Annotated in this window: 58 protein-coding genes, 1 tRNA gene and 1 other RNA gene (1 of these 60 only partly in view); 52 read left to right on the plus strand and 8 right to left on the minus strand. The window is 39.8% G+C overall.

Annotated features, from left to right (window positions below; translation table 11 throughout):
• Positions 1-69 precede the first annotated feature (69 nt).
• The 15 genes from ftsE to ACN6MT_RS09420 all read left to right on the plus strand — a co-directional run bounded on the left by ftsE (position 70) and on the right by ACN6MT_RS09420 (position 17,460).
• Positions 70-756, plus strand: a complete 687-nt coding sequence (gene ftsE, locus ACN6MT_RS09350) for a cell division ATP-binding protein FtsE (protein ID WP_063252026.1) — start codon at positions 70-72, stop codon at positions 754-756.
• Positions 746-1,639, plus strand: a complete 894-nt coding sequence (gene ftsX, locus ACN6MT_RS09355; RefSeq protein WP_063252027.1) for a permease-like cell division protein FtsX — start codon at positions 746-748, stop codon at positions 1,637-1,639. The genes ftsE and ftsX overlap by 11 nt, the downstream gene beginning before the upstream one ends.
• 98 nt (positions 1,640-1,737) lie before the next feature.
• Positions 1,738-3,054 carry a murein hydrolase activator EnvC family protein gene (locus ACN6MT_RS09360; protein WP_419955676.1) on the plus strand — a complete coding sequence of 439 codons (1,317 nt, stop codon included), beginning with the start codon at positions 1,738-1,740 and terminating at the stop codon, positions 3,052-3,054.
• A gap of 157 nt (positions 3,055-3,211) precedes the next feature.
• Positions 3,212-4,666, plus strand: coding sequence for a S41 family peptidase (locus ACN6MT_RS09365; RefSeq protein ID WP_419955677.1), 1,455 nt, complete (start codon positions 3,212-3,214; stop codon positions 4,664-4,666).
• 275 nt (positions 4,667-4,941) lie between these two features.
• Positions 4,942-6,135, plus strand: a complete 1,194-nt coding sequence (locus ACN6MT_RS09370; RefSeq protein ID WP_063252030.1) for a PDZ domain-containing protein — start codon at positions 4,942-4,944, stop codon at positions 6,133-6,135.
• A 303-nt stretch (positions 6,136-6,438) separates the two neighbouring features.
• Positions 6,439-7,608: an IS256 family transposase gene (locus ACN6MT_RS09375; RefSeq protein ID WP_419888493.1), complete on the plus strand. Its 1,170-nt coding sequence runs from the start codon at positions 6,439-6,441 to the stop codon at positions 7,606-7,608.
• Positions 7,609-7,969: 361 nt separating this feature from the next.
• Positions 7,970-8,551, plus strand: a complete 582-nt coding sequence (locus ACN6MT_RS09380) for a putative ABC transporter permease (RefSeq protein WP_419955678.1) — start codon at positions 7,970-7,972, stop codon at positions 8,549-8,551.
• A 126-nt stretch (positions 8,552-8,677) separates the two neighbouring features.
• Positions 8,678-9,046, plus strand: a complete 369-nt coding sequence (locus ACN6MT_RS09385) for an ArsR/SmtB family transcription factor (protein WP_063252039.1) — start codon at positions 8,678-8,680, stop codon at positions 9,044-9,046.
• Positions 9,047-9,119: 73 nt separating this feature from the next.
• Positions 9,120-10,061, plus strand: coding sequence for a cation diffusion facilitator family transporter (locus tag ACN6MT_RS09390; protein ID WP_419955679.1), 942 nt, complete (start codon positions 9,120-9,122; stop codon positions 10,059-10,061).
• An 83-nt stretch (positions 10,062-10,144) separates the two neighbouring features.
• Positions 10,145-10,378, plus strand: a complete 234-nt coding sequence (locus ACN6MT_RS09395; protein ID WP_419955680.1) for a DUF2198 family protein — start codon at positions 10,145-10,147, stop codon at positions 10,376-10,378.
• Positions 10,379-10,613: 235 nt separating this feature from the next.
• The gene (uvrB, locus tag ACN6MT_RS09400; protein WP_419955681.1) at positions 10,614-12,593 is read left to right on the plus strand and encodes an excinuclease ABC subunit UvrB; all 1,980 of its coding nucleotides are present in this window, start codon (positions 10,614-10,616) and stop codon (positions 12,591-12,593) included.
• Between the two features lie 7 nt (positions 12,594-12,600).
• Positions 12,601-15,477: an excinuclease ABC subunit UvrA gene (gene uvrA / locus ACN6MT_RS09405; protein WP_063252043.1), complete on the plus strand. Its 2,877-nt coding sequence runs from the start codon at positions 12,601-12,603 to the stop codon at positions 15,475-15,477.
• A 139-nt stretch (positions 15,478-15,616) separates the two neighbouring features.
• Positions 15,617-15,934 carry a DUF4870 domain-containing protein gene (locus tag ACN6MT_RS09410; protein WP_063252044.1) on the plus strand — a complete coding sequence of 106 codons (318 nt, stop codon included), beginning with the start codon at positions 15,617-15,619 and terminating at the stop codon, positions 15,932-15,934.
• A 32-nt stretch (positions 15,935-15,966) separates the two neighbouring features.
• Positions 15,967-17,085, plus strand: a complete 1,119-nt coding sequence (locus ACN6MT_RS09415) for a DUF4097 family beta strand repeat-containing protein (protein WP_419955682.1) — start codon at positions 15,967-15,969, stop codon at positions 17,083-17,085.
• A gap of 15 nt (positions 17,086-17,100) precedes the next feature.
• Positions 17,101-17,460, plus strand: a complete 360-nt coding sequence (locus tag ACN6MT_RS09420) for a phage holin family protein (protein ID WP_063252046.1) — start codon at positions 17,101-17,103, stop codon at positions 17,458-17,460.
• 31 nt (positions 17,461-17,491) lie between these two features.
• Here the strand turns inward: ACN6MT_RS09420 and ACN6MT_RS09425 are convergent, their stop codons facing one another.
• Genes ACN6MT_RS09425 through nagA form a run of 3 tightly spaced genes read right to left on the minus strand, consistent with a single transcriptional unit; the run spans position 17,492 to position 20,149 of the window.
• Positions 17,492-18,214, minus strand: a complete 723-nt coding sequence (locus tag ACN6MT_RS09425) for a GntR family transcriptional regulator (RefSeq protein WP_419955683.1) — start codon at positions 18,212-18,214, stop codon at positions 17,492-17,494.
• Positions 18,215-18,237: 23 nt separating this feature from the next.
• Complete coding sequence (gene nagB, locus ACN6MT_RS09430) at positions 18,238-18,963, minus strand: glucosamine-6-phosphate deaminase (protein ID WP_419955684.1); 726 nt, start codon at positions 18,961-18,963, stop codon at positions 18,238-18,240.
• 4 nt (positions 18,964-18,967) lie between these two features.
• Positions 18,968-20,149: an N-acetylglucosamine-6-phosphate deacetylase gene (gene nagA, locus ACN6MT_RS09435; protein WP_419955685.1), complete on the minus strand. Its 1,182-nt coding sequence runs from the start codon at positions 20,147-20,149 to the stop codon at positions 18,968-18,970.
• A 263-nt stretch (positions 20,150-20,412) separates the two neighbouring features.
• Between nagA and hprK the strand changes: the two genes are divergently transcribed.
• The 20 genes from hprK (at position 20,413) to ACN6MT_RS09535 (ending at position 37,739) form a co-directional block, all read left to right on the plus strand.
• Entirely contained in the window at positions 20,413-21,345 is a 933-nt protein-coding gene (gene hprK / locus ACN6MT_RS09440; RefSeq protein ID WP_419955686.1) for an HPr(Ser) kinase/phosphatase, read from the plus strand.
• Positions 21,346-21,366: 21 nt separating this feature from the next.
• On the plus strand, positions 21,367-22,197 hold the full coding sequence (gene lgt / locus ACN6MT_RS09445; RefSeq protein WP_419955687.1) for a prolipoprotein diacylglyceryl transferase: 831 nt from the start codon (positions 21,367-21,369) through the stop codon (positions 22,195-22,197).
• Positions 22,198-22,216: 19 nt separating this feature from the next.
• The gene (locus tag ACN6MT_RS09450) at positions 22,217-23,170 is read left to right on the plus strand and encodes a nucleoside recognition domain-containing protein (protein ID WP_419955688.1); all 954 of its coding nucleotides are present in this window, start codon (positions 22,217-22,219) and stop codon (positions 23,168-23,170) included.
• A complete protein-coding gene (ppaX, locus tag ACN6MT_RS09455; protein ID WP_419955689.1) occupies positions 23,160-23,807 on the plus strand; it encodes a pyrophosphatase PpaX in 648 nt (215 codons plus the stop codon). Before ACN6MT_RS09450 ends, ppaX begins: the two co-directional genes overlap by 11 nt.
• A 2-nt stretch (positions 23,808-23,809) precedes the next feature.
• Positions 23,810-24,343, plus strand: coding sequence for an acyltransferase (locus ACN6MT_RS09460; protein ID WP_063252053.1), 534 nt, complete (start codon positions 23,810-23,812; stop codon positions 24,341-24,343).
• A gap of 176 nt (positions 24,344-24,519) precedes the next feature.
• On the plus strand, positions 24,520-25,683 hold the full coding sequence (locus tag ACN6MT_RS09465) for an ATP phosphoribosyltransferase regulatory subunit (RefSeq protein ID WP_419955690.1): 1,164 nt from the start codon (positions 24,520-24,522) through the stop codon (positions 25,681-25,683).
• A gap of 1 nt (position 25,684) precedes the next feature.
• Positions 25,685-26,323, plus strand: a complete 639-nt coding sequence (gene hisG, locus ACN6MT_RS09470) for an ATP phosphoribosyltransferase (RefSeq protein WP_063252055.1) — start codon at positions 25,685-25,687, stop codon at positions 26,321-26,323.
• Positions 26,324-27,592 (plus strand): histidinol dehydrogenase, encoded by a 1,269-nt coding sequence (gene hisD, locus ACN6MT_RS09475; protein ID WP_419955691.1) that lies wholly within the window; start codon positions 26,324-26,326, stop codon positions 27,590-27,592.
• Positions 27,593-27,617: 25 nt separating this feature from the next.
• The gene (hisB, locus tag ACN6MT_RS09480; RefSeq protein WP_063252057.1) at positions 27,618-28,205 is read left to right on the plus strand and encodes an imidazoleglycerol-phosphate dehydratase HisB; all 588 of its coding nucleotides are present in this window, start codon (positions 27,618-27,620) and stop codon (positions 28,203-28,205) included.
• Entirely contained in the window at positions 28,206-28,832 is a 627-nt protein-coding gene (gene hisH / locus ACN6MT_RS09485) for an imidazole glycerol phosphate synthase subunit HisH (RefSeq protein ID WP_419955692.1), read from the plus strand.
• Positions 28,829-29,551 (plus strand): 1-(5-phosphoribosyl)-5-[(5-phosphoribosylamino)methylideneamino]imidazole-4-carboxamide isomerase, encoded by a 723-nt coding sequence (hisA, locus tag ACN6MT_RS09490; RefSeq protein ID WP_419955693.1) that lies wholly within the window; start codon positions 28,829-28,831, stop codon positions 29,549-29,551. The genes hisH and hisA overlap by 4 nt, the downstream gene beginning before the upstream one ends.
• On the plus strand, positions 29,548-30,309 hold the full coding sequence (gene hisF / locus ACN6MT_RS09495) for an imidazole glycerol phosphate synthase subunit HisF (RefSeq protein WP_419955694.1): 762 nt from the start codon (positions 29,548-29,550) through the stop codon (positions 30,307-30,309). The genes hisA and hisF overlap by 4 nt, the downstream gene beginning before the upstream one ends.
• Positions 30,306-30,923, plus strand: coding sequence for a bifunctional phosphoribosyl-AMP cyclohydrolase/phosphoribosyl-ATP diphosphatase HisIE (hisIE, locus tag ACN6MT_RS09500; protein ID WP_419955695.1), 618 nt, complete (start codon positions 30,306-30,308; stop codon positions 30,921-30,923). Before hisF ends, hisIE begins: the two co-directional genes overlap by 4 nt.
• 162 nt (positions 30,924-31,085) lie before the next feature.
• Positions 31,086-32,579, plus strand: coding sequence for a tetratricopeptide repeat protein (locus ACN6MT_RS09505; protein WP_419955696.1), 1,494 nt, complete (start codon positions 31,086-31,088; stop codon positions 32,577-32,579).
• Positions 32,580-32,825: 246 nt separating this feature from the next.
• Positions 32,826-33,776, plus strand: a complete 951-nt coding sequence (gene trxB / locus ACN6MT_RS09510) for a thioredoxin-disulfide reductase (protein ID WP_063252065.1) — start codon at positions 32,826-32,828, stop codon at positions 33,774-33,776.
• 344 nt (positions 33,777-34,120) lie between these two features.
• Positions 34,121-34,579, plus strand: coding sequence for an NUDIX hydrolase (locus ACN6MT_RS09515; protein ID WP_034674255.1), 459 nt, complete (start codon positions 34,121-34,123; stop codon positions 34,577-34,579).
• 18 nt (positions 34,580-34,597) lie between these two features.
• Positions 34,598-35,491, plus strand: coding sequence for an RNase adapter RapZ (gene rapZ, locus ACN6MT_RS09520; protein ID WP_419955697.1), 894 nt, complete (start codon positions 34,598-34,600; stop codon positions 35,489-35,491).
• Positions 35,488-36,459: a gluconeogenesis factor YvcK family protein gene (locus tag ACN6MT_RS09525; RefSeq protein ID WP_419955698.1), complete on the plus strand. Its 972-nt coding sequence runs from the start codon at positions 35,488-35,490 to the stop codon at positions 36,457-36,459. The genes rapZ and ACN6MT_RS09525 overlap by 4 nt, the downstream gene beginning before the upstream one ends.
• A 45-nt stretch (positions 36,460-36,504) precedes the next feature.
• Positions 36,505-37,455: a DNA-binding protein WhiA gene (whiA, locus tag ACN6MT_RS09530; RefSeq protein WP_034674251.1), complete on the plus strand. Its 951-nt coding sequence runs from the start codon at positions 36,505-36,507 to the stop codon at positions 37,453-37,455.
• A gap of 26 nt (positions 37,456-37,481) precedes the next feature.
• Positions 37,482-37,739: an HPr family phosphocarrier protein gene (locus ACN6MT_RS09535; RefSeq protein ID WP_034674249.1), complete on the plus strand. Its 258-nt coding sequence runs from the start codon at positions 37,482-37,484 to the stop codon at positions 37,737-37,739.
• A gap of 55 nt (positions 37,740-37,794) precedes the next feature.
• On the opposite strand, the gene clpP is transcribed toward ACN6MT_RS09535, so the two are convergent.
• Positions 37,795-38,400 (minus strand): ATP-dependent Clp endopeptidase proteolytic subunit ClpP, encoded by a 606-nt coding sequence (clpP, locus tag ACN6MT_RS09540; RefSeq protein WP_034674247.1) that lies wholly within the window; start codon positions 38,398-38,400, stop codon positions 37,795-37,797.
• A 198-nt stretch (positions 38,401-38,598) separates the two neighbouring features.
• Between clpP and ACN6MT_RS09545 the strand changes: the two genes are divergently transcribed.
• From ACN6MT_RS09545 to ACN6MT_RS09625, 17 genes are all read left to right on the plus strand, one after another.
• A tRNA-Arg gene (locus ACN6MT_RS09545) sits at positions 38,599-38,670 on the plus strand.
• 111 nt (positions 38,671-38,781) lie between these two features.
• A complete protein-coding gene (gene rpoN / locus ACN6MT_RS09550) occupies positions 38,782-40,107 on the plus strand; it encodes an RNA polymerase factor sigma-54 (protein WP_419955699.1) in 1,326 nt (441 codons plus the stop codon).
• Between the two features lie 13 nt (positions 40,108-40,120).
• Positions 40,121-40,378: a glutaredoxin family protein gene (locus ACN6MT_RS09555; RefSeq protein ID WP_419955700.1), complete on the plus strand. Its 258-nt coding sequence runs from the start codon at positions 40,121-40,123 to the stop codon at positions 40,376-40,378.
• Positions 40,379-40,511: 133 nt separating this feature from the next.
• Entirely contained in the window at positions 40,512-41,534 is a 1,023-nt protein-coding gene (locus tag ACN6MT_RS09560) for a sugar-binding transcriptional regulator (RefSeq protein WP_419955701.1), read from the plus strand.
• 153 nt (positions 41,535-41,687) lie between these two features.
• Entirely contained in the window at positions 41,688-42,695 is a 1,008-nt protein-coding gene (gene gap, locus ACN6MT_RS09565) for a type I glyceraldehyde-3-phosphate dehydrogenase (RefSeq protein WP_034674243.1), read from the plus strand.
• Positions 42,696-42,831: 136 nt separating this feature from the next.
• Complete coding sequence (locus ACN6MT_RS09570) at positions 42,832-44,016, plus strand: phosphoglycerate kinase (protein WP_034674241.1); 1,185 nt, start codon at positions 42,832-42,834, stop codon at positions 44,014-44,016.
• A 36-nt stretch (positions 44,017-44,052) separates the two neighbouring features.
• Positions 44,053-44,814, plus strand: a complete 762-nt coding sequence (tpiA, locus tag ACN6MT_RS09575) for a triose-phosphate isomerase (protein WP_419955702.1) — start codon at positions 44,053-44,055, stop codon at positions 44,812-44,814.
• Positions 44,807-46,339, plus strand: a complete 1,533-nt coding sequence (gene gpmI / locus ACN6MT_RS09580) for a 2,3-bisphosphoglycerate-independent phosphoglycerate mutase (protein WP_419955703.1) — start codon at positions 44,807-44,809, stop codon at positions 46,337-46,339. The genes tpiA and gpmI overlap by 8 nt, the downstream gene beginning before the upstream one ends.
• Before the next feature lie 27 nt (positions 46,340-46,366).
• Complete coding sequence (gene eno, locus ACN6MT_RS09585) at positions 46,367-47,665, plus strand: phosphopyruvate hydratase (protein WP_063252068.1); 1,299 nt, start codon at positions 46,367-46,369, stop codon at positions 47,663-47,665.
• Positions 47,666-47,817: 152 nt separating this feature from the next.
• Complete coding sequence (secG, locus tag ACN6MT_RS09590; protein ID WP_063252070.1) at positions 47,818-48,051, plus strand: preprotein translocase subunit SecG; 234 nt, start codon at positions 47,818-47,820, stop codon at positions 48,049-48,051.
• Between the two features lie 137 nt (positions 48,052-48,188).
• On the plus strand, positions 48,189-48,935 hold the full coding sequence (locus ACN6MT_RS09595; protein WP_419955704.1) for an alpha/beta hydrolase: 747 nt from the start codon (positions 48,189-48,191) through the stop codon (positions 48,933-48,935).
• 21 nt (positions 48,936-48,956) lie between these two features.
• Entirely contained in the window at positions 48,957-51,314 is a 2,358-nt protein-coding gene (gene rnr, locus ACN6MT_RS09600) for a ribonuclease R (RefSeq protein WP_419955705.1), read from the plus strand.
• 87 nt (positions 51,315-51,401) lie between these two features.
• Positions 51,402-51,869 carry an SsrA-binding protein SmpB gene (gene smpB, locus ACN6MT_RS09605; RefSeq protein WP_063252074.1) on the plus strand — a complete coding sequence of 156 codons (468 nt, stop codon included), beginning with the start codon at positions 51,402-51,404 and terminating at the stop codon, positions 51,867-51,869.
• 147 nt (positions 51,870-52,016) lie between these two features.
• Positions 52,017-52,376: a transfer-messenger RNA gene (ssrA, locus tag ACN6MT_RS09610) on the plus strand.
• A gap of 892 nt (positions 52,377-53,268) precedes the next feature.
• Positions 53,269-53,523, plus strand: a complete 255-nt coding sequence (locus ACN6MT_RS09615; RefSeq protein ID WP_063252077.1) for a spore germination protein — start codon at positions 53,269-53,271, stop codon at positions 53,521-53,523.
• 21 nt (positions 53,524-53,544) lie between these two features.
• The gene (locus ACN6MT_RS09620; RefSeq protein ID WP_063252079.1) at positions 53,545-53,787 is read left to right on the plus strand and encodes a spore germination protein; all 243 of its coding nucleotides are present in this window, start codon (positions 53,545-53,547) and stop codon (positions 53,785-53,787) included.
• A 20-nt stretch (positions 53,788-53,807) separates the two neighbouring features.
• Complete coding sequence (locus ACN6MT_RS09625; RefSeq protein WP_419955706.1) at positions 53,808-54,236, plus strand: Hsp20/alpha crystallin family protein; 429 nt, start codon at positions 53,808-53,810, stop codon at positions 54,234-54,236.
• Between the two features lie 45 nt (positions 54,237-54,281).
• Here the strand turns inward: ACN6MT_RS09625 and ACN6MT_RS09630 are convergent, their stop codons facing one another.
• The 4 genes from ACN6MT_RS09630 to ACN6MT_RS09645 all read right to left on the minus strand — a co-directional run.
• Complete coding sequence (locus ACN6MT_RS09630; RefSeq protein WP_419955707.1) at positions 54,282-54,962, minus strand: spore coat protein; 681 nt, start codon at positions 54,960-54,962, stop codon at positions 54,282-54,284.
• 333 nt (positions 54,963-55,295) lie between these two features.
• Entirely contained in the window at positions 55,296-57,152 is a 1,857-nt protein-coding gene (locus ACN6MT_RS09635; protein ID WP_419955708.1) for a vWA domain-containing protein, read from the minus strand.
• Positions 57,153-57,294: 142 nt separating this feature from the next.
• Entirely contained in the window at positions 57,295-57,510 is a 216-nt protein-coding gene (locus ACN6MT_RS09640; protein ID WP_419955709.1) for a hypothetical protein, read from the minus strand.
• Between the two features lie 12 nt (positions 57,511-57,522).
• Positions 57,523-57,671, minus strand: partial view of a hypothetical protein gene (locus ACN6MT_RS09645; RefSeq protein WP_419955710.1) — the 3' end only. The gene runs 562 nt beyond the window's last position; 149 of the gene's 711 nt are visible here — the last part of the coding sequence; its start codon lies beyond the right edge, outside the window; its stop codon occupies positions 57,523-57,525.

The raw sequence follows: 57,671 nt of genomic DNA on the forward strand, positions 1-57,671 counted from the left end.
GTGCAAGAAAATAAGAGGTTATTGTCGAAAAGCAAATAGTTTCGAAACTAACTGATAAAGGTGATCTAAATGATAGAAATGCAAGATGTGTTTAAAAAGTACCCAAATGGGGTTACTGCGATAAATGGTATAGATGTTCGGATTAACCAAGGTGAATTTGTTTATGTGGTTGGCCCGAGTGGTGCAGGGAAATCTACCTTCATTAAAATGATGTATCGTGAGGAAGTGCCGACCTCTGGTACTATTACAATGAACGGTGTTAATGTTGCGAAAATAAAGAACAACAAAGTTCCGATTTTCCGACGCAACCTTGGTGTTGTCTTTCAAGATTTTAAACTATTACCAACAAAAACGGTTTATGAGAATGTGGCCTTTGCTCTGGAGGTAATTGAAGCTCAGCCCAAGTTTATTAAGAAGCGTGTAATGGAAGTCCTTGATCTCGTTAACCTTAAGCATAAAGCAAGAATGCTCCCGACAGAGTTATCAGGAGGGGAGCAGCAACGTGTTTCGATTGCGCGCTCCATCGTTAACTCTCCTAAGATTGTCATAGCAGACGAACCTACAGGTAACCTTGACCCGGAAACATCGTGGGAAATCATGAATATCTTCGAAGAAATTAATAACAGGGGTACGACAATCGTCATGGCAACGCATAACAGGGAAATCGTCAACACAATTAAACATCGTGTAATTGCCATTGAGGCAGGAAAAATCGCACGTGATGAACAAAGAGGTGATTACGGTTATGAAAATTAGAACTCTTGGCCGTCATGCGCGTGAAAGTTTTAAAAGTATTGGCAGAAATGGCTGGATGACGTTCGCTTCTGTAAGTGCTGTAACCGTAACGCTCATTTTAGTCGGTGTCTTTTTCGTTATTATGATGAATCTTAATAAAGTGGCGCAAACCATAGAAGAGGACGTGCAAATTCGCGTTCACATCGACGTTGCGGCAAATGCAGAGGATCAGCAAAAGTTACAGAGTCAGATTGAAAATATATCAGAAGTACAAAGTGTAAAGTTTTCATCCAAGGAACAGGAACTTGAAGAATTAATTAGGAGCATGGGTGAGGATGGACAAGCATTTAAACTATTCGAACAAGACAATCCACTTAACGATGTATTTATCGTAAAAACGAAAAATCCACAAGATACAATGCAAGCAGCGAAAGCGATAGAAAAGCTAGAGTATGTGACAAAAGCTGTTTATGGTAAGGGAACAGTAGAAAAATTATTCAACTTCATAGAAGCTAGTCGAAACGTAGGAATCGTTCTTATTGCAGGACTATTTTTTACTGCAGTTTTCCTTATATCTAATACAATTAAAATTACCATCATTGCCAGACGAAGAGAAATTAAGATTATGAGACTGGTAGGAGCAACGAATAATTTTATTAGGTGGCCATTCTTCCTAGAAGGATTATGGCTTGGTGTACTGGGGGCTATCCTGCCAATTATCTTAATAGCAATTGCCTACTATAACGCTTATGAATATTTAGCACCAAAGTTAGTGGGGAACTTTATTCAAATTCTTCCATATAATCCGTTTATTTACCAAGTATCGGGAATTCTTATTTTAATGGGCGCCTTGATTGGTGTCTGGGGAAGTGTAATGTCAGTAAGAAAGTTCTTAAAGGTTTAAAATGATTTTTTCAGGAAGGGCAGTGGAAAAATGTCCTTCCTGATTACTGTTATGGATTCACTCATACATAACGATAAATGGGAAGGAGAAATTGGACTTTGAAAAAACAAGTACTATCTTTAGCAGTTGCAGGAACGATCGGGTTCAGCAGTTTTTTTGGAGGATTCGCTGAAGCTGCTTCCATTTCAAGTTTAAAGGATCAACAAAATAAAATTGAAAAAGAAAAATCTGATCTATCGTCTACTATAAATGATGCCGATCAACAGATTAATAGTTTAAATAAACAACAGTCTAATGTAAAAGAAGAAATGACACGCCTTGATCTTGCAATAGGTGACACACACAAGAAAATTAGTGAGAAAAAGGCTGAATTGGAAAAAACAAAGGCAGAAATTGCTAGACTTCAAGAAGAAATAAGAGTGACGAAAGAGCGAATTGAAAAGCGAAATGAGCTTTTGAAGGAGCGCGCCCGTAACTATCAAGAAACAGGTGGAATGGTTAGTTATCTTGATGTATTAATGGGTTCACATAACTTTAGTGATTTTATTGACCGTGCTAGTGCGGTGGCGACAATAATGCAGGCAGATCAGGATATACTAAAGCAGCATGAAGCAGATAAAAAGAGTTTGGAAGTGAACCAAGCCAAGGTTGAACAGGAGCTTGCGAATGTCCAATCGATAGTAGATGATTTAGAAAAAATGAACATACAATTGAATGCACAAAGAGCTGAAAAGGATCAGTTATTGGCTTCTCTAGAAAAACAAGAAGAAGAAATTCATGAGCACAAAATGGAACTTCAGGAAGAGGCGCAATTACTTGCAGCCCAATCAGCTGCTATCCAAAAGGCAATTGCACTTGAACAGAAACGTCAAGAAGAAGCGGCAGCGGCAGCAGCTGAGGCCGCAGCAGCAGCAGCGGCAGCTGCCTCAGCTGCTGCAAATAATAATAACTCTGGATCAGGTAACGGTGGAGGGGCTAGTACCCCGCCGCAAACTACGGCACCAGTCTCAAGCGGGGCATTCACATTACCGGCGAATGGAACCTTTACATCAGGTTTTGAGCCTAGATGGGGCACCTTCCACTATGGTATAGATATAGCTAATCGTGCTGCAAATGTACCAATTTGGGCTGCTGCTGATGGTGTTGTTATCCAATCCTACTATTCTAGCAGTTATGGGAATGTTGTTTTTATTGCCCATTCTGTTAATGGACAAACATATACGACGGTTTCTGCTCATATGGAAGCACGTACTGTCAGCTCAGGTGCAGTTGTGAAAAAAGGCCAGCAAATTGGAATTATGGGTAACACTGGCGATTCCACAGGAAAACATTTGCACTTTGAGCTCCATAGAGGGCAATGGAATGCAAGCAAGAGTAACGCAATTAATCCAGTCGGAATTGTACCAATGCCATAGAAGGAAAAGGGAGAAGCCACGCTTCTTCCTTTTCTTTTTGAATAGGACTTTTAAGGCATAACTCGTCCATCCCCCACATAATAGTTAATAAACGGGCAGGAATCAGACACTTTTTTATAATGTTAGTCACTAGATGCTGCACATGAGGGGGAACAAGATGAATAGAAAATGGATTGCCCTAATGATGGTAGGGTCGCTTTTTACAGGAGCGGCGGGCACATATGCAGGAATGCAATGGTATGATCAAACAGACGGCAACACAGCCCTTGAACAAACAATAACGAAAACGGAAACAGCTGTAACAGGTCAGGCAGATCTTGAAGACCTTTCAAAGGTTAATCAGGCCTATGAATTAATCTTGAGCCGTTATGTTGAAAGGGTAGATAGTGATACCCTAGTAGAGGGAGCTATTCAAGGGATGCTCACCGTCTTAGATGATCCCTATTCGGTTTATATGAATAAAGAAACAGCGAAGCAATTCAGTCAAACTTTAGAATCCTCCTTTGAAGGCATTGGAGCAGAAGTGGGGATGGTAGATGGGAAAATTGTCATTGTATCACCTTTTAAAAATTCCCCAGCGGAAAAGGCAGGGCTAAAGCCAAATGATGAGATATTGAAAGTAGACGGCGAAAGTGTTGAAGGTCTTGACCTCAATAAGGCTACGTTAAAAATACGTGGTAAAAAGGGGACAAAGGTAAAGCTGGAGATCGAACGAAAGGGGTTAAAGGAACCTCTTTTGATAGAAGTCACTCGTGATGAAATTCCACTTGAGACCATTCATGCCTCTGTGAAAAAACAAAGTGGGAAAGATATCGGATATATTGAAATTACCTCGTTCTCCCAGGAGACGGCTGCTGATTTTAAAAAAGAATTAAATCGTATAGAGAAAAAAGATATTGAAGGCTTGATCATAGATGTTCGTGGAAATCCTGGTGGATTACTCATAAGTGTTGAGGATATCTTAAAAGAATTTGTTACCAAAGAAAAACCATTCATCCAAATAGAAGAGCGAAGCGGGGAAAAGGAACGGCACTTCTCAACACTGACAGAGAAAAAAGAATATCCTGTAGCTGTTCTCATTAACAAAGGAAGTGCGTCAGCGTCAGAAATATTAGCCGGAGCCTTAAAAGAGGCGGCTGGTTACCAATTGATCGGAGAAACAACTTTTGGTAAGGGAACGGTACAACAGGCTGTTCCGATGGGAGATGGCAGTAATATTAAGCTGACTTTATATAAATGGCTGACACCTGATGGAAACTGGATTCACAAAAAAGGGATTAAACCGGATGTTGAAGTCAAACAACCAAAGATTTTTGATACACATCCGCTTAAAGTGAAAGAACCTCTTAAAGAGGATATGAACAATGAGCAGGTCAAAAATGCACAAGAAATATTAGAGGGGTTAGGGTTTTCTCCAGGTCGTACAGATGGATATTTTAGTTCCGAAACCAGTACTGCTGTTAAAGCCTTCCAACAAAATCATAATCTGCAGTCAACTGGTAAAATTGACGCTAAAACAGCTGCTAAGCTTGAGGAAGAGGCAATAAAAGAAATGAAAAAAGAGAAAAACGATATCCAACTGCAAACAGCTTTGAGATTAATCTCAAAATAAAGAAGTGAACAGAGACATATGTCTCTGTTTTTCTTTTCGACAAAAAAACGAGGAACTAGTAGAATATGTCGAGAATTTCCTTGGAAATAATGTTGAATAACAAAGAATTAACAATTAATCACGATAAATGGAATAGATGTGCATCCTTTTTACTAGATATTTCGACACTTTTTTATTTTTTCAAGAAACTAGCAATAGGTTTTATCCCACTATTTTGGTAAAATAATCAATAGAACTAGATTGATAGAATTTATGATAGAGGCAGGTGGCAAAATTTGGTGCAATTATGGCTTCTTGAGCTGTTAAAGGGAACAGGAAAACTCTTCCTTCATCCTGTTTTTTACTATCTCATTTTCCTTTCTGGAATTCTGGGAGTTTCAAGGGTAAAACGAGAGCGAAAAAATTTCCATACCAGAACCTTTGATGCTTATTTTGAACTTCGACAGTTGTTCCCATTAGGTTTAATTTTGGGTCTTGTGCTATCCATAGTCACAATTACCGCTGGTCTTAGCGTTCCATTTGCAGCCATCCTTCTGATCGCCGTCTTTACGCTATTATGGAGTTTAACAACTAATATTCGGTTAATGTCGCCAGTCTACACCGTGGGTGCGGCTTTTTTCGGAGTTATTTTATTTGCTGAATATGGCTGGAATGTTTCATTCTTTAAAGGTGCATTTCAAGGTATTGACGAGAAGGTTTACCCTTCTGTAGTGATCTTGTTAGCACTCTTATTAATATCTGAAGGGATTCTTATTACTAGAAATGCAAGTGAAGGATCCTCTCCCAAACTTGTAAAAAGCAGGCGAGGGCAGAATGTTGGTGCTCATGAAGTGAAACGACTCTGGATGCTGCCCGTGTTTCTATTAATCCCAGGGGATGTTTTGACGCTGCCATTCGAGTGGTGGCCTGTTTTTCAGATTGGTGCGGAGTCCTACTCGCTGCTCCTTGTTCCGTTTGCTGTCGGTTTCAGCCAGCAAATCCAAGGTATGCTCCCAAAACAATCGATTCAGCTGCATGGTCGTAAAGTAATAACATTGGGTATCCTAACATTAATCTTGTCTGTTATCGGTTATTGGTATCCGCTAATCTCGATTGTAGTGGCAGCCTTAGCGATAATTAGCCGTGAACTCATTTCGTTAATGCAGCGATTGAAGGATGACAATTTACCATTTTATTTTTCTAAGAAAAACAAAGGCTTAATGATTATCGGGGTCATTCCCGAATCACCTGCTGATAAAATGGGAATTCAAGTAGGAGAAATAATTTCAAAAGTAAATGGTGTTACGATCCGTGATGAACAAATTTTTTATGAAGCACTGCAAAAAAATCGAGCCCATTGTAAGCTAGAGGTATTAGATATAAATGGCGAGATTCGTTTCGTTCAACGCGCTTTGTATGAAGGTGATCATTACGAGTTAGGTGTTCTTTTTGTACAAGATCAGAAAAAATATGATGAAAAAATAGGATAAAGAACGAAGCCAAAGGAAATTTTCCTTTGGCTTTTTTTTATCTAAAGGCTCTGTTAAAACTGAATGTTGATTTCACTGTGTTTGGAAAATAAGCGGAGAATATCCGTTTAACTAGGGAAATACCCATATTTCGGCTATTTTAGGCGGAGTTTTTCCGCTTAATGTATCCAAATCCTTGGAATTTGTCTTATTTAAAGCAGTTAACCGATTAAGTCCGTATAATTGTGTAAAAACAAAATGAGTCAAATTAGTTCCTCATGGCTACAATGTTATCAGCGACGAAAACAATGAGGAGGAATTAATTTGACCCAGTTTCAGTTTAACCTAAATATTGAGGATTTAAAAGATTGTATTATGAAATCTGATATCGATGCAGTTGTTAAAGCGTCTGTTGTCCTGGTTCTAAATTCAGTTATGGAAGATGAAAGAGATAAGCATTTAAACGCTAGAGCTTACGAGCGTTCTACTGACCGACGCGACTACCGGAATGGTTATTATGAAAGAGATCTCATTATGAGTATTGGAAGAATCACCCTAAGGGTACCTCGTACACGTAACGGGGATTTTTCTCCATCCGTATTTGAAAGGTATGCCCGATGTGACCAAGCACTTGTCCTTTCTATGTTAGAAATGGTAGTGAATGGTGTATCTACCCGAAAAGTAAAGAATATTGTACAACAGTTATGTGGGGAAAGTTTTTCAAAATCACTTGTTTCCTCTCTAACAGAGAAACTTGACCCGATTGTAAATAAATGGGCTAATAGGCCAATTAATACGATGTATTATCCCTACATCTTTGCAGATGCCATGTACATTAAAGTGAGGGAACATAACCGAGTGGTATCTAAGGCTGTTTATATCGCAACTGCCATTAATGAAAAAAATGAGCGAGAAATCCTGGGGTTGAAAGTAGACCACTCTGAAAGCTATGAGGCTTGGCAAAGATTTTTTCAACACTTACAATCACGTGGTCTTCAATCACCAAGATTAATCATATCAGATGCACATAAGGGCTTAAAAAAGGCAATTGGCACAGAGTTTGTGGGAACAACCTGGCAGCGCTGCACTGTACATTTTAAAAGAAATATCTTTAATCAATTACCAAAAAAAGATATGGACGAGGTAAAAGCGGCATTAAAAGGGATATTTAATGTAGTAAAAATTGAAGATGCTAGGAAACTTAAGGACGAGTTTATGGAGAAATATGAGGAAAATCCAAAACTAGAAAACGCAATAAATACATTAGAAGAAGGCTTCGAAGATGCCATTCAATATTTGAATGAACCTACTAAATATCATCATCATATACGTAGCACTAATTCCTTGGAACGATTGAATCAAGAAGTTAGGAGAAGGGAAAAAGTCATACGGATCTTTCCAAATACACAATCAGCGTTCCGATTAATAGGAGCTGTACTAATGGATATTGCCGATGAACAAGCAAAGAAACCATCTATGATAGGGAAAAAGTAGGAGTAGGAGCGAAGCGCGCGAAATTTTGATGGTTTTGGAAGGGGGTACCCCCTTCCCAAACCATCAAAATTCATAATAGCTATTAAACATTGTAATCATGAGTAAATTAATTTACACAAAATCTAGGACTTGACTAGTTAACCGGATTATCTCCACTTATATCTGCATCCTAAGGTTCCTCTATAGATAATAGTCGGAAATTCTCCGCCTATGAATTCTCACCCCTTCACGAAAATCAACAATGAAAAATAACAGAGCCTATCTAAAAAAGGATTCTAATTGCCTTATTTCGTATATTTGAAGGTTTCCTAGCTAAACCTAAAAGTGGGAAGTTCATATCCAAGAAAGGTGGTGTAGCCATATGATTAGTTTCTTAGATTTTTACACTCCTACAACTTTTAACTTTGAGGCAGTCTCTGCCATTGTATTTTATTTCTCAATATATTCATTGTTTGGATGGCTGTTAGAAAATAGCTATAATTACTTTACGAAACATAAATTTTTAAAACCAAATTTTTTTTATGGACCCTTTAAGCCGATGTATGGTTTTGCCCCTGTCATCTTGGTGTATTTAATAGGTCCTGAAACAAATTGGGGCATTGTCCTTTTGCTATGTTTTTTCATTCCAACCTTGATAGAGTATATAAGTGGGGCTTTACTTCAAAAGTTTTTTCGACGTCAATGGTGGGACTATTCGAATATGCCCATGCAAATACACGGACATATTTGTCTGCCATTTTCTCTATGCTGGATTCTGCTATCCTTCGCCTGTTTAAAGTGGGTCCATCCTGTCATTATTTCTCTTTTTGGAGCCGTAGAAATGTGGTGGACATGGATATGGCCAGCGATTATTTTATATTTTATTGCTGAATTGGCTTTGTCTATTCGCAGACACTCTGCCCAATTGATCGATGAAGCAGAATCGCCTAATCCAATTCAATAAATAGTCCAAACTCCTTTACATAAATGAAGGAGTTTTTTTTTGAAAAAAATTATTAATGTTTGACATTCAAATCTTTATTTGAATATCATATAATCAAATAAAGATTTGAATGTATGAGGTGATGAAGTGAAGGAACGAGATATTTGCGAGGTAACTTGCATTGATGATCATAAAACCACAAAACTGCAGCCCCTAGTTGAAAAAAGCAATATTTTTGAGGTAACCAAGATATTTAAAGCGTTGTCTGACGAAACGCGAATGAAAATTGCCTACGCGCTCACACTTGAAGATGAACTATGTGTATGTGATGTGGCTAATATTGTCGGTGCTACAACAGCAACAGCCTCCCATCATTTGCGTCACTTAAAAAGCCTCGGACTTGCCAAATATCGGAAAGAAGGAAAGCTAGTCTATTATTCTCTTGATGATAATCATGTGAAACAGCTTATTCACATTGCCTTCGAACATCAACACGAAGTGGCAGGTCGAGACTAATTGATTGAAAAACGTATCACAGAAAAAAGATAAGAAAAAAACTAATAGACAACTTTAGTTGGGAGAGATATTTATGGGACATCATCACCACCATGGACATTCTCATGGGCACTCACATGGTCATGGACACAGTCATTCACATACAAGTAATAAAAAAGCATTATTAAGTTCATTTATTTTGATTGCCGCCTTTATGGTGGTAGAAGTCATAGGGGGAATTTTAACCAACAGCTTGGCTTTATTATCTGACGCTGGACATATGCTAGGTGACGCAGCTGCGTTAGGTCTCAGCTTTTTCGCCATTAAGCTTGGGGAAAAACAGGTTTCACAGGAAAAAACATATGGATACAAGCGCTTTGAAATTATTGCTGCGGCACTAAATGGATTAACTCTCATTATCATTTCCTTATATATATTTTATGAAGCATTTAATCGTTTCTTTGCTCCTCCTGAGGTTCAAAGTACAGGAATGTTAATGATTTCCATAACCGGATTAGTGGTAAATATTATCGCTGCATGGATCTTAATGAGTGGTGACAAGGACGATAATCTCAATGTACGTAGTGCCTTTTTACACGTGCTGGGAGATATGCTGGGATCTGTCGGTGCGATTGTAGCAGCTTTGCTGATTATGTTTTTTGGCTGGACGATTGCCGATCCAATAGCCAGTGTCATTGTAGCCGTATTAATTATTATAAGTGGTTTCCGTGTTACAAGAGATTCCTTCCATATCCTAATGGAGGGTGCACCGACACAAATTGATATCCAACAGGTCAAAGATGCACTTAGTAAAATCCCATTGGTAAAGGAAGTCCATGATTTACACATTTGGACAATTACTTCCGGATATCCAGTATTGAGCTGCCATATTACCATTTTAGATGGAGCAATCCATGACGAAATACTTGCTAAGTCACAAAAAATTCTCCATGATGAATTTCATATTGAGCATAGTACGATTCAAGTTGAAAAGGCTGAAGTTGGCTGCCCCAGCCCACATGGGACATGTAACTAGAAAAGTAAATATATTTTTTGTTGCAATTTTGTGAATTAATTTCTAAAATATAGTAACAGAAATGTTTGAATGAGGTGGACCCATTGGCTATTGAATATGTATCTGCACTTATATTGCCTGGTTTACTCGTATTGCTATTTACCCGAGTCACATACAACCGGCTCATTGCCCTTGCCTTAACCGTTGGACTCATTGCTGCTTCTGTTTATAAAGGCTATACGAATACATTCCCGCTCATTGTGGTCGATGCTTTTTCACTTACAGCTGGGTTCTGGCTGGCTGCGAAAATGAAAACACGAGTTTTTACAAGGACATAATCATTCATCTTAGTGGTAAGTCTGTCAATATATTGACAGGCTTTTTTGCTTTTTGCAGATAAAATAAAAATTCTATAGGGAAAATCGAATGTTCGTTCGCATATTAGTGGTTTGTTTTGGAGGAATTGTGTTAGAATGATACTATTAGAATTTCAGGATACATTTTCTAGCACCATCCCGGTCAACTTGCACGTTTTTCTTGCTAGAAGATGATTTTTTATCGGGAGGAAAATCAGTGAAAGATCAATTTGAATTGGTTTCAAAATACTCACCTCAAGGCGATCAGCCTGAGGCAATTCGACAGTTAGTTCAAGGAATAAAGGATAACAAACGCTATCAGACATTACTTGGTGCTACTGGAACAGGTAAGACGTTTACTGTTTCAAACGTCATAAAAGAAGTAAATAAGCCGACACTCGTTATCGCACATAATAAAACGTTAGCCGGTCAGTTATATAGTGAGTTTAAGGAATTTTTCCCAAATAATGCAGTTGAGTATTTTGTTAGCTACTACGATTACTTTCAACCAGAAGCTTATGTGCCATCGACAGATACATTTATTGAAAAAGACGCAAGTATTAATGATGAAATTGATAAACTTCGGCACTCCGCAACATCCGCCTTATTTGAGCGGAAAGATGTGATCATCATCGCCAGTGTATCATGTATATATGGTCTCGGTTCACCTGAAGAATACCGGGAAATGGTGCTGTCACTAAGGACGGGGATGGAGATTGAGCGTAACCAGCTGTTACACCGTTTGGTCGATATTCAGTATGAAAGAAATGATATTGATTTTAAACGTGGTACGTTCCGAGTTCGGGGGGATGTAGTAGAAATATTCCCTGTGTCACGCGATGAACATTGTGTTCGTGTAGAATTTTTTGGAGATGAAGTAGATCGAATTCGTGAGGTTGATGCCTTAACGGGGGAAATTATCGGGGAACGTGAACATATCGCTATCTTCCCTGCCTCCCACTTCGTTACTAGAGAAGAAAAAATGAGAGTCGCCATCGAGAACATTGAAAAAGAACTTGAAGAACGCCTAGAAGAGCTTCGTGAAGATAATAAATTGCTTGAAGCACAGCGCATCGAACAAAGAACACGTTATGATCTTGAAATGATGCGTGAGATGGGCTTTTGTTCAGGGATTGAAAACTACTCACGTCATCTGACATTGAGACCTGCAGGTTCCACACCGTATACGCTTCTCGATTATTTTCCGGAAGATTTTCTTTTGGTCGTGGATGAATCACATGTTACCTTGCCGCAAGTAAGGGGTATGTTCAATGGTGATAGGGCTCGGAAACAGGTGCTTGTTGACCACGGCTTTCGTCTGCCATCAGCACTGGATAACCGGCCTTTGACTTTTGATGAATTTGAGAAACATATTCACAATGCCATCTTTGTCTCGGCAACCCCGGGTCCATTTGAGCTTGAGCATACCCCGGAAATGATTCAACAAATCATCCGTCCAACTGGATTACTAGATCCAACCATCGAGGTACGTCCAATTGAAGGGCAAATAGATGACCTCATTGGTGAAATCCAGGAGCGAATCAAGAAAAATGAACGGGTGCTTATTACGACGCTGACAAAGAAAATGTCTGAGGACTTAACGGACTATTTAAAAGAGATAGGAATTAAAGTCCAGTATTTACATTCAGAAGTAAAAACACTTGAGCGGATTGAAATTATTCGTGAGCTGCGGCTTGGCAAGTATGATGTCCTTGTCGGGATTAACCTGCTCAGAGAAGGACTGGATATCCCAGAGGTCTCGCTTATTACGATCCTCGATGCTGATAAAGAAGGCTTTCTTCGTTCAGAGCGTTCATTAATTCAAACCATCGGCCGTGCAGCCCGTAATGCCAATGGGCATGTCATTTTGTATGCGGATAAAATGACAAATTCGATGGAAATAGCGATAAACGTAACAAGAGAGCGCCGTAAAATTCAAGAAGAATACAATAAAAAGCACGGTATTACGCCTATGACGATTCAAAAGGGAATTCGCGAGGCTATTCGTGCGACACATGCTGCCGAAGAGCAGGAAGATTACAAACCAGCAGCATCTTTCGGGAAAATGTCGAAGAAAGAAAGAGACAAGCTGATTGCCACTATGGAAAAAGAAATGAAAGAAGAAGCAAAGGCGCTTAACTTTGAACGTGCTGCTGAGCTTCGTGATTTATTATTAGAGTTAAAAGCGGAAGGATGACGTAACCATGGCGATGGATAAATTGATTGTTAAAGGCGCCAGAGCCCATAACTTAAAAAATATAGATGTCACCATTCCGAGAGATAAGCTTGTTGTTTTAACGGGACTTTCTGGTTCTGGAAAGTCCTCACTTGCTTTTGATACGATTTACGCAGAAGGGCAGCGCCGCTACGTAGAATCACTGTCGGCATATGCAAGACAATTCTTAGGCCAGATGGATAAGCCTGATGTTGATTCCATAGAAGGATTATCTCCGGCGATTTCAATCGATCAGAAAACAACAAGCCGGAACCCCCGTTCAACAGTAGGGACGGTGACGGAAATTTATGATTATTTGCGATTACTTTTTGCCCGCGTAGGCAGACCAACTTGTCCAATCCATCATATCGAAATCTCTTCACAAACAATTGAACAAATGGTAGACCGAATCATGGAGTATCCTGAGCGGACAAAAATGCAAATTCTTGCACCAGTCGTTTCGGGACGAAAAGGAATGCATGTTAAAGTTTTGGAAGATATAAAAAAACAAGGATTCGTTCGTGTCCGTGTCAACGGTGAAATGCTCGACCTTGGCGATGAAATTGTTCTAGATAAGAACAAAAAGCATTCTATTGAAGTAGTCATCGATCGTATTGTCGTGAAAGAAGGGATTACTGCGAGGATTGCTGACTCTCTTGAAACCGCCTTACGGCTTGGAGAAGGAAAAGTAATTGTTGATGTAATTGGGGAAGAGGAACTTCTTTTCAGTGAAAACCATGCCTGTCCACATTGTGGTTTTTCAATCGGTGAATTAGAACCGCGAATGTTTTCGTTCAATAGCCCTTTTGGTGCATGTACAGAGTGTGATGGTCTTGGTTCAAAGCTAGAGGTAGATGTAGACCTTGTTATTCCGAATAAAGAACTTACATTGAAACAGCATGCCATTGCTCCATGGGAGCCAACTAGCTCGCAATATTATCCGCAGCTGCTTGAAGCAGTTTGCAATCATTATGGCATTGATATGGACATGCCGTTTAAAGATATTCCTAAACATCTCATCGATAAAGTCCTTTATGGCTCCAATGGGGACAAAATCTATTTCCGCTATGAAAATGATTTTGGCCAGACACGGGAAGGTCATATCGAATTTGAGGGTGTCATACGGAATGTAGAACGCCGTTATAAAGAAACCAGCTCTGATTGGATTCGGGAGCAAATGGAGAAATATATGGGGGAGCAGCCATGCCAAGTCTGTAAAGGTCATCGGTTAAAGAGAGAAACCTTAGCCGTGCTGATTTCTGGGCGCCATATTTCACATGTAACAGGGTTATCAATAGAAGAAGCACACCACTTCTTTGGTGAACTGACTTTAACTGAGAAAGAACACCAAATAGCCAAGCTGATTTTAAACGAAATAAACGAGCGTCTCGGCTTCCTTATGAATGTAGGACTTGATTACTTGAGTCTAGGACGTGCCGCTGGGACACTCTCCGGCGGAGAAGCACAACGGATTCGCCTGGCAACCCAGATCGGGTCTAAGTTGACAGGAGTTCTATATATTTTAGATGAACCTTCAATCGGACTTCATCAGCGTGATAATGACCGATTAATCGGGACACTTCAAAACATGCGGGATATCGGTAACACTCTGATTGTTGTTGAACACGATGAGGACACCATGCTTGCCGCAGATTATTTAATTGATATCGGACCAGGCGCTGGGGTGCACGGCGGGCAAATCATTTCTGCTGGTTCACCAAGAGAAGTAATGGAGGACCCTAATTCGTTAACCGGCCAGTATCTATCGGGTAAAAAGTTTATTCCACTGCCAATTGATCGTCGTAAGGCAGATGGAAGATATATCGAGATAAAGGGTGCTGCCGAGAACAATTTGCGAAATGTTAATGTCAAGATTCCTCTCGGGATGTTTATCGCTGTGACGGGTGTTTCAGGATCTGGGAAAAGTACATTAATCAATGAGATTCTCCTTAAAACGCTATCACAAAAGCTTAACCGCGCTAAAACGAAGCCGGGTGAGCATAAGGATATCTTGGGTATGGAGCATTTAGATAAGGTAATCGACATTGACCAATCTCCAATTGGCAGAACACCTCGTTCTAACCCAGCAACGTACACGGGAGTATTTGATGATATCCGTGATTTGTTTGCGACAACGAACGAAGCGAAGGTCCGCGGCTATAAAAAAGGACGCTTTAGCTTTAATGTGAAGGGCGGACGGTGCGAAGCTTGCCGAGGCGATGGAATTATTAAAATCGAAATGCATTTTCTGCCTGACGTTTATGTACCATGTGAAGTATGCCAAGGCAGACGTTATAATCGTGAAACACTGGAAGTGAAGTATAAAGGAAAGAATATCTCTGAAATTCTTGATATGACTGTCGAAGCTGCAGTAGAATTTTTTGAGAATGTTCCTAAAATCAGTAGAAAACTGCAAACGATTAAAGACGTTGGTTTAGGTTACATTACACTGGGCCAGCCGGCTACAACTCTATCCGGAGGGGAAGCACAGCGTGTAAAGCTGGCTTCGGAGCTCCATAAACGTTCAAACGGTAAATCTTTTTACATTTTGGACGAACCGACAACAGGACTACATGTCGACGATATTTCTAGGTTATTGGTTGTCCTTCAGCGTCTCGTTGAAAATGGTGATACCGTACTTGTTATTGAGCACAATTTAGATGTGATTAAAGCAACTGATTATATCATTGACCTCGGTCCAGAAGGTGGAGACAAAGGTGGTACAATTGTCGCTACAGGAACACCAGAAAAGGTCGCTGAGGTGCCTGAATCTTATACTGGTAGATACTTAAAACCAATTCTAGAGCGTGACCGACAGCGAATGAAGGAACAAATACAGGAAAAAGAAGCAATCGGAAAGAGCTAAAACTTTGAGTTTTAGCTTTTTTTAACAATCATTCATGTTTTACGGATTTATTCCTCCCATTTTTAGGAATATTTTTTGCAGGTAAACGAAACTTTCACATTCCCCAGACGTAAATATCGAGTAAGGGGAGTGATGAAGGATGGATACAAGAAAAGTTCTTTCAGGATTATGTTACTTTAGTATTTTCTTTGCAGGGATTCTTTTTCCACTTGTTGTCATGTTTGCATCTGGGGATGGTGTAACAAAGAGTCATGCGAAAAAAGCATTCGTATCTCACTTAATTCCACTGATTCCAGTACCGCTGCTACTATTCGCTCTATTTAGTGATTTAAATACCATTAACAATGAAGGAATTCCTGTTTTTACACTCGTTACAGCCGGAATAATGGTTCTCATTAGTCTAATTGTCACTATCTGGAATGTGATAAAAGGCGTAAAAGCTCTGATGATGGAATAGGATTTTATAGAATATATTTATTGGGGTGGTTTATGATGAAGGATGAACGTAAAAGGATTCTAAAAATGGTGGAAGAAAGAAAGCTGAATGTTGACGAAGCTTTAACGTTATTAGAAGAGCTTGAAAAAGATGGTCAAACGATGGAGAAAAAGCAGGAACAAATGGCTCAAGAGATTTCAACTTCATTTAAATTTGAAGAGGCAAAAAAGGAAGAGTGGTCGCAAGGCAAAGGTCATTCTACAAAGGAAAAGATTTTTGATTTTGTCGACACAGCTTTGAAAAAAATTAAGGATTTTGATTTTGATTTAAATTTCGGTCAGTCTGTGGAAATTTCACACATCTTTCATCAGGGCGATGTATACTTACGTGAAATGGATATTGATCTCGCCAATGGATCCATTAAACTTGTTCCTTGGGACCAAAACGATGTCAGGATTGAGTGTCAGGCAAAAGTGTACCGTGTAGAAAACGCCGACCAAGCCCGGGAAAACTTTTTAAAAGATGTTATGTTTGCGATAGATGGTCAAAAGCTGCGGTTCATGACACAGCAAAAATGGATGAAGGTAGATGCGGTAGTTTATGTTCCACAGGCAGAATATGAACGGGTTCGCGTTAGGATGTTTAATGGTCCCATTTCAGGAGAAGAATTAACGATTAGTGATCTTCGTATGAAAACGGCCAACGGAAAAATTGAACTATCACGCTTAAATGGAAAAAAAGCCGAAGTCGAAACAGCCAATGGCCATATTACATTACAAACGAGCGCGATTGATCATCTAGAGGTAGAGACGATAAACGGTGCAATTAAGCTGGATGGCGATTTTAGAAAGGTCGAAACACAGACATTAAATGGGAATACGACCTATAACCTAACCGGAAATCGGTGTGAACTTATTGCGGCTAAAGCAACTACGGGCGGGGTTGATTTGTTCATTCCTGATGGAGTTGCTGCCAGCGGTGAGTTAAAAACAAATCTTGGCGGCTTCAATATTAAACTAGACGGAATTCAGGTTCTTGAGGAAAAGAGTGAAATGATTCAGAAAATGCTGCGTTTTCAATCCGTTAACCATCCTGACCGCATGTTAAAGATATTTGTCGATACAAAAACTGGATCGATAACTCTTCATAAATCCGATGAGGTAAACAATTAATAGGAGACTTGAGAAATGAAATGGTTGATTGGTATCTTAATAAATGCAGTATTGTTCATGGCGATAGCGGGCTATTTTTCTGAGAGTTTTGTTCTTGAAGGCTTTGCAGCTGCCATTAGTGCAAGCTTCTTACTTTCGATTATCAATATTATCGTCCGCCCAATTCTAGTTATTTTAACCTTACCGGCAACAGTTTTAACATTGGGATTTTTTCTGTTTGTCATTAATGCGATCACCCTCGAAATAACTGATTACTTAATGGGTGATTCGTTTGAAATCGCTGGATTTGGAATGGCGCTGCTGGCCGCGGTGATCATGTCGATAGTCACGCTCGTACTGAATAAAACCATACTTAAATCCTCCAAAGAGAAATAAAAAGAAGCAAATGGCAGGGCCATTTGCTTCTTTACCGTTTCATCGTATGAACAAAGCGATACCGGTCGGCCCTAAAAGTAGATTTAACCAACTCAAAAGGAACCTCATTTTGTAAATAAGATATTCGCTCAATTAAGAGGATTGGATCACCAAGAGTAATGCCCAGTGTTTCGGCGTCATGACTACTTGCAATAGAAGCTTCAATTTCTTGCCTCGCTTCACTAATCGAGAGAGAGAGATGTTCTTCGATGTATTGATATAGAGATAGATTACTGTTTTCCTCTGTCAGCCCGGGAACAAGCGAAACTGGAATATAGGCCGTTTCCAGTGCCATTGGGGTGCCATCGGCTAAACGGATCCGCTTAATTTTATAAACAGAGTCATTTTCATTTATTCTAAGGTCAAGAGCTGTTTTTTTATCAGCTGGAATAATTTGAAAAGATAAAAGAGTGCTGCTTGGGCTCATTCCCCTTGATAGCATATCCTCAGTAAAACTTGTCATTCCCTGGAGTTCTTGTTCCACCTTTTTCTTATTTACAAATGTTCCTCTGCCTTTTTGTCTTGTTAGATAACCTTCCGAGACTAAATTGTTGATAGCTTGTCTGACAGTCATGCGACTTATTTGAAACTTTTCTGCAAATTCCCTTTCCGAAGGAATGACAGCCTCTTCCAGTAAAATACCATTCTCGATTTGTTGTTTAATGTACTCTTCTAGTTGATGATAGATGGGAACCGGTGAATTTTTATTTATCATCTAAACACTCCTTGTGAAAAGTACTAGATATATTTTAACGCATCTCTATCTGCGATAACAGTGACATTTTCATGGTGCTTTAAGGCAGAAGCCGGGAAATCTTCGCTTATTTCTCCATTCATGAACTTGAGTAATGCTTCAGCCTTTTTTTCGCCTGATACTAGCAGTAGAATTTCCTTGCTTCCTAGTATAGAAGCAATGCCCATCGTTATAGCATGTGTAGGGACTTCTTCAAGAGAGTTGAAAAATCTAGAATTTGCCTCTCTCGTATTTTCAGCCAATGTGACGATATGTGTCCGGCTGGAAAAGGATGTACCTGGTTCATTAAAACCTATATGTCCATTTTGTCCAATCCCTAAAATTTGGAGGTCAACCCCTCCAAGCTCTCTAATTAGCTGTTCATAACGAAGGCATTCTTGTTCTAAATCACGAGCAGAACCATTTGGAATATGTGTATGATTTTCACTGATATCCAAATGATTAAACAAATTTTGTCTCATGAAATAGTGGTAACTGTTAGGATTCTGTGTTTGCAGTCCGATATATTCATCTAGATTGACAGATTTAACCTGTTTATAAGTGGTCCCGTTCTGCTCGTGGTCCTGGATTAAATAATCATAAAGACCTTTTGGTGTGCTCCCGGTTGCCAAACCTAACGTTAGGCTTGGGTTAGTGCGTATTTTTTCTACAATAATTTTTCCAGCCTCTAAGCTCATTTCTGCATAATTTTCTGTACGAATTAATCTCACGTCATTACCCCTTTTTATATGCTATTTCCCCTCGACAGAAGGTCATTTCAACTTGATACTCATTCGATAAGATGAGGATATCCGCATCTTTTCCAACCGAAATACTGCCTTTTCGATCATAAACGTTTAATTGTTTAGCAGGATTCATACTGGCCATTTGAACAGCCTCTGTTAGTGTAATATCTGCTGCTTCCAGAATGTTTTTGATAGAATCGTTCATTTTTAAAATACTGCCAGCTAGGGTACCGTCAGCAAGAAGTGCTTTTCCATCTGCGACGGATACATCTTGACCGCCAAGATCATAGACCCCGTTTTTAAGGCATTTAGCCCTCATAGCGTCTGTTATCAATATCATCCCATCTGTACCTTTAGCATTGATAATAAGCTTCATTACTTCAGGGCGTACATGAATTCCGTCTGCAATCAGTTCAACCATTAGTTCTTTAAAAATAAGAGCAGACCCGGCGACTCCTGGTTCACGGTGGTGTATCCCTCGCATGCCATTAAACATGTGTGTGACTTGTTTGGCACCCGCTTGAACGGCTTTTTCCATTTCCTCATAAATCGCATCCGAGTGTCCGATAGAAGCAATCACACCAGTTTCGTTTAAATAGCGGACAAAGTTTGTCCCATTCTCTAATTCAGGAGCTACGGTTACCAATTTAATGCTGCCGTCTGCAAGTTGCTGCCATTTCTGAAATAGCTCAATATCTGGATCAATAATGTATTCCATTGGCTGTGCGCCTGCACGTTTTTTATTAATAAATGGTCCCTCTAAATGAACACCAAGGACATCCGCGATACCTGAGTGATTATGACCTTTACGATAGTGTGCCGCATTTTTTAAGGCGTTTTCGATATTTTCATGTTTTTGGGTAATAGTTGTCGCTAAAAAGCTGGTGGTGCCTTCAGCAGGGAGTGCTTTAGCCATTGTTTGTAACGCATCGATTGTCGCATCCATCGTATCGGCACCTGCAGCACCATGAATATGCACATCTATAAAGCCTGGGACCACACTTTTGTCCTCAGGTATTTCTATTTTCTCAACTTTTTTTAGATGTGAGGGAAGTGAGTTAATAGGACCGATTTCTTGAATTTTTCCATTTTCTATAAAAACATAGATAGATTCTGCCACTTCATTTTCTAGTACTGCTTTACCATGAACCATTAATAGTAGGCTCAACATCTTCATCTCCATTTCAAAGTATGACCTCTATGGGTTTATTATAGCCCCAAGTGGAATAGTTGTCTATACCAGTTGTGTAACGTACTATTATTTATTTTTCCGATAAAAAAAGAATATATGAAAATGAATAGCCTTCTATTTGGTTATGAAAATAAATTAAATAGTGCTAAAATAAGAAGAAATTATATTAAATTTTTATCATGTTAACTGTAAAGCTGTTGCGCCAAGCGTGATTTTAGCTTTTCGGATAAGGAGGAAAACTTTTGCCAAAGGTACGTACGAAGGATATTTATGAAAGATTCCAACTGGAATTGATTAGCGGTGAAGAGGGAATTAATCGTCCGATTACGACAAGTGATATTTCGAGACCTGGAATTGAAATAGCAGGGTACTTTGAATATTACCCCGCAGAACGAATTCAACTAATAGGAAAAACAGAGCTTTCCTTCTTTGCAGAACTGCCAGAAAATGAACGTATATCAAGGATGGAGCGTTTATGTACAGACATCACACCTGCGATTGTCGTTACTAGAGGTTTGGATATACCCCAAGAACTCATTGAAGCCTCTGAGCGTGAATCTGTTCCAGTACTGCGTTCAAACATGAAAACAACTCGTTTTTCAAGTCGTCTTACGAACTTTTTAGAAAGTAAACTCGCACCAACAACAGCCGTTCATGGAGTGTTAGTCGATATCTATGGAATTGGTGTCTTAATTACTGGAAAAAGCGGAGTTGGTAAAAGTGAAACTGCATTGGAGCTTGTTAAACGCGGGCACCGGCTTGTGGCGGATGATTGTGTTGAAATTCGTCAAGAAGACCAAGATACGCTAGTTGGTACCTCACCAGATTTAATTGAGCATTTATTAGAAATTCGCGGACTAGGGATTATTAATGTCATGACTCTTTTTGGCGCGGGTGCTGTACGCAGCAATAAACGTATTACACTAGTCATTAACCTTGAAATCTGGGAAGCAGCTAAGCAATATGACCGCCTTGGCTTAGATGAAGAAAAGATGAAAATTATTGATACAGAAATTACGAAAATCACCGTTCCCGTTCGTCCAGGGCGAAACCTGGCTGTTATTATCGAAGTAGCTGCAATGAATTATCGCCTAAAAAGAATGGGAGTCAATGCAGCTCAGCAATTTACAGAACGTTTATCCGATGTCATTGAAGACGGAGACCACGAGGAATAATTTACAAAAAGGAGAAATCGTATGGAATCAACTATTCAGCAGCTCGATCCGATTGCATTCAGCTTAGGACCGATTCAAGTGCATTGGTATGGCCTTATTATTGGCTGCGGCCTTGCATTGGCACTGTTTCTAGCAATCCGGGAAGGAGATAAGAGAGGTCTCCCAAAGGATACGTTTGCCGATTTAATGCTTTGGGCGATCCCAATTGCCATCCTTTCTGCACGAATATATTACGTTATTTTTGAATGGGGCTATTATTCTCAGCACCCAAGTCAAATCATCCAAATTTGGAATGGCGGAATTGCGATCCATGGAGCGTTAATTGGCTCTGTCATAACAACGTATGTTTTTGCTAAAAAGCGCGGAATTTCTTTTTGGAAAATTGCCGATATTGCAGCACCTAGTATTATTTTAGGTCAAGCCATCGGCCGGTGGGGGAACTTTATGAATCAGGAAGCGCACGGAGGAGAAGTGACTAGAACTTTCCTCGAAAACCTCCAGCTGCCTGAGTTTATTATTAATCAAATGTATATAAATGGCGCTTACTATCATCCAACATTTTTATATGAATCCATTTGGAATATCGCAGGCTTTATTCTTCTACTATTACTTCGACGTGTGAATCTGCGCCGTGGTGAGCTATTCCTATCATATGTGATTTGGTATTCTATTGGCCGTTTCTTTATAGAAGGCTTACGAACAGATAGTTTAATGCTTGGAGGTCTTCGAATGGCACAAACCATTTCTATCGCATTGATTCTGGCTGCCGTGCTCATCCTGATTTACCGCAGAAAAAAGAATCTAGCCGAAGACAGATACTTAGACAAAAATAATCAAGCATTAACGCATTAAAGAAGGAGATTTTGGAGAAATGATTAACTCGATTAAAAAGGGTTTTCGGGTGGGTATAAAGACAACATGGACCTTGGGGAAGATTATTTTTCCAGTAACCCTTATTGTAGCAGTGCTGCAGTATACACCTGTTTTACCATGGGTGATGAAATTAATTGAGCCGATGATGAAGCTGATAGGATTGTCAGGCGATGCGGCAATTCCACTAGTTTTGGGGAATTTCCTAAACCTCTATGCTGCCATTGGGGCGATTTTAACACTTGATTTAACGGTGAAGGAAGTTTTTATTTTAGCTGTTATGCTCTCATTTTCTCATAATTTAATTGTTGAATCAGGCGTTGCCCTGAAGGTAGGTATTAAGCTTTGGCTTGTCCTGGTTACGCGGCTGGGACTTGCTTTTAGCTCTGCAATCGTTATAAACCTGGTTTGGCACGGAGGTAGTGAGACAGCTCAATACGGTCTTATCCAAGCAAACAGTGAGGAACAGGTTTCAGGGATTGGTGCAATCATACTGGCAGCGATTGAAAAAGCGGGACTTGGGATTCTACAGTTAGCAATGATTGTCCTCCCGTTAATGATTGTCATTCAAATCTTAAAGGATTTGCAATGGCTGAAGAAATTTTCGCAAGGAATGTCACCGATTACTAGGAGTCTTGGAATGCATGAAAATACCTCTACTACTATGGCGGCAGGCTTATTGTTTGGGCTTGCCTATGGTGCAGGAGTTGTTATCCAGGCAGTGGAGGAAGATGGAGTGAGTAAAAAGGATATAACACTCGCTTTTCTTTTTCTGATGTCCTGCCACGCGGTAGTGGAGGATACGCTTATCTTTATTCCGCTGGGTATTCCGGTCTGGCCGCTCTTTTTAATCCGGCTGGGTGTAGCCATTATCTTAACTTTGATCGTTGGATTCATATGGAAACGGTCAGGCATCATGAGCAGAAAGGGAGCAGAACCAACATATGAAAAATAATATTACTACCATTTTATTTGATTTAGATGGAACGTTAATCGATACGAATGAGCTAATTATTTCTACTTATTTACACACACTTGAAAAATATTATCCAGGTAAGTATCAGCGAGAAGATGTCCTCCCATTTTTAGGTCCAACCCTTCATGAGGTTTTTGAGAATATGGACCCTGAGCGTGTTGAGGAAATGATCTTAGAGTACCGCACTTACAATTTAGCTAATCATGATTTACTTGTAAAAGAATTTGTCGGTGTGATGGAAACCATTGAGACATTAAAGAAAAAAGGGTATAAACTGGCCATCGTCACGACGAAACGTGAGGATGTAGCCTTTAAAGGGCTTCGCTTGATGAAACTTGATTCGTTTTTTGATGTCATGATTGCTTATGATCATGTGAAAAAAGTGAAGCCAGACCCCGAACCAATCTTTTTGGCACTTGAAAAGTTAGATTCAAAGCCAGAAGAAACTTTAATGGTAGGGGATAATTTTCACGATGTGCTTGCCGGGAAAAATGCAGGTACGAAAACAGCAGGTGTTTCTTGGACAATTAAGGGAAGAGATTACCTGGCAAAATATGAACCAGATTACATGTTAGAGAACATGACGGATTTATTAACGATTCTTGGCGAGGATTAAAAATGAGGAATACGACCCGCTACCCTGTTGAAGGGGCTAACTCCTTGTGGCATGTTTATAAAACCGTTCCTTTCTGGAAGGTGGTCAAGAATTTCATTGTCATCCAATTGGCGCGTTATACTCCATTTTTAGGAATGAAAAATTGGCTTTACCGTACCTTTTTGGGACTTAAGGTCGGTGAGCAAACATCCTTCGCGTTAATGGTCATGCTCGATGTAATGTTTCCTGAAAAAATCAGTGTCGGACGGAACACCGTCATTGGCTATAACACAACGATTCTGGCTCATGAATATTTGATTAAAGAATATCGTCTTGGTCCTGTTGATATTGGCAGTGAGGTGATGATAGGTGCGAATTCAACCATTCTTCCTGGGGTAACGATTGGTGACGGAGCCATCGTTTCAGCTGGAACACTCGTTCATAAAGATGTTCCAGCTGGTGCATTTGTCGGCGGCAATCCTATGCGGGTCATCTATTCAAAAGAAGAGCTTGAAAAACGTTGGGCCGAAGACCCAATTTATAGTAAAAATAAATAAGGAAATAATAGAAGCTGGGTTGTTGTACCTGGCTTTTTTTTACATACTAAAGGGGAATCATGACAAAACCCTCGGAATTATCAGTTTTCAGTTGACGAAAATTTCCCAAAAGGTTAAACTTTAATTTATTAGCATATTAGCGAACTAAAGGATTCTGAAAATAAAGGATGATTGAAATGAGCCGTTTATTTATGTTTGAAAAGCCTTTAGGCATGAGAGATACGCTTCCCGAACTCTATGAAAAAAAGCACCGTGTACGTACTTTGATGGAAGACGCCATCAAACAGTGGGGATATCAATTTATTGACACACCTACTTTAGAATACTATGAAACCGTTGGAACAGCCTCCGCGATCCTTGACTCGGAGCTTTTCAAATTACTTGATAAAGACGGGCATACCCTCGTCCTAAGGCCCGATATGACATCGCCGATTGCTCGGGTAGCAGCTTCACGACTGTTAGAAAATGATCTTCCGCTTCGTTTAGCCTATGCCGGAAATGTGTACCGTGCGCAGCAGCGAGAAGGCGGCAGACCCGCCGAGTTTGAACAAATTGGTGTGGAATATATAAATGATGATACTGTTTCAAGCGATGGCGAGGTAATCGCTTTGCTCGTCTCCTCGTTAAAAAAAGCAGGGTTGAATCAATTTCAAGTTTCAGTAGGGCATATTGGCTTTGCACAAGAATTATTTAAACAAATCTTAGGAACGAATGGACGTGCCAATGCACTCAGACGCTTTTTATATGAAAAGAACTTTGTAGGTTATCGTGAACAAGTAAACTCATATTCACTTTCCTCCATTGATAAAAAAAGACTGCTGCAGCTGCTGGAATTAAGAGGCGGCGAGGAGATAATTGGAAAAGCTCTTGATATAGTTGAAGATGGCTATGGAAAAGAATCGCTTATCCAGCTCAAGGAACTGTGGGATGTGATCAAGGATTATGGTCTTGAGGACTACGTGAAATTTGATTTTACGATTGTCAGCCATATGAGCTATTATTCGGGGATTTTATTTGAGGCCTATGCTGGCAATGTCGGATTTCCGATTGGAAACGGCGGCCGTTACGGTTTGATCGAGAAGTTTGGAAAAAAAGCCAGTGCCACTGGTTTTGCCGTTAGACTCGATAAACTTTTAGAGGCTATGGGCTCACAAGAGATCAGCAATACGGTAGAGTGTATCTTTTTCAGCCAGGAACGTCGAAAGGAAGCCTTTCAATTGGCTGAAACCATGAAGGCAGAAGGAAAGCAAACCGTTCTGCAAGACATTAATGGCGTGAAGAATCTAGACGCTTTTACAAAGAAGTTTGCCAATACCACCTTTTTAATTGGGGGTGCTTAAGATGAATGCAAAATTAACCATTGCGATGCCAAAAGGAAGAATTTTTGAAGAAGCTTTAGAGTTACTGCGTAAAGCAGGTTATACACTGCCACCTGAATTCGATGATTCGCGAAAATTAATCCTCGATGTTGAGGCAGAAGACATGCGTTTCATCCTGGCAAAGCCTATGGATGTCGCTACATACGTGGAGCATGGTGTGGCAGATGTCGGTATTGCTGGTAAGGACGTATTACTGGAAGAAGAACGAGATGTATACGAATTGCTTGATTTACAAATCAGTGCCTGCTATTTGGCAGTTGCCGGCCTGCCTGGAACAGCGATGAACGATGTGGCGCCAAAAGTGGCAACAAAATATCCTAATGTCGCTGCTGCCTATTTCCGCGAACAAGGTGAGCAGGTTGAGATCATTAAATTAAATGGTTCAATCGAGCTTGCACCTCTAATTGGATTAGCGGATCGAATCGTTGACATTGTTTCGACCGGGAGAACGCTGGTTGAAAATGGGCTTGTTGAATATGAAAGGATTAAAGATGTTACATCCAGGCTCATCGTTAATCCTGTTAGTTACCGGATTAAAGACGAACGTATAAACGAATTAGTGACTAGGTTAAGCACTGTTGTCTCCTTGGAGGTAAAATAGATGAAAATTGTAAAAGTAACAGACCTTGTATCGATCAAACGTTCTATTGAATCGGGGACAACGGAACAGTTAGCGGTAGTTAAAAATATTATTTCGGACATTCGGTCCTCAGGCGACAAAGCGCTACGCGATTATACGGAAGAATTCGACCGAGTTACGTTAAATTCATTTGTAGTTACTGAAGATGAAATAAACGAAGCATATGGGAAAGTGGATTCTGAGTTTATTTCTATTGTTCGAGAAGCGGCTGAGAATATTAGAAGTTTTCATGAAAAACAATTGCGTCCTTCATGGATGACCACAGAAGAAAATGGCAGTATGCTCGGTCAAAAAATTACACCGCTTGATTCTGTAGGCGTTTATGTCCCTGGAGGAACAGCAGCCTATCCCTCTTCCGTACTTATGAATGTCATCCCAGCAAAAGTGGCTGGAGTTAACAGAATTGTGATGGTCTCACCACCAAACACCGAGGGGAAACTTCCTGCTGCTGTACTTGTTGCTGCAAGAGAAGCTGGAGTGAAGGAAATTTATAAAGTAGGCGGAGCACAGGCGATTGGTGCCTTAGCCTATGGAACAGAGTCAATCGCAGCTGTTGATAAAATTACTGGACCAGGCAATATTTTTGTGGCATTAGCTAAGCGAGAGGTGTTTGGCGATGTTGATATCGATATGATTGCAGGACCAAGTGAAATAGCCATTATTGCCGATGACACTGCCAGGGCGGATGAAGTCGCTGCAGACTTGTTATCACAGGCAGAACACGACCCGCGTGCTTGCAGTGTCCTTGTTACTCCTTCGGTCACATTAGCAGAAGAGGTGGCTGTCGAAGTCGAAAAACAACTGGCTTTATTGCCGCGAAAGGAAATTGCCTCCCGGTCGATTGCTGATTTTGGTGTGATTTATGTGACTTCTTCTATTGAGGAAGCGGTAGAAACTGTAAATCAGCTAGCGCCGGAACACCTTGAAATCTTGACCGAGAATGGTATCGAGCTGCTTGGGAAAATTCGACACGCTGGTGCTATTTTTATAGGCAGGTTTAGTTCAGAGCCAGTAGGTGATTATTTCGCCGGACCTAATCATGTCCTGCCAACCAATGGGACTGCTCGATTTTCAAGTCCCTTAAATGTAGATGATTTTCAAAAGAAATCAAGTGTGATCATCTACAGTGAAAAAGCTTTAAAAGAGAATGGAGAAAAAATCGCTAAATTCGCTCGTATGGAAGGTCTTGAAGCCCATGCGCGTGCAGTTGAATTAAGGCTTAAAAATTAATAATTATTTGCTAGGGGGCCCTTCCATGGAAAGATACGCAAGTATTGAACGAAAAACAAATGAAACGCAAATCAGTTTATCACTAGATATTGATGGGGAAGGAAAGTCTGAACTCGAAACAGGGGTTCCATTTATGAGCCATATGCTTGACTTATTCACAAAACATGGACAATTTAACCTCACCGTGGATGCAAAAGGGGATATTGAGGTAGACGATCATCATACTACTGAGGATATCGGAATTGTTTTAGGACAGGCATTGCGTGAAGCTCTTGGTGATAAAAGAGGAATTAAACGCTATGGAAATGCCTTTGTTCCGATGGACGAAGCTTTAGCACAAGTAGTTGTCGACTTAAGTAATCGGCCGCATCTTGAAATGAGGGCAGAGTTCCCGAATGCTAAGGTGGGTACGTTTGATACGGAGCTCGTTCATGAATTTTTATGGAAGCTTGCCCTTGAGGCGCGCATGAATCTTCATGTCATTGTTCATTATGGACACAATACGCATCATATGATTGAGGCTGTTTTTAAAGCACTTGGCCGTGCGCTTGACGAAGCTACAACCATAGACCCTCGCATAAAAGGAGTTCCGTCAACGAAAGGGATGTTATAGATGATTGGTATTGTCGATTATGGTATGGGCAATTTGTTTAGCGTCAGTAAAGCCCTTGAACGATTGAATGCAGATTATTTTATATCAGGTGATAAAGAGGAGCTTCTGGGTGCAGATGCCTTATTGCTTCCGGGTGTAGGCTCTTTTCGCGATGCAATGGAAGTATTACAGGTTGATACGATAAAAGAATTTGCAGCCAGCGGGAAACCCCTTCTTGGGATATGCCTGGGTATGCAGCTATTGTTTGAAGATAGTGATGAAAATGGGTTTACGAAAGGGCTCGGCTTACTGCCCGGTCATGTACGACGTTTTTCTGGTTCGAATGCTGCTGGAGAGACATATAAGGTTCCTCATATGGGATGGAATAAACTTGAATTTGTAAAAACTTCGCCTTTGTTAAAAGGGTTAGAAGAAGATTATGTTTATTTTGTTCATTCTTACTATGTAAGTGCAGAAAAATCAGAAGTGCTGCTGGCAAAAGCCAATTATTATGAAGAGGTTTCTGCTGTAGTTGGTAAAGATAATATATTTGGGATGCAATTTCATCCTGAAAAAAGCAGCAAGCTGGGAATGGCACTGTTGAATAATTTTTTGAAATTGGTTGAAGAAAGGAAGGCAGTACGATGACACTGACACTTTATCCAGCGATTGATATGCGCGGCGGGAATTGCGTACGCCTCCTCCAAGGTGATTATGATAAGGAAACGATTTATGGCGATTCACCTTTTGATATGGCCAAAACTTTTGCGTCAGATGGCGCAGAGTGGATACATATGGTTGACCTGGACGGGGCAAAGGATGGTAAACGGGTCAATGATCGCTTTGTAATAGAAGCAGCTAAGCAGCTAAAAGTAAATGTCCAAATTGGCGGGGGCATTCGTTCTGAGGCTGACATCCTTCATTATTTAGAAAATGGAATTACGCGCGTGATTATCGGTAGTATTGCTGTTTCCAATCCTGAGTTTGCGATTGAGATGATTCAGAAGTATGGCAAGCAAATTGTAGTGGGGATTGATGCGAAAAATGGCTATGTGGCTACCCATGGCTGGCTGAATACTTCAGAGGTAAAAGCAGTGGAACTGAGCAAACGCTTTGCTGACGCCGGTGCGGAGACATTTATTTTTACCGATATTGCTACCGATGGTACATTATCTGGACCAAATATAGCTGCTGTTTGTGAAATGTCACGGGTAACAGGAAAAAATGTTATTGCCTCTGGTGGAGTTAGCAGCTTAGCTGATTTGCGTGCTCTAAATGCAGAAGGGGTTAGAGGAGCTATTGTAGGAAAAGCTCTTTATGAAAACCGTTTTACATTGAAGGAAGCGCTAGATGAGGTGAAAAAATGACTCTGACGAAACGAATCATCCCTTGTCTTGACGTAAAAGAAGGTAGAGTTGTGAAAGGTATTCAGTTTGTTCAACTTCGGGATGCGGGAGACCCTGTAGAATTGGCTCGTTTTTATGACGAACAAGGAGCGGATGAACTCGTCTTCCTTGATATTTCTGCATCTGTTGAAGGAAGAAAAACCATGGTTGAAGTGGTTAAGTCTGTTGCTTCGGAGCTTGCCATCCCTTTTACGGTTGGCGGCGGGATTAATTCTTTAGAGGATATGAAACGAATTCTCCGTGCTGGAGCCGACAAGGTATCATTAAATACAGCAGCAGTATTGAATCCTGAACTCATTTCTGAGGGAGCAGGTTTTTTTGGAACACAGTGCATCGTTGTCGCGATTGATGCGAAGTATGATGAAGAGCTGGGAACATGGCGTGTTTACACGCATGGCGGCAGAACGCCAACGGATCGTAAGGTAATTGAGTGGGCAAAAGAAGCAGCTGAGTTAGGAGCAGGTGAAATTTTGCTGACAAGTATGGATAGCGACGGCGAAAAAAATGGCTTTGATTTAAAGCTGACTGCAGCGGTAAGTGAAGCAGTGACGATTCCGGTGATTGCTTCAGGCGGTGCAGGAAACGCCAGTCATTTTGAGGAAGCATTTGTAAATGGAAAAGCCGATGCGGCGCTTGCAGCTTCTATTTTTCACTATAAAGAAACTTCCGTTCATGAAGTAAAAAGTTATTTGCTAGAGAGAGGAGTGTCGGTGCGATGAATATTCGTTTTGATGAAAAAGGGCTAGTACCTGCCATCGTCCAGGATGCAGAAACAAAAGAGGTATTAACATTAGCTTATATGAATCAGGAATCTCTGACAAAAACGCTGGAAACCGGTGAAACATGGTTTTACAGCCGTTCACGTCAGGAGCTTTGGCATAAAGGTGCAACAAGTGGAAACACTCAGTCTGTTGTTAGCGTCAAATATGACTGTGACCAGGATGCAGTTCTTGTGCTCGTTCAGCCTAAGGGACCTGCCTGCCATACGGGAGCTGTCAGCTGCTTCTCTGAGGGTGTTGTTACTGAAAGGGCCTCCTCAAGTCTCGCAGACTACCAGATCTTGCAGTCATTAGAAAAGTTGATTATTGAACGAGAAAAAGAGCGCCCAGAAGGAGCTTATACTACCTATCTATTTGAAAAAGGCGTAGATAAGATCCTGAAAAAAGTCGGTGAAGAGGCATCAGAAGTCATCATCGCAGCGAAAAACCGAGACAAAGAAGAACTCAAATGGGAAGCCGCCGACCTCCTCTACCACCTGCAAGTATTACTGGTCGAACAAGACTTGCCGTTTACTGAAGTACTAAAAACCTTAGAAGAAAGACATAAAAGATAAAGTGGTGCCTGTCACCAAATATACAAAAAACGCTGTTTATGCAGCGTTTTTTGTATATTTGGAATATCTTCCAATGTGTTTGAATGGGTTCTAATGCTTCTCGTACGTGCTTTGGTTGTGGTATACTACATAAGTTAGTTTATTGTATAGATGGAGGTCTCCATGGTTAAAGACTCGAAAGCAAGAATTCAAAAGGGAAAGATCCTGTCATTTGTTCCGACTGGAGAATATTATTTCACGAAGGGTATTAAGGCATACCATCGCCGTGACTTTAAAAAAGCTAAAAAATATCTTGAGCGGGCGATGCAGCTGGAGCCGGGTGAACCGATGATTACCTGTCAGCTTGCTATAGTTTCAACAGAACTTGGTGAGTTCGAAAATTCTAATCGACTCTTGCATTTAATCCTTGAAGATCTTGATGAAGATATGGCAGAATGTCACTATTTTTTAGCAAATAATTATGCCCATATGGGTTTCTTTAAAGATGCGTATCATCATGCCAATATGTATTTAGAATTGGACCCAAATGGGGATTTTAATGAAGATACTCACGACCTTCTAGAACTTCTGTCGTTCGAGGCGGAGGGATTAGAAGATGAGCTTTATGAACAGGATGATCTTATCATAAAGCAAGAGCAGGCTCGAGATTTATTGGAATCAGGTTATTTTCCGAAAGCCATCGAACTATTGAATGATGTTGTGGAAGCATATCCGGAGTACTGGTCAGCCTATAATAACTTAGCTCTTGCATATTTTTATTTAGGTAAAACAAAAAAAGCAGAATCCATTCTTGATGATGTGTTAGATAGAAATCCTGGAAATCTGCATGCATTGTGTAATAGGCTAGTGTTTGCCCATTACCAAGGTAAAATCAAAGCTGTCTCACCTTTAATGGATTCACTAAAGAAAATTCAGCCTATGCTCATTGATCATCAATTTAAGCTTGGGGCAACCTTTGCGTTAATTGGTGAGTTTGAGTCAGCATACTTTTGGCTAAAAAAGCTTTATAAAAACGGTTTTGATGGTGACGGTCCTTTTTATTATTGGCTATCCTACTCGGCTTATTATACAGGCCATGAGAACTTTGCGAGAAACATTTGGAAAGTTGTCCTTGAGTATACTCCTGATAAGGAAGGGTTTGAACCATGGAATTTGGAAAAGCCGATTGCAAATGGATTTGAAGATCACTCAGGGTCAATTTTTCAAAAACTAGAAAGTGATTATCTTGAGGAACGATTATTTGCCTTATTCCTTGCCTCGGTTTCAGGGAAAGTCGAAGAGATCTTTACATCTAAACGTTTTTACCAAAATCAAAAGCTTTCTATTATGGAACAAAATTATGTCTCTTCCCTAAAAACAGGCACTCCTTCGGCTATTCTAGACGCTAAGGAAATTGCCGAGGTCCTTTATGAAAAGCATCAACCAATCGGAACAGTTGAGTCAGGTTTATATTTAATGTGGTTTTCCGTTTTTGTAGAATTGTCTAAGGCTGGGATTAACTTGAATAACAAACGTGCTTGGGCAGGTGCAATGGAATATGTCTGGTATAAGGCAAGCAATGAAAAGGTCTCACAGCAAGAAATTGCGAAACGCTACGATATCTCATCAGCCACCATTGGCAAATATGTGAAAATAGTAACTCAACATCTAAATTAATGTCTAAAAGAGGCTGCTCCTCTTTTCATTGAGCAGATTTTTGGACTATATAGCAATTGTTTAATACGATTAAGTAGGTAATACTAAACTTAATCGTATTTTTTTATAATTTTATATCTGGCTGCAGCGCCTAGGGGCTCGGGGTCATAAGCTTGGCTTGTCTTATGCCTGTCGCAACTGAGGGAAAAATGAACTTCTTTTTCCCCTAGCAAGGCGCTTCCGCCTTTAAATAGGGAGTGAATCTACATGTCAGAAGAAAAAATTTATGATGTGATTATCGCTGGTGCTGGTCCTGCTGGGATGACAGCTGCTGTTTATACATCCCGTGCAAATCTATCTACTCTTATGATTGAACGTGGTATGCCTGGAGGTCAAATGGCAAATACCGAGGATGTTGAAAACTATCCTGGATTTGAGAGCATTTTAGGACCAGATTTATCAACCAAAATGTTTGAGCACGCGAAAAAATTCGGTGCGGAATATGCGTATGGAGACATTAAAGAAATTATCGACAATGGTGATGTGAAAACCGTTATTGCTGGTTCGAAGCAATACAAAGCTTATTCCGTTATTATTTCAGCAGGTGCTGAATATAAAAAGGTAGGGGTACCTGGCGAAAAGGAACTTAGCGGCCGCGGCGTATCCTATTGTGCTGTTTGTGATGGAGCCTTTTTTAAAGGAAAAGAATTATATGTTATCGGCGGCGGAGATTCCGCAGTTGAGGAAGGTGTTTATTTAACTCGTTTCGCTTCTAAGGTAACGATTGTACACCGCCGTGATGAGCTCCGTGCTCAGAAAATTCTTCAAGACCGTGCATTTGCTAATGAAAAAATTGACTTCATTTGGAATCACACGATTAAATCGATTAATGATAAAGATGGAAAAGTGGGAAGCGTCACACTCGTTTCTACACAAACAGGAGAAGAACAAGAGCTACCTGCAGACGGTGTATTCATTTATATTGGAATGATTCCACTTTCTAAACCATTCACAAATCTCGGGATTACCAATGAAAACGGCTATATTGAAACAAATGAGCGAATGGAAACAAAAGTACCAGGAATTTTTGCAGCAGGAGATATCCGCGAGAAAACACTAAGACAAATTGTTACTGCAACTGGCGATGGCAGTATCGCGGCACAGAGTGCACAACACTATGTAGAGGAACTGAAAGAAGAATTCAAAATTAAGAAGTAATTTTACAATTTCTTCATAATCGTAATCCGGTTTTAATTCTCTTGTAACAGTGGTGAAATATTAATAAGGTATGATGATAGTAAGAATTGACCCCCTTTAAAATATTCACTTGGTGCACAGGCTGAAAATGCCTGTGCTATTTTTTTACATATTTTTAACAGAATAAAGAAATCTGATTTCGTTGTGACCGCTTACCAAAAAGAGTATAATAAAAAGAATAAATAAACGCGGTAATTTACTACTATGAATTTTTTTATATAGATAAGAAACAAAATATTTAACTTTGAGAATTGTTAAGCTCCGGCGACGAGGGCTTATGCTTTTCTTGTTAGAGGGTGTTTGTTGTGCAGCGAGTCACCAATTGTGTACTAATTAGAGATAACCAAGCATTAATGTTAAAGAAACCGCGACGCGGCTGGTGGGTAGCACCGGGCGGCAAAATGGAGCCTGGAGAGTCAGTAAGAGATTCCTGTATTCGTGAGTTTCGGGAGGAAACCGGAATCTACTTGAAAAATCCACAATTGAAGGGTATTTTTACTTTCATTATGAAAGAAAATGATCAAGTTTTATCCGAATGGATGATGTTTACTTTTTTAGCAACGGATTCTGATGGAATGCGTTTCGATGAATCGGATGAAGGTAAGCTTGAGTGGCAGCAGCTTGATCAATTAAAAAACCTGCCAATGGCAGCGGGAGACTATCATATTATCGATTATATGATTCATGGAAATGGGATAATTTACGGTACTTTTACTTACACCAAGGATTTCCAGTTAATCAGTTATCGATTAGATCCAAGTTAACTTGAGGGGGAAAATGAAATGAGTACCGGTTCAACAAATGAAACACAAATGGTCATCATTACGGGGATGTCTGGAGCTGGAAAAACAGTTGCGATCCAAAGTTTAGAGGATTTAGGTTTTTTCTGTGTAGATAATCTGCCCCCAACTCTGCTTCCTAAATTTCTTGAACTTATGAAGGAATCTGGGAATAAAATGAATAAAGTTGCTTTGGTTATGGATTTAAGAGGAAGAGAGTTCTTTGATCATTTGTTTAAAGCGCTTGATGACCTTGCAGAAACCTCATGGGTAAGCCCGCAAATCCTGTTCTTGGATGCAGACGATGCAACTTTAGTGCGAAGATATAAAGAAACAAGAAGATTTCATCCGCTTGCACAATCTGGCCTGCCATTAGAGGGCATTAAGCTAGAGAGAGAGCTTCTTGATGAGTTAAAGGGAAGGGCCCAGATTATTTACAACACTTCACAAATGAAGCCGCGTGAATTACGTGAAAAGATTATAACTGAATTTACTACAAATAAAAAATCAATTTTTACTGTCAATGTCATGTCATTTGGATTTAAGCATGGAATTCCAATCGATGCTGACCTCGTTTTTGATGTGCGTTTCCTGCCAAATCCTCACTATATCGATCACATGAGACCAAAAACAGGATTAGATGAAGAGGTTTCAAGCTATGTTTTAAAATGGAATGAAACGCATAAATTCATAGAGAAGGTCACAGATTTGTTAAGCTTTATGCTTCCGCATTATAAGCGGGAAGGCAAAGCGCAGCTTGTGATTGCGATAGGGTGTACTGGAGGGCAGCACCGCTCCGTAACTCTGGCTGAATATCTTGCTAAATACTTTGAAAATGATTACAAAACATTCGTTTCACATCGTGACATTGAGAGGAGAAAGGATAAGACGACATGAGGGAGTTAGGACAGCCAAGAATCGTCATCATAGGCGGAGGAACAGGCTTGCCGGTTTTATTAAGAGGATTAAAACAGTATCCAGTTGATATTACCGCCATTGTAACGGTTGCTGATGATGGCGGTAGTTCAGGAAGGCTCCGCGACGACCTGCAAATTCCACCGCCTGGGGATATCCGAAATGTGTTAGCTGCACTATCCGATGTAGAACCGCTTGTGGAGGAGATGTTTCAACATCGTTTTAAGACCTCCAATGAATTATCTGGACATTCACTTGGTAATTTGATTTTAGCAGCAATGACTTCGATTACCGGGAATTTTGTTCACGCCATTCAAGAAATGAGTAAGGTATTAAATGTTCGCGGCAAGGTTCTGCCAGCAGCTAATCAAAGTGTTGTTCTTCATGCAGAAATGGAGGATGGGACCATCGTTTCTGGTGAATCGAAAATTCCCTATTCAGGAAAAAAAATAAAAAAGGTTTTTTTAACACCAGAGGTTATTACGCCTTTGCCGGAATCCATCCAAGCCATTAGACAAGCAGATCTAATTATAATTGGACCTGGAAGTCTATATACTAGTATCCTGCCCAATCTTCTTGTACCGCGATTAGGTGAAGAGATTTGCCGGTCTCAGGCCAAAAAGGTGTATATTTGCAATTTAATGACACAAGCGGGTGAAACGCACGGATACACGGCAAGTGACCATATAAAAGCTATTTATGAGCATATGACCTGTGCGTTTATGGATACGATTCTAGTGAACAATAAAGAAATTCCTGAAGACATCCAGCTCCGCTATAATGAAGAGCTTGCAGACCCGGTCAATTATGATTTAGAGCGCATTAATGAACTTGGAGTTGAAGTCGTTTACGCTGACATTGCTGTCCAAGAGAACGGGGCACTGAGACATGACCCGAAAAAAGTGGCAAAAATTTTATATAATTTACTTTTAGATGAAACCAAACAGTGATATGAAGCGTAAATAATAATGCCTGTGCAAAAAGGGGGTGAAGGGATGTCTTTCGCTTCGGAAACGAAAAAAGAATTAACAAATTTGGAAATAAAGCCATGCTGCACGCAAGCGGAACTTTCCGCGCTCATTCGAATGAATGGTTCCATGTCATTTTCGAACCGTAAGTTAATTGTTGATATTCAGACTGAAAATGCAGCCATCGCTCGAAGGATTTATACGTTAATAAAAAAGAGCTATGATGTTCCAGTGGAGCTGCTGGTTCGAAAAAAAATGAGATTAAAAAAGAATAATGTTTACATTGTTCGTTTGTCGCAACGAGCTAAGGAAATACTAGAGGATATGAAAATCCTTGGTGAAGGATTTACCTTCATCCATGATATAGCTAGTGATCTGGTGAAAAAGAAATGTTGTAAACGTTCTTATTTACGTGGGGCGTTTTTAGCTGGAGGTTCGGTGAATAATCCGGAAACTTCCTCGTATCATTTGGAAATTGCTTCACTATACAAGGAGCATAATGATTCCCTGTGTGAATTAATGAATAAATTTGGACTCAATAGCAAGACACTTGAGCGAAAAAAAGGCTATATTACTTACTTAAAAGAAGCAGAAAAAATTACCGAGTATCTAAATATTATTGGTGCAGTCAATGCTCTTCTTCGCTTTGAAGATGTGCGGATTGTAAGAGATATGCGAAATTCGGTTAATCGTCTGGTTAATTGTGAAACTGCGAACTTAAATAAAACGATTGGTGCTTCAATCCGGCAGGTTGAAAATATTCGCTATATTAACGATACGGTTGGATTGCACATTTTACCAGAAAAGTTAAGAGAGATCGCGGAACTCCGTCTCCATTATACTGATGTAACCTTAAAGGAACTAGGAGAGATGGTTTCCGGTGGTATAATTAGTAAATCTGGAATTAATCATCGGTTAAGAAAAATAGATGAAATTGCTGAAAAATTACGGATTGGTGATTTGGCTCAAAGAAAATAGAGGAAAACATAAGGAGGATTTTTGTAATGGTAGAGAAACAAGTGGAAGTTAAATTGAAAACGGGTCTTCAAGCACGACCAGCAGCATTATTTGTTCAGGAAGCGAACCGTTTTTCAGCGGATATTTTTTTAGAGAAAGATGGTAAAAAGGTTAATGCAAAGAGTATTATGGGTCTTATGAGTCTAGCTGTCGGTTCAGGCGTTTTAGTTAATATTGTTGCTGACGGTGATGATGAAGAAAAAGCCATTGATGCATTGTCTACTTTTGTTCAAAATGAACATTAAAATAACAGTAAAATAAAAAGAGTTTGACCTAAAATCGGTCAAACTCTTTTTGTTATTACTTATCTTTTTTATCTTCTTTAAGGCTTCTAGTGATGATATGGTCAACGAGACCGTATTCTTTTGCTCTTTCAGCTGTCATGAAGTTATCGCGGTCAGTATCCTTTTGGATGACTTCTAGCGGCTGGCCAGTGCGCTCTGCTAGGATTCCATTCAATTTCTCACGAAGGAATAGAATACGCTTAGCTGCAATTTCAATCTCGGTTGCCTGCCCTTGTGCGCCGCCCAATGGCTGATGAATCATAACTTCAGCATTTGGAAGGGCATAACGCTTACCTTTTGTACCTGCAGCAAGTAGGAAAGCACCCATTGAAGCTGCCATACCAATACAAATGGTTTGAACATCTGGCTTAATGAACTGCATAGTGTCATAAATGGCCATACCTGCAGTAATACTTCCGCCAGGGCTGTTAATATAAATGGATATATCCTTTTCAGGGTTTTCTGCCTCAAGGAATAACAATTGTGCTACAATGCTATTAGCCACATGATCATCAATGCCACTGCCAAGCATAATAATACGGTCTTTTAAGAGACGAGAATAAATGTCGTATGCTCTTTCTCCGCGGTTTGTTTGTTCGATAACTGTAGGAATCAAATTCATTTTTCTTCCTCCTCTAAGTATAAAAGATTTTAATATGTATAGTTAATGATACACTGATGGTCAATTAAGGTCAAACAATTCGCTTTATATTTGTTCGACATCTTTCCCTAATTCATCATAACCATTTGGCTAATTTTTAAACCTATTCTAGCTTGCAAAGTTTCACGAATTGGAATATAATATGTTAGTCGCATATATGCGCTCGTGGTGCAACGGATAGCACGTAAGATTCCGGTTCTTAAAATGGGGGTTCGATTCCCTCCGAGCGCGTCTTAAAACCTCTTGTTACTAGGTAACAGGAGGTTTTTTCATTTCTGACAGTTAATAACCATACACGAATTCTCCATCTTCATGTAAAATAGAGCAAGGGGGGAATTAGTAATGGATTTAAAAGCAGGATTATGGCAGCAGCAATCATTAAAATTGGCAATGACGCAGGAACTAACTCAGGCAATTGCGCTCTTGCAATATTCAGCACAAGAGCTTTCAGCATTTTTAGAAAACAAAGCACTTGAAAATCCCCTACTTCAGGTTGAGAATAAACATATTCAGCCTATTAACCCATTAATAGATCGTAATCGGCGGAAACACACAAAAAATACGGAAAACGATTGGATTGAGCAAATTGCAGCCAAGTCATCTTCAAGTGAAGATCAGCTGCTAAATCAGCTTAATCTCCGTAAATACTCTAGTAATCAACTAAAAGTAATTAAACACTTGATTCAGAACCTCGATGTAAACGGATACTTAGCCTCTGAGCCTGAGGAAATCGCAGAAAAATTAGGTGTCCACATAGAACTGGTTGAAGAGAGCATAATTGTGATTCAGACCTTGGAACCAGCTGGAATCGGGGCTAGGAATCTTCAAGAATGTTTATTAATTCAGCTCGAGCGGGAGAACCTAAAGGATGATTTGGCGTTAATAATTCTTTCTCACTACTTCGTTCCATTTGCTGAAAAGAAATGGAAGCAGATAGCAAAGGAACTACAAATCCCTTTACAGAAAATCCAAGAAATATTTGATACGGTACAGCAGTTGAACCCACGTCCTGGTGCACTTTTAGAGCAGGATAACGCTTCCTACATTATCCCTGATGCCATTGTCGAACGTTTTGGGGATGGATTTTCTGTCAGGCTGTGTGATGACATTCTTCCAAAAATAAGTTTTAATGATCATTATTATCAAAAACTGACTACTACAAAGGATGCTCAGGTAAGCCGCTTTTTGCAGGATAAAGTACAAGATTATCAATGGATCATGAAAAGTATAGAGCAGCGGAAAGAAACTTTAACGAGGGTTGTCAGTAAAATTGTGGAAAAACAAACTCGTTTCTTCGAACATGGTAAAGAATACTTAGTTCCTATGACCATGAAGGAAGTCGCGGGAGAACTTGATATTCATGAATCAACAGTCAGCCGTGCAGTGAAAGAAAAATATGTGCAAACTCCGATTGGTACCTTTCCACTCAAGTCGTTCTTTACCAGTACCATTCAAACGGTATCAAATGAAAGCACCTCTTCGAGTCAGGTTAAAAATGAAATCGCTTCAATGGTTAATAGTGAGGATAAACAACGTCCATTATCGGATCAGGATATTGTTGAGAAGCTGAAGACAATTCAGGGAATCGTTGTGTCTAGAAGAACAGTGGCAAAGTATCGAGACCAACTGGGGATTCCATCTTCATCTAAGAGAAAAAGATTTGATTGAAAGGATACAAACGATGACGCAAACAATGATCACCCTTTATACTAGACAACGCTGTTCACTATGTGAAAAAGCAAAAATGGCCATCCTTGAGCTTAAGGAAGACTGGAATTTTAAATTAGAAGAAATTGATATTGATTCAAGTGATGAGTTAACGGAATTATACGGGATCATGATTCCAGTGGTTCAGATTGACGGGGAAGAAGTAGCCTTTGGAATAATTAACAAAAATGACATAAGTAAACGTTTGCAAGAAAAAACTGAAAACTTTTAGGTTGAAATAGGTTTTCACTCCTGTTAGAATGAAAAATGTTAGCAGGGGTGATTTTTTTTCGATGGAGTGGGACATAATTTGTCTAGGGTGGACATTTTATGACCAGTTACATATAATAAAGGAGCAGGACATTATGCAATCACTCATCGATATTCAAAAAAGATTATTACCCGATCTCCTCCAGGTCCTACATAAACGATATTCTATCCTCAGACATATCGGTTTTATGCAGCCAGTAGGAAGAAGGAGTCTTGCTTCCAACCTTGGTTACACGGAAAGAGTTCTTCGCAGTGAAGTTGATTTCCTAAAGGAACAAAATCTTGTTTCAATCAACAATATTGGAATGAGCTTAACTTCTGAAGGGAAGAATTTGCTAGAAGATTTAGAAGGAATGATTCGAGAGTTAATCGGTATCGACGTAATGGAGTTGGAGTTAAAACACCGACTTAAGATTCAAAAAGTCATCATTGTACCTGGGAACAGTGATGAATCCCTTATGGTAAAAGATGACTTAGGTAAGGCTTGTGCCTTGTGCATGAAAAAATATTTAACTGGGAAAAATATTATCGCTGTAACTGGCGGCTCAACGATGGCTGCGGTCGCAAACGCACTTACACCTGAGCTTGGCAAAAAGGAATTGCTGTTTGTACCGGCTCGCGGCGGAATTGGTGAGGATGTCCAGAATCAGGCAAATACAATTAGCTCGATTATGTCGAAAAATACAAAATCGAAGCACCGTGTATTTTATGTGCCTGATCAAGTGAGTAATGAAATTTATCAGTCCCTAATTAAAGAACCTGAAATTCATGAAGTTTTAAACTTAATAAAATCCGCAAGCATGGTTCTTCATGGAATTGGGGATGCTATTACAATGGCTGAACGAAGAAAATCGAGACCCGAAATTATGCAAAAGCTTGAAACGAGTGCGTCTGTAGGGGAAGCTTTCGGCTATTATTTTAATGAAAAAGGTGAAATCGTCCACAAGGTTCTAACCATTGGACTGCAACTAGAAGACCTCGCACAGATTCCTAACGTGATTGCTGTTGCAGGCGGCGCTTCTAAGGCAAAAGCCATTAAGGCTTATATGAAAAAAGCCCCCCCCTCGACAATATTAATCACGGATGAGGGTGCAGCAAGAAAGTTATTAAAAGGGTAATCCCTTTTTATATAAGACTGTTTTCGTAAATAAATCTTTTATCCGATTTTAACGTGGAAATAGTCATCTAGTTTTAACAATTTAGTTTGTAAGCTCTTTTTTTAAAAAAGAGCCTAAATAAAAACCTTTTTTCAAAACAAGGAGGAAATTACAATGACAGTAAAAGTTGGTATTAATGGATTTGGTCGTATCGGCCGTAACGTATTCCGTGCGGCATTAAATAATGCAGAAATGGAAATCGTAGCAATTAACGATTTAACTGATGCAAAAATGCTTGCGCACCTTTTAAAATACGATACTGTTCATGGAACTCTTCAACAAGATGTTACCGTTGATGGCGAATATTTAGTAGTTGGCAACCAAAAGGTAAAAGTAATTGCTGAACGCGATCCAGCTCAATTAGGTTGGGGAGAACTTGGTGTTGAAGTAGTAGTTGAATCTACTGGACGTTTCACAAAGCGTGAAGATGCGGCAAAACACCTTGAAGCAGGTGCTAAGAAAGTTATCATTTCTGCTCCAGCAGATAACGAAGATATCACTATCGTAATGGGTGTTAACCAAGAACAATACGATCCGGCTAACCACCACGTATTATCAAACGCTTCATGTACTACAAACTGTCTAGCTCCTTTTGCGAAGGTTTTAAATGATGAATTCGGAATTAAGCGTGGAATGATGACTACTATCCACTCTTATACAAATGACCAACAAATCCTTGATTTACCACACAAGGACTACCGTCGTGCTCGTGCAGCAGCTGAGAACATGATTCCTACATCAACTGGTGCAGCGAAAGCAGTTTCTTTAGTTCTTCCAGAACTTAAAGGTAAATTAAATGGTATGGCTGTTCGTGTACCAACTCCAAACGTATCAATCGTGGATTTAGTTGCTGAATTAGACAAAGAAGTAACAGCTGATGAAGTAAACGCAGCATTAAAAGCAGCTGCTGAAGGTCCATTAAAAGGAATTTTACACTATAGCGAACTTCCATTAGTATCTACAGATTACAATGGCAGCCCAGCTTCTTCTTCAATTGATTCTTTATCAACTATGGTTCTTGAAGGTAACATGGTAAAAGTATTATCTTGGTACGATAACGAAGTTGGTTATTCTAGCCGTGTAGTTGACCTTATTGGATATATCGCTCAAAAAGGACTTTAATCTTTAGTTAGTTGAGGTTGGTAAATTCTTCATCAAAAAGCTATAATGATTTAGGGTAATCAAAGGGGAGCGGGGAACATTCCCCCTCCCTTTTTTTGTGTAATTAGCTGTCAATACATAAGGAGGAGCTTTGCGCATGAACAAGAAAACATTAAAAGATGTTGATGTAAAAGGAAAACGCGTTTTCTGCCGCGTTGATTTTAACGTTCCTATGCAGGATGGAAAAATCACAGATGAAACAAGAATCCGCGCTGCACTACCTACTATTCAATATTTAATTGATCAAGGTGCTAAAGTCATCTTGGCAAGCCATTTTGGACGTCCGAAGGGTAAAGTAGTAGAGGAAATGCGCTTAACTCCAGTGGGTGTGAGACTTTCTGAACTTCTTGGCAAAAACGTTCAAAAAGCAGATGAAGCCTATGGTGATTCTGTAAAATCATTAATTGAATCTATGAATGAAGGCGATGTTCTTCTTCTAGAAAACGTTCGTTTTTACCCAGGTGAAGAGAAGAATGATTCTGAACTTGCAAAAGCATTTGCAGAACTTGCGGATGTTTATGTAAATGATGCCTTTGGTGCAGCACACAGAGCACATGCCTCCACAGAAGGTATTGCTCACCATCTTCCTGCTGTATCTGGTCTATTAATGGAAAAAGAGCTTGATGTTTTAGGAAAAGCTTTATCAAATCCTGAACGTCCATTTACGGCAATTATTGGCGGAGCAAAGGTTAAGGACAAGATTGGTGTTATTGAAAACCTATTAGAAAAGGTTGATAACTTAATCATCGGTGGCGGTCTTGCTTATACTTTTATTAAAGCACAGGGCCATGAAATCGGTAAATCTCTTCTTGAGGCTGATAAAATCGACTTAGCGAATTCATTTATTGAAAAAGCAAAAGAAAAAGGCGTTAATTTCTATATGCCTGTTGACGCTATCGTGGCAGATGATTTTTCAGCAGATGCGAATTCAAAAGAAGTAGCAATCGAAGAAATTCCTGCTGATTGGGAAGCACTTGATATCGGACCGAAAACAAGAGAAATCTATCGTGATGTAATCAAAAAATCAAAATTGGTCATTTGGAATGGACCGATGGGTGTGTTTGAAATCGATAAATTTGCTGGTGGTACAAAGGCAGTTGCTGAAGCTCTTGCAGAAGCAGAAGGTACCTATTCAGTGATTGGCGGCGGCGATTCTGCAGCAGCAGTAGAGAAATTTAATTTAGCAGAGAAAATGAGTCATATTTCAACAGGCGGCGGCGCTTCCCTTGAATTCATGGAAGGCAAAGCACTTCCAGGCGTAGTCGCTCTAAATGATAAATAATAATTAGAACTTTCTATCTTGAAAGGTTGTGTAACTATGCGTAAACCGATTATTGCAGGTAACTGGAAAATGAATAAGACACTTGCTGAGGCGAAAAGCTTTACCGAGGAAGTAAAAGGTCTTGTTCCAAATCCTGATAAAATGGATTCTGTTATTTGTGCACCAGCTTTATTTTTACAAAGTCTTGTTGAGCAAACTGAAGGCAGCGATGTGAAAATAGGCGCACAAAACATGCATTTCGAAGAAAGCGGAGCTTTTACAGGAGAAATTAGCCCGAAACCTCTTGCTGAAATTGGGGTTCAATATGTGATTCTTGGACATTCTGAACGCCGTGAAATGTTTAATGAAACCGATGAAAGTGTTAATAAAAAGACACTGGCAGCTTTCAACTATAACTTAACGCCAATCGTTTGCTGCGGTGAAACATTAGAGCAACGTGAAAACGGTGAAACCAATCAACTAGTTGGTTCACAAATACAAAAAGCTTTAGCTGGCTTAACAGATGAGCAAGTAAAGCAAACCGTTATTGCTTACGAACCAATCTGGGCAATTGGAACAGGTAAATCTTCGACTGCACAAGATGCAAATGAAGTATGTGCTCATATTCGCCAAGTAGTAGCACAGCAATTCAGTGAAGAAGTTGCTAATGCTGTCAGAATTCAGTACGGCGGCAGTGTGAAACCGGAGAATATTAAGGAATACATGGCACAGCCTGATATCGACGGTGCTCTTGTTGGTGGAGCTAGTCTTGAGCCAGGATCATTCCTGCAGCTATTGGAGGCAGGAAGCTATGAGTAAGTCTCCCGTTGCCCTCATCATTCTTGATGGATTCGGATGCAGGGATGAACACAAAGGGAATGCAGTCTATCATGCGAAGAAGCCAAACTTTGATCGTTACTGGAATACTTTCCCGCACTCACATTTAACAGCTTCTGGTGAGGCTGTTGGACTTCCAGAGGGTCAAATGGGTAACTCAGAAGTTGGTCATTTAAATATTGGTGCTGGCCGGATTGTATACCAAAGCTTAACACGTGTGAATATCGCTATCCGCGAAGGTGAATTTGTAAAAAATGAAACCATCTGCAGTGCAATGGACCATGTGAAGAAAAATGGAACTAACCTCCACTTGTTTGGTTTATTATCGGATGGCGGTGTCCACAGCCATATTAACCATATGTTTGCACTATTAAAGATGGCAAAAGAGGAAGGCGTAGAGAACGTTTATATTCATGGTTTCCTTGATGGACGTGATGTCGGTCCAAAAACTGCCGCTAAATATATTCAGCAGACTTTGGATAAAATTAATGAGTATGGCGTTGGTGAGTTTGCTACCATTTCTGGACGTTATTACTCAATGGATCGTGACAAGCGCTGGGAGCGTGTTGAAAAGTCTTATTGTTCCATGGTCTATGGTGACGGCCCAACTTACACCAATCCATTAGATGTGGTAGAGGATTCTTACCAGCATGGAATTTTTGATGAATTCGTGATTCCGTCTGTGATCACAAAGGAAGATGGTCAGCCAGTTGCGACAATCAAGGACAATGACGCAGTCATTTTCTATAATTTCCGTCCAGACCGTGCAATCCAAATTTCTAACGTTTTCACAAACGAAGATTTCCGTCCGTTTGACCGTGGTGAAAAACATCCAAGGGATTTATTCTTTGTATGTTTAACACATTTTAGTGAATCGGTTAATGGATACGTTGCGTTTAAGCCTTCTAACTTGGATAACACGTTAGGAGAGGTATTATCGCAAAATGGGTTGAAGCAATTAAGAATTGCTGAAACCGAAAAATATCCTCATGTTACCTTCTTTATGAGCGGCGGCCGTGAGGACAAGTTCCCAGGAGAAGAGCGTATTCTAATCAACTCACCGAAAGTTGCAACCTATGACCTGCAGCCTGAAATGAGTGCTTATGAGGTTACAGACGCTCTACTTAAAGAAATTCAAGACGATAAATTTGATGCAATTCTCCTAAACTTTGCGAACCCTGATATGGTTGGACATTCAGGTATGCTTGAACCAACTGTTAAGGCAATCGAAACAGTTGACGAATGCTTAGGTAAAATTGTTGATTTAATCCTTGAAAAAGGCGGATCTGCGATTATTACGGCTGACCATGGTAATGCAGATGAGGTTATGACTCTTGAAGGTGAGCCAATGACAGCACACACCACAAATCCAGTTCCAGTTATTATTACAAAGAATGACGTGGAGTTACGAGAAGGTGGAATCCTAGGAGATTTAGCTCCTACGATGTTAAAGCTCCTTGGTGTTGAACAGCCAGAAGAAATGACAGGAAAATCATTAATTAAATAATTTTTTTATTAAAAGGAGAGAAATTAAATGCCATTTATTGCAGATGTATACGCACGTGAAGTATTAGATTCCCGCGGTAACCCAACAGTTGAAGTAGAAGTTTTCACAGAATCCGGTGCTTTTGGCCGTGCTTTAGTTCCAAGTGGTGCTTCTACTGGTGAATATGAAGCAGTAGAACTTCGCGATGGTGACAAAGAGCGTTACCTTGGTAAAGGTGTATTAAAAGCTGTAGATAACGTAAATGAAATTATTGCTCCACACCTTGTTGGAGAAGAATTCAGCGTTTTAGACCAAGTTGCTATTGACCATGCTTTAATCGAGCTTGATGGAACTGAAAATAAAGGTAAATTAGGTGCAAACGCCATCCTAGGTGTTTCTATGGCTGTAGCTCATGCTGCTGCAAACTACTTAGATATTCCTTTATACCAATACCTTGGAGGATTCAACTCTAAGCAGCTTCCAGTTCCAATGATGAATATCGTGAACGGTGGAGAGCACGCTGATAACAACGTTGATATTCAAGAATTCATGGTAATGCCTGTTGGAGCTCCAAACTTTAGAGAAGCACTTCGTATGGGTGCAGAAATTTTCCACAGCTTAAAGTCTGTACTTAAAGAAAAAGGACTTAACACTGCTGTTGGTGATGAAGGTGGATTTGCTCCAAACCTAGGATCTAACGAAGAAGCACTTCAAACGATTGTTCAAGCAATCGAAAAAGCTGGTTACAAGCCTGGTGAAGAAGTATTCTTAGCAATGGATGCTGCTTCTTCTGAGTTCTACAACAAAGAAGATGGTAAATACCATCTTAAAGGTGAAGGCGTTGTTAAGACTTCTGCAGAAATGGTTGATTGGTATGAGGATATGGCTACTAAATATCCAATCCTATCTATCGAAGACGGTTTAGATGAAAACGACTGGGAAGGACACAAGCTTCTAACTGAACGCCTTGGTAAAAAAGTTCAATTAGTTGGAGATGACCTATTCGTTACAAACACGAAGAAGCTTTCTGAAGGTATTGAAAAAGGAATCGGCAACTCAATCCTTATCAAAGTTAACCAAATTGGTACATTAACTGAAACATTTGACGCAATTGAAATGGCGAAGCGTGCTGGTTACACTGCAGTTATCTCTCACCGTTCTGGTGAAACAGAAGATAACACAATCGCTGACATCGCTGTTGCAACAAATGCGGGTCAAATCAAAACAGGTGCTCCTTCACGTACAGACCGTGTTGCGAAATACAACCAATTGCTTCGTATTGAAGACCAATTAGGTGATACAGCACAATACAACGGCTTAAAATCTTTCTATAACCTAAAAAAATAAAATGATTAAAGTGAAGGCACTCATTGACGAATGAGTGCCTTTCCTTGCTGCTGTGGCGGAAATCTGTCACAAAGACTAGTATTGTTAAAAGGTCAATAGTATGGTACATTAAAAATACTGTGAAATGTACGAACTAACAGGAGGTGGCTTACATGCATGCATTGGTTGTAACATTATTAGTAATCGTAAGTATTGGACTTATTCTAGTTGTTTTATTGCAATCAGGTAAAAGTGCTGGATTATCTGGTGCCATTTCAGGTGGTGCAGAAACATTATTCGGTAAGCAAAAAGCACGTGGACTTGATTTGATTTTACATCGTATTACTGTAGTATTAGCAGTTCTTTTCATTATTCTTGCTGTCTTAGTTGCGTACTTCGAAGTTTAATAAAGAATGCTCAAAAAACCTGGCTTATGTCAGGTTTTTTTTATGCACCGAAAATCGAAGGCTTTTTTCTGGAATGTTACCCAATTGTTTGCTTAAACTAAGGTAATGGATTTTTTTGAATTAAAGGAGTTTTTATAATGAAAATTGCAGCACCTAAGCCCTTCACCTTTAAGGCGGGAAAACGAGCAGTTTTATTGCTTCACGGATTTACAGGTAATTCGGCTGATGTTCGGATGTTAGGGAGATTTTTAGAAAAAAGGGGATATACTTGTCATGCTCCACATTATAAAGGGCATGGAGTTCCGCCGGAAGAGTTAGTACATACAGGTCCAACAGATTGGTGGCAGGATGTTATAAATGGCTATAATTTTTTAAAAAGCCAAGGCTATGAGGAAATTGCTGTTGGGGGACTTTCACTTGGCGGCGTATTTTCCTTAAAATTGGGTTACACTGTACCTATAAAGGGTATATTTCCGATGTGTGCACCAATGTATATAAAAAGTGAAGAAGTCATGTATCAAGGAATTCTAGAGTATGCCCGCGAATATAAAGTACGGGAAGGGAAAACCGAAGAGCAAGTCGAATTGGAAATGAATGAGTTCGCAAAAACGCCCATGAATACATTAAAGGCTTTGCAGTCATTAATTTCTGATGTCCGCAACCATGTGGATATGATTTATGCTCCAACCTTTGTCGTCCAAGCCCGACACGACAAAATGATTAATACAGATAGTGCAAACATAATTTACAATGAAGTTGAGTCCGTTAACAAAGAAATTAAATGGTATGAGGAATCGGGACATGTGATTACGTTAGATAAAGAACGTGATCAGCTTCATGAAGATGTTTACGCCTTTTTAGAAAAATTAGATTGGCAGAACTAATCTCTTGAGGAGGGATTTTATTTGGAAGATAATATTCAACTGCACGTTGATAAACTATTACAATATATGAAAGATGAGGCTTATAAGCCTTTGACGGTACAAGAACTAGAAGCAGCATTTGGAATTTCGGATTCAAGTGACTTTAAAGAATTTGTTAAAGCGCTTGTTCAAATGGAGGAAAAAGGACTTGTTGTCCGTACACGCAGCAACCGTTATGGATTGCCGCAAAAAATGAACCTCATCCGCGGTAAACTGACAGGGCATGCAAAAGGCTTTGCGTTTGTGATTCCAGATGAACCGGGTATGGATGATATTTTTATACCGCCGAATGAACTGAATAATGCCATGCATGGTGATACTGTACTTGCTCGAATTTCTTCTGAGACTTCTGGTCAGCGACGTGAAGGAAGTATCATTCGTATATTAGAAAGAGGCGTAACGCAAATCGTCGGCACCTATGTGGAAAGCAAAAGCTTTGGTTTTGTGATCCCGGATGATAAAAAATTTGCCAGTGATATCTTTATTCCAAAATCAGCATCTAAAGGAGCCGTAGAAGGCCATAAAGTGGTTGTTAAGCTTACTACCTATCCAGAGGGACGTAAAAGTGCTGAAGGAGAGGTTATCACTGTACTTGGACATAAAAATGATCCGGGTGTGGATATTCTTTCTGTTATCCATAAGCATGGCCTGCCAATGGCTTTCCCAGATGACGTATTAAAGCAAGCAAATGAGACACCTGATACAATCGATGAAAGCGAATTGGCGAACCGTCGTGATCTCCGGAATGAAACGATTGTGACAATAGACGGCGCTGACGCGAAAGACCTTGATGATGCGGTTACTGTAACGAAGCTGGATAATGGCAACTATAAGCTTGGCGTACATATTGCAGATGTAAGCTATTATGTAAAAGAAGGAACGCCAATCGACCTTGAGGCAGAAGAACGTGCAACAAGTGTTTATTTAGTCGACAGGGTCATTCCAATGATTCCACATCGTTTATCCAATGGAATTTGTTCACTTAATCCAAGAGTGGACCGCCTGGTGTTATCGTGTGATATGGAAATTAATCCGGAAGGTCAAGTAGTGAATCACGAGATTTTCCAAAGTGTAATCAAAACAACGGAGAGAATGACTTACTTTGATGTAAATAAGATCTTAGTTGATAAAGATGAGGAAACACGATCCCGCTATGAATCCCTTGTGCCGATGTTTGAGCAAATGGAAGAACTTGCACAAATATTGCGAGAGAAGCGAATGAAGCGCGGTGCGATCGATTTTGACTTCAAAGAGTCTAAGGTTTTGGTTGATGAAGATAGTAAACCGTTAGATGTAGTTCTCCGCGAACGTTCGGTAGCCGAAAGATTAATTGAGGAATTTATGCTTGCTGCCAATGAAACAGTCGCTGAGCATTTTCACTGGATGGAGGTACCGTTTATTTACCGAATCCATGAAGATCCAAAAGAAGATAAGCTGAGAAGGTTCTTTGAGTTTATCACGAACTTTGGCTATATTGTCAAAGGAACGGCAAATGATGTTCATCCAAGGGCCCTGCAGGAGATTATTGAAGAAGTTCAGGGTAAGCCAGAAGAGATGGTTATCTCGACGGTTATGCTCAGGTCCATGCAGCAGGCAAAATATGATCCAGAAAGCTTAGGTCACTTTGGATTATCAACAGAGTTTTATACACATTTCACATCGCCAATTCGACGGTATCCAGATACCATCGTTCATCGTTTAATCCGAACCTATTTAATAGAAGGAAAGCTAGATGAGACAACGAGGGAAAAATGGAATGCGAGGTTGCCTGAGATTGCGCAGCATTCATCGAAAATGGAACGCCGGGCGGTTGACGCTGAACGTGAAACCGATGAGCTTAAGAAAGCTGAGTATATGGAAGATAAGATTGGCGAAGAGTATGATGGTATCATTAGCTCTGTAACCAATTTTGGAATGTTTGTCGAGCTTCCTAATACCATTGAGGGTCTCGTCCATGTGAGCTATTTGACAGATGACTACTATCGATTTGACGAGCGCCATTTTGCAATGATTGGTGAGCGGACAGGTAACGTATTCCGTATTGGGGATGAAATTACCGTCAGAGTTGTAAAAGTCAATAAGGACGAGCGTTCCATTGATTTTGAAATCGTTGGTATGAAAGGTACACGCCGCGAGCGTTCAGAAACTCCGAGAGTGTTTAAAACAGGCAGCGATACCAAAAAACCACGCCGTAATAAACAAGAAGGCCGCGGCGGCGGGCAAAAGTCTGAAGCACGTGGTGGAGGATCAGGTCAAGGATCGGGAACGCGGAAGAAAAAGAAGTTTTACGATAATGTACCTAAGAATAAAAGCACCAAGCGGAAAAACAAGAAAAGATAATTTAGGTGGGGGCCTTCTTCTAGGTCCCCTTTCAATTGTTATCAATAACGTTTTCTGCTAAAATGAACCCATAACGAGGTGAGAGACATGCCAAAAGGTGTAGGAAAAGTGGTGGCGCAAAATAAAAAGGCATACCATGATTACTTTATTGAAGAAACGTATGAGGCCGGTATCGTTCTTCAAGGTACTGAAATTAAGTCGATACGTGCCGGAAAAGTGAATTTAAAGGATTCTTATGCTAGAATTCATAATGGTGAAATGCATTTATTAAATATGCACGTTAGCCCATATGAGCAAGGTAATCGCTATAATCATGATCCTTTGAGACAGAGAAAGCTGTTGCTTCATAAGCGGGAAATTAATAAACTTTTCGGTGAAACTCGAGAAGCAGGTTATGCATTGATTCCTTTAAAAATTTATTTGAAAAATGGGTTTGCAAAGGTTTTATTAGGCTTAGCAAAGGGTAAAAAGAATTATGATAAACGTGAAGTCCTTAAGCAAAAAGAGGCTAAGCGTGATATCGAGCGTGCATTCCGTGATCGTCAGAAAATGTAATGACAAATAATTACAATTGAAAAATCCGCTCAGTGTGTTATAATAAGTTTGTCGCTAAGGAGCGATGATAACTTTTTGCTCAAACTATTGTTGAGCTTCCGACGTCTGCAGCTTGAATCTTTAAGTAGATTTCAGCTCATTTTATATGGGGGCGCTACGGATTCGACAGGGGTAGTTCGAGCTTGGGTTGCGAGTCGAGGGGATCGGCCTCGTTAAAACGTCAACGCCTATAACTGGCAAAACTAACAACAACCTAGCTTTCGCAGCTTAATAACTGCTTAGCTGTTCGCCCCTCCATCGCCTATGTGGTAGGGTAGCGGACTCACTCTTAGTAGGCTACGCCGGAGCTCACCGTCTGAGGGCGAAGGAAGAGAACAACCAGACTAGCTGACCGGACGCCTGTCGATAGGCAAAAGGATCAGCGAATCGCCAATATGTCGACTACACTCGTAGAAGCTTAAGTGCCGATATCTTTGGACGCGGGTTCGATTCCCGCCGTCTCCACCATACATAAGGTGGAAAAACAAAATTTAATTAGTATGTGATGTAAACCATAAATTTTCCTTTTGGAAAGTTTATGGTTTATTTTATTTTAGGTAGAGTCCGAAGTCGTGTGAACTTCAGACAAGGATTAGCATAAAAAGCGAGGCAGAGTCCGAAGTCGTGTGAACTTCAGACAAGGATTAGCATAAAAAGCGAGGCAGAGTCCGAAGTCGTGTGAACTTCAGACAAGGATTAGCATAAAAAGCGAGGTAGAGTCCGAAGTTGTGTGAACTTCAGACAAGGATTAGCATAAAAAGCGAGGTAGAGTCCGAAGTCGTGTGAACTTCAGACAAGGTAGAGCTAAAAAAGCGGGGTCAAGTCCGAAGTTGTGTGAACTTCAGACAAGGAGGAGTATAAAAAGCGAAGTAGAGTCCGAAGTCGTGTGAACATCGGACAAGGATGAGCATAAAAGGCAAGGTAGAGTCCGAAGTCGTGTGAACATCGGACAAGGAGGAGCTAAAAAAGCGAGGTAGAGTCCGAAGTTGTGTGAACATCGGACAAGGAGGAGCATAAAAAGCAAGGTCAAGTCCGAAGTCGTGTGAACTTCAGACAAGGATGAGCATAAAAAGAGACGTAGAGTCCGAAGTCGTGTGAACTTCAGACAAGGAGGAGCTAAAAAAGCGAGGTAGAGTCCGAAGTTGTGTGAACATCGGACAAGAATGAGTATAAAAAGCAAGGTCAAGTCCGAAGTCGTGTAACATCGGACAAGGATGAGCATAAGAAGCAAGGTAGAGTCTGAAGTAACTCCTCTACTACTAAAGACTGTCCTAACGTTATTTTTGTACAAAGAGTGACATTTAGGCATTTATCCGCATACGCTATTCTAAACCTTTGTAAAGAAAATGAGGGGGATGTTATGCCTTCTATCATCATTAACTTATATAGTTTAAAGATAAATAGCATATCGGGAAATGGTTCTGTAACGATTGGGGAAGCGGCACATAATAGCCATACAGCGAAGAGTAAGGTTCAAGGAGTTAATTCATCCTACGGGGATTTATCTCCAACTGAAGCTAATTTGGAAAACATCCTCATCGATCCTGATGTAAATGATATGACGGATATTGGAAATTCAGATAGTACAAATGTTGGAAGAATCCCAGGTTTCTAATGGGAAGGGGGAGATGAGAGTATGCCTTATCAAATAAATATTTTTAATATAAAGGTCAACGGTGCCACACAGAATGGAAATATTGATATTGGTCCAACCGTCCATAATAGTCACACTTCCAATACCAAATTAATCGCTGCAAATTTTTCTCAAGGAGATTTTTCACCAACCTTCTCGCAAATGAACGCAGGAAATTTAGATACAGATGTTAGTGACCAAGATCAAATTGCGAACCCTTCAATGCCAATCGCAAACCAGGTTTGATGATCTAGAGGTGGGGAAAGATGGATATTGAAAAAATTAGACAATGGCTTGAGATTACGAATGAATATAGAAAAAGCGACTTTTGGTCAAGTGTATTATCTGAAAAAGCTCCTAAAGAATTCTTTTCGAGAGTAAACCGCCATGAGCCCAGGTATGATGTTTACAGAAATCAAACGACTGTATGCCTATTGATTGAATTACCTGGTATTCGGCTAGATCAAATATCACTCAATCTAATATTAAATAAGCAAATTTCAATAAAAACGAAAGTTAATCCTCCGATTTCTAACGAACTGGCAATTATGCAGCAAAGACATTATGGAGATATCGAACTCGAAATTGATTTACCTGAACCAACGGATGCACATTTATTAACTGTTCAATACCAGGATGGACTTTTATATATTCATTATCCAAGACAGATACAAAATATAAACATAAATCCCTAAGAAAGAAAGGAGCTATCCCTCTATTGTGAAGGATAGCTTCTTTTATTAATGCGGCAAATTGTTGTTCATTGGATTATTCGGCATTTGACCCATCGGTTGTCCCATTCCTTGACCTTGTGCAGGTGCAAATGCATTTCTATATTGATTCATGTCAGTCTCAGCTAGCTGAGGCACTTGATAGTAATGGTGTTTATTTTGATAAATAGAAAGTTCATAACCCATCTCTATGCAATTTGGGATAGAATCTGCCAGGACACGGCGAACAACTGGATTGGATGTTTCAAGCGCTGCCATTGTTTTCATTGAAGCAGATGATTTACAGGAAGCTAACATACAGCTTGAAATGTATTCATCATTAATCTCAGAAACAGATTGCCAAGGTTTCTTTGGCTGAGTTGGCTTCATACCATAGATGAAGTCATTCCCTTGGTTCATCATATATTTTGAAGTAGGATGTGAAGGGTTTTGTCCTGTTTTAAAACACTCGAGGGTGATGTTATATTCATCCTGCATAAATTTATATTGGCGATCAAGTATGTCCAATAATTCTGGATCCTTTACATGTTGGCGTAATAACATGTAGGAATTCATGGTACCAATTGCTGCACCTAATACTTCATTTAAGTCAATTACCTCATGACCGCCATGATTAAGTTGTGGAGGTACATTCCCTGTATGCATGTTTTGGTGTATTTGTCCTTGTTGACCTTGCTGGTTTTGCATCATATTTTTCTCCTCCTAATTGATTGATAATAGCCATAGTTATTATGTTTCAATCGGCCATAGTTATTCACCTAAACCAATTGTTCAAAAGATTGTAACGTAATGGTTTTAGAAAATGAACAACGTCAATACTAACCAGTAGTGAGTAGGAAGTGCGCGTAAAATTGCATGATGAGTTAAAAACTTTTCCATATTTTTACGACCACAAAAGGAGCTATTGAAAACTTATATGTCCTCATCTGAAGTGATGAACATTGTAAACTGATAAGTATAAAAAGCATAAGTTTACGAAAAAAGCAAAAAATAAAGAACAAGCGATGAATTAACCGCCTGTTCTTAAGCATGCTTAAGATTCTTCTTCTTTTCCAATCCAATAATTCGAACATAAATAGATTTATTTGCTTCTTTTAAGACAATACGCACTGTATCATTTGGTCTGAACCGTTGATATTGCTCTTCAACTGCCACTCCATTCATTTCAATAACACAGTTTGATTTATTAAAGATTAGTAATGCAAAGTCAGTTAGAGGGATAAAGTTAATTTGGTCAGTTTCGGTGAATTCTTGTGGCAGCTTAAACAGCTTCGGCAAGTTGAATTCTCCCTTAAAGCCTTTTAACTTTTCATATTTTGCTTCAAAGAGTTCTCCCGTTTCCACATTTCTTATCTCAATCATAATATGTCCAAAAAAGCCGACTTTTCTCTTTCTGTTACTAAGCGAGAAGGTGTAGGCTGGGACAGCTGAGTGTTCAGTTTTTCCTCTCTTTACTTTCTTTCTTTTTTTAGAATAGGAGAACATTAGAATAACCAATAGAATAACAGCTAATCCAATGAGCCCAGCATATGTCCATGAGAAAGGTTGAACTTCTTTTTCTGGAATGCTCTCTGTTGCTACAGGTACTACAGCCTTTTGGACCGAAATCTGTTGAACGGGTGTTTCACGAAAAAAACTATTGCCTTCTGCTTTTATCTTCAACTCATAGTTTTCTGAATTCCCAATAATAAATTGCCCTGTATATCCCTGCTGATCAGCTGCTAAAGGGATTTCCTCTGTTTGATTGGTTTCTAAATCCGTTACTAGGAGAGTAGCTTTCATTGTATTATAGAGGTCCTTGTTTGAGACTTGTTGCCCATTATCTTCAAAGAATGCCTCAACCTTAATCGTATCGCCTGCTTTATAGTTTTTCCTCTCAAGCGGGGCAAATGAAAGCTGTAAATCATAGTTAAACACGAAATTAATATCAATTTTATCCAAAGCAACACCTTTTATCTTTAGTGTCCAATCACCGGGAACCGGACTTATCATCTTTACCATAGAGTAGGATTTAGATTTTGTAATAGATATCTTATCGGACGGCAGAACCTGTTCAGTGCCGGAAGGATCGAACAATTTAATTTCCACAGGTTGGCTGGAGACGAGTGAAAGATTTGCTTCTAAGACATTGGTATTTGGAATCGTGATGGTAACATCCTCAAAATCACCTTTACCGACAAGCTCATCAACGGGTACAACCTTTAATTTCAAATGATTGGCAAAAATCTCACTAAGGATTCCTGGCAAATCATCAGCTGAACTTGTTTCGAAAAACTTTCCGTTCGTTGTAGTGGCAATGTTCTGCAGAACATCTTTATTCAATGTTCCAACCTCATTTAGACCTATAACATAGACCGGATAGCCCTTTGTTTTTGCCTCATCAACTGCATCATTTAGACTATCAGTGGCTTGTTGGAGTGTAACACCTTTTTTATCATCCACATCATTGTTTCCATCGGCAAGTAATACAATCAGCGGACGGTAGTCTTGTTCATGGCTGGCGTCTAGAGCCTTAATCGCGTCTTTTAATCCAACGGATATGTCCGTATTTGGATATTGGCCAAGTGAGTCAATAAATGCTTTAAGGTCGATTTTATCTTTCTCCGTCTGCAGTTTCACAAGATCCGTTTTAGCAATCACATCACCTGCATAAGCAATAAAACCGATTTTATCCCCCTTTAGAGACGACATATCAATAAACATTTTCATCGCTTCGCTGCTGATTTTATTTGGATCACTTGTCAGCATCGATTTACTCACGTCTACAACGAGAACCCCTTCAATCCGTGAAGAGGTATTAAATGAATCCTCAGCCTGTACATTCGTCAGGGAGAATAAATAAATGAACATGATAAAGCAGACAATTGTTTTTTTAAACACTAGTAACACCTCCATATTGAAAAATAAATTGTTCTTTATATGAAACAATATTAACATCAAAACGAACGTTTTGTATAGAAGGATGTTTCTAAAAAGTGAGAGAGCTGATTTTTGTTGAAAATCAGCTCTTTTAGTACAACAATTAATAATCAAAAAAATTAGGAACAGATGCATTTCCAGAACCAACAACACTGTCTGCTTGATAATTTAAAACGTAATAATTGTATCTGACTACATCCATTCCAAATTGGGTTTCTGTATACATAGCAATAGGTTCTCCGTCATAGACCACCTCTGCGTTTTCAACTTCTGTTGGTACTTTATTTACGAGAGTCACTTTTTTACGAGTAATCAACATTCGATCTGCAGGCTAAAGTGAGTCATTATAACTGAAATAAATCTGCATTTCTCTTGAGTCGAAATCCTGAGTATCCCAGTTTATATTAATTTCATACGGTGCAGCAACAGGTTTAGGAATCGAAACCAATTTGCTTCTTTGGCTGACGATTTCATCCTTAT

Origin of the sequence: Neobacillus niacini, assembly GCF_048572935.1 — a bacterium.
Classification (GTDB): Bacteria; Bacillota; Bacilli; order Bacillales; family Cytobacillaceae; genus Neobacillus; species Neobacillus niacini.

What these genes read in the sequence shown, in the direction of transcription:
- ftsE (WP_063252026.1), top strand. Translation starts at nt 70, where the DNA reads ATGATAGAAATGCAAGATGTGTTTAAAAAGTACCCAAATGGGGTTACT.
- ftsX (WP_063252027.1), top strand. Translation starts at nt 746, where the DNA reads ATGAAAATTAGAACTCTTGGCCGTCATGCGCGTGAAAGTTTTAAAAGT.
- ACN6MT_RS09365 (WP_419955677.1), top strand. Translation starts at nt 3,212, where the DNA reads ATGAATAGAAAATGGATTGCCCTAATGATGGTAGGGTCGCTTTTTACA.
- ACN6MT_RS09380 (WP_419955678.1), top strand. Translation starts at nt 7,970, where the DNA reads ATGATTAGTTTCTTAGATTTTTACACTCCTACAACTTTTAACTTTGAG.
- ACN6MT_RS09390 (WP_419955679.1), top strand. Translation starts at nt 9,120, where the DNA reads ATGGGACATCATCACCACCATGGACATTCTCATGGGCACTCACATGGT.
- uvrA (WP_063252043.1), top strand. Translation starts at nt 12,601, where the DNA reads ATGGCGATGGATAAATTGATTGTTAAAGGCGCCAGAGCCCATAACTTA.
- ACN6MT_RS09410 (WP_063252044.1), top strand. Translation starts at nt 15,617, where the DNA reads ATGGATACAAGAAAAGTTCTTTCAGGATTATGTTACTTTAGTATTTTC.
- ACN6MT_RS09415 (WP_419955682.1), top strand. Translation starts at nt 15,967, where the DNA reads ATGATGAAGGATGAACGTAAAAGGATTCTAAAAATGGTGGAAGAAAGA.
- ACN6MT_RS09420 (WP_063252046.1), top strand. Translation starts at nt 17,101, where the DNA reads ATGAAATGGTTGATTGGTATCTTAATAAATGCAGTATTGTTCATGGCG.
- ACN6MT_RS09425 (WP_419955683.1), bottom strand. Translation starts at nt 18,214, where the DNA reads ATGATAAATAAAAATTCACCGGTTCCCATCTATCATCAACTAGAAGAG.
- nagA (WP_419955685.1), bottom strand. Translation starts at nt 20,149, where the DNA reads ATGTTGAGCCTACTATTAATGGTTCATGGTAAAGCAGTACTAGAAAAT.
- lgt (WP_419955687.1), top strand. Translation starts at nt 21,367, where the DNA reads ATGGAATCAACTATTCAGCAGCTCGATCCGATTGCATTCAGCTTAGGA.
- ACN6MT_RS09450 (WP_419955688.1), top strand. Translation starts at nt 22,217, where the DNA reads ATGATTAACTCGATTAAAAAGGGTTTTCGGGTGGGTATAAAGACAACA.
- ppaX (WP_419955689.1), top strand. Translation starts at nt 23,160, where the DNA reads ATGAAAAATAATATTACTACCATTTTATTTGATTTAGATGGAACGTTA.
- ACN6MT_RS09460 (WP_063252053.1), top strand. Translation starts at nt 23,810, where the DNA reads ATGAGGAATACGACCCGCTACCCTGTTGAAGGGGCTAACTCCTTGTGG.
- ACN6MT_RS09465 (WP_419955690.1), top strand. Translation starts at nt 24,520, where the DNA reads ATGAGCCGTTTATTTATGTTTGAAAAGCCTTTAGGCATGAGAGATACG.
- hisG (WP_063252055.1), top strand. Translation starts at nt 25,685, where the DNA reads ATGAATGCAAAATTAACCATTGCGATGCCAAAAGGAAGAATTTTTGAA.
- hisD (WP_419955691.1), top strand. Translation starts at nt 26,324, where the DNA reads ATGAAAATTGTAAAAGTAACAGACCTTGTATCGATCAAACGTTCTATT.
- hisB (WP_063252057.1), top strand. Translation starts at nt 27,618, where the DNA reads ATGGAAAGATACGCAAGTATTGAACGAAAAACAAATGAAACGCAAATC.
- hisH (WP_419955692.1), top strand. Translation starts at nt 28,206, where the DNA reads ATGATTGGTATTGTCGATTATGGTATGGGCAATTTGTTTAGCGTCAGT.
- hisA (WP_419955693.1), top strand. Translation starts at nt 28,829, where the DNA reads ATGACACTGACACTTTATCCAGCGATTGATATGCGCGGCGGGAATTGC.
- hisF (WP_419955694.1), top strand. Translation starts at nt 29,548, where the DNA reads ATGACTCTGACGAAACGAATCATCCCTTGTCTTGACGTAAAAGAAGGT.
- hisIE (WP_419955695.1), top strand. Translation starts at nt 30,306, where the DNA reads ATGAATATTCGTTTTGATGAAAAAGGGCTAGTACCTGCCATCGTCCAG.
- ACN6MT_RS09505 (WP_419955696.1), top strand. Translation starts at nt 31,086, where the DNA reads ATGGTTAAAGACTCGAAAGCAAGAATTCAAAAGGGAAAGATCCTGTCA.
- trxB (WP_063252065.1), top strand. Translation starts at nt 32,826, where the DNA reads ATGTCAGAAGAAAAAATTTATGATGTGATTATCGCTGGTGCTGGTCCT.
- rapZ (WP_419955697.1), top strand. Translation starts at nt 34,598, where the DNA reads ATGAGTACCGGTTCAACAAATGAAACACAAATGGTCATCATTACGGGG.
- ACN6MT_RS09525 (WP_419955698.1), top strand. Translation starts at nt 35,488, where the DNA reads ATGAGGGAGTTAGGACAGCCAAGAATCGTCATCATAGGCGGAGGAACA.
- whiA (WP_034674251.1), top strand. Translation starts at nt 36,505, where the DNA reads ATGTCTTTCGCTTCGGAAACGAAAAAAGAATTAACAAATTTGGAAATA.
- ACN6MT_RS09535 (WP_034674249.1), top strand. Translation starts at nt 37,482, where the DNA reads ATGGTAGAGAAACAAGTGGAAGTTAAATTGAAAACGGGTCTTCAAGCA.
- clpP (WP_034674247.1), bottom strand. Translation starts at nt 38,400, where the DNA reads ATGAATTTGATTCCTACAGTTATCGAACAAACAAACCGCGGAGAAAGA.
- rpoN (WP_419955699.1), top strand. Translation starts at nt 38,782, where the DNA reads ATGGATTTAAAAGCAGGATTATGGCAGCAGCAATCATTAAAATTGGCA.
- ACN6MT_RS09555 (WP_419955700.1), top strand. Translation starts at nt 40,121, where the DNA reads ATGACGCAAACAATGATCACCCTTTATACTAGACAACGCTGTTCACTA.
- ACN6MT_RS09560 (WP_419955701.1), top strand. Translation starts at nt 40,512, where the DNA reads ATGCAATCACTCATCGATATTCAAAAAAGATTATTACCCGATCTCCTC.
- gap (WP_034674243.1), top strand. Translation starts at nt 41,688, where the DNA reads ATGACAGTAAAAGTTGGTATTAATGGATTTGGTCGTATCGGCCGTAAC.
- ACN6MT_RS09570 (WP_034674241.1), top strand. Translation starts at nt 42,832, where the DNA reads ATGAACAAGAAAACATTAAAAGATGTTGATGTAAAAGGAAAACGCGTT.
- tpiA (WP_419955702.1), top strand. Translation starts at nt 44,053, where the DNA reads ATGCGTAAACCGATTATTGCAGGTAACTGGAAAATGAATAAGACACTT.
- gpmI (WP_419955703.1), top strand. Translation starts at nt 44,807, where the DNA reads ATGAGTAAGTCTCCCGTTGCCCTCATCATTCTTGATGGATTCGGATGC.
- eno (WP_063252068.1), top strand. Translation starts at nt 46,367, where the DNA reads ATGCCATTTATTGCAGATGTATACGCACGTGAAGTATTAGATTCCCGC.
- secG (WP_063252070.1), top strand. Translation starts at nt 47,818, where the DNA reads ATGCATGCATTGGTTGTAACATTATTAGTAATCGTAAGTATTGGACTT.
- ACN6MT_RS09595 (WP_419955704.1), top strand. Translation starts at nt 48,189, where the DNA reads ATGAAAATTGCAGCACCTAAGCCCTTCACCTTTAAGGCGGGAAAACGA.
- smpB (WP_063252074.1), top strand. Translation starts at nt 51,402, where the DNA reads ATGCCAAAAGGTGTAGGAAAAGTGGTGGCGCAAAATAAAAAGGCATAC.
- ACN6MT_RS09615 (WP_063252077.1), top strand. Translation starts at nt 53,269, where the DNA reads ATGCCTTCTATCATCATTAACTTATATAGTTTAAAGATAAATAGCATA.
- ACN6MT_RS09620 (WP_063252079.1), top strand. Translation starts at nt 53,545, where the DNA reads ATGCCTTATCAAATAAATATTTTTAATATAAAGGTCAACGGTGCCACA.
- ACN6MT_RS09625 (WP_419955706.1), top strand. Translation starts at nt 53,808, where the DNA reads ATGGATATTGAAAAAATTAGACAATGGCTTGAGATTACGAATGAATAT.
- ACN6MT_RS09630 (WP_419955707.1), bottom strand. Translation starts at nt 54,962, where the DNA reads ATGATGCAAAACCAGCAAGGTCAACAAGGACAAATACACCAAAACATG.
- ACN6MT_RS09640 (WP_419955709.1), bottom strand. Translation starts at nt 57,510, where the DNA reads ATGTTGATTACTCGTAAAAAAGTGACTCTCGTAAATAAAGTACCAACA.